The sequence below is a fragment of the Flavobacterium gossypii genome (assembly GCF_014138495.1).
Classification (GTDB): domain Bacteria; phylum Bacteroidota; class Bacteroidia; order Flavobacteriales; family Flavobacteriaceae; genus Flavobacterium; species Flavobacterium endophyticum.
Genome location: NZ_JACJIS010000002.1, coordinates 1 through 57,671, shown reverse-complemented (window position 1 = coordinate 57,671; position 57,671 = coordinate 1). Strand labels below are relative to the sequence as shown.

General features: G+C 38.9%; 51 protein-coding genes and 1 other RNA gene (1 of these 52 running past the window's edge). 24 read left to right on the top strand and 28 right to left on the bottom strand.

Features of this window, described 5'->3' with window-relative positions; all coding sequences use genetic code 11:
- From lpdA to GGR22_RS10180, 4 genes are all read left to right on the top strand, one after another.
- A protein-coding gene (gene lpdA / locus GGR22_RS10195; protein ID WP_121376330.1) for a dihydrolipoyl dehydrogenase crosses the window boundary here: on the top strand, positions 1-427 show its end. Its footprint begins 980 nt before the window's first position; only the last 427 of its 1,407 coding nucleotides appear in the window; the start codon falls outside the window, past its left edge; the stop codon is at positions 425-427.
- Positions 428-534: 107 nt separating this feature from the next.
- Complete coding sequence (locus tag GGR22_RS10190) at positions 535-1,821, top strand: anthranilate synthase component I family protein (protein ID WP_182493578.1); 1,287 nt, start codon at positions 535-537, stop codon at positions 1,819-1,821.
- A 61-nt stretch (positions 1,822-1,882) separates the two neighbouring features.
- Complete coding sequence (tilS, locus tag GGR22_RS10185) at positions 1,883-3,187, top strand: tRNA lysidine(34) synthetase TilS (RefSeq protein ID WP_182493577.1); 1,305 nt, start codon at positions 1,883-1,885, stop codon at positions 3,185-3,187.
- A complete protein-coding gene (locus GGR22_RS10180) occupies positions 3,184-5,154 on the top strand; it encodes a protein-disulfide reductase DsbD family protein (RefSeq protein ID WP_182493576.1) in 1,971 nt (656 codons plus the stop codon). The genes tilS and GGR22_RS10180 overlap by 4 nt, the downstream gene beginning before the upstream one ends.
- Before the next feature lie 28 nt (positions 5,155-5,182).
- Here GGR22_RS10180 and GGR22_RS10175 read toward each other — a convergent pair whose 3' ends face one another.
- Positions 5,183-6,544, bottom strand: coding sequence for a CoA-disulfide reductase (locus tag GGR22_RS10175; RefSeq protein ID WP_182493575.1), 1,362 nt, complete (start codon positions 6,542-6,544; stop codon positions 5,183-5,185).
- Positions 6,545-6,614: 70 nt separating this feature from the next.
- Positions 6,615-7,817 (bottom strand): sensor histidine kinase, encoded by a 1,203-nt coding sequence (locus GGR22_RS10170; protein ID WP_182493574.1) that lies wholly within the window; start codon positions 7,815-7,817, stop codon positions 6,615-6,617.
- Positions 7,818-8,013: 196 nt separating this feature from the next.
- Between GGR22_RS10170 and GGR22_RS10165 the strand changes: the two genes are divergently transcribed.
- The gene (locus GGR22_RS10165; RefSeq protein WP_182493573.1) at positions 8,014-9,549 is read left to right on the top strand and encodes a YifB family Mg chelatase-like AAA ATPase; all 1,536 of its coding nucleotides are present in this window, start codon (positions 8,014-8,016) and stop codon (positions 9,547-9,549) included.
- A gap of 51 nt (positions 9,550-9,600) precedes the next feature.
- Here the strand turns inward: GGR22_RS10165 and ypfJ are convergent, their stop codons facing one another.
- Positions 9,601-10,461 (bottom strand): KPN_02809 family neutral zinc metallopeptidase, encoded by an 861-nt coding sequence (gene ypfJ, locus GGR22_RS10160; RefSeq protein WP_182493572.1) that lies wholly within the window; start codon positions 10,459-10,461, stop codon positions 9,601-9,603.
- Between the two features lie 226 nt (positions 10,462-10,687).
- Positions 10,688-11,062, bottom strand: a complete 375-nt coding sequence (locus GGR22_RS10155; RefSeq protein WP_182493571.1) for a hypothetical protein — start codon at positions 11,060-11,062, stop codon at positions 10,688-10,690.
- Between the two features lie 264 nt (positions 11,063-11,326).
- Between GGR22_RS10155 and GGR22_RS10150 the strand changes: the two genes are divergently transcribed.
- The 3 genes from GGR22_RS10150 to GGR22_RS10140 all read left to right on the top strand — a co-directional run bounded on the left by GGR22_RS10150 (position 11,327) and on the right by GGR22_RS10140 (position 13,905).
- Positions 11,327-11,851 (top strand): hypothetical protein, encoded by a 525-nt coding sequence (locus tag GGR22_RS10150; RefSeq protein WP_246336946.1) that lies wholly within the window; start codon positions 11,327-11,329, stop codon positions 11,849-11,851.
- Between the two features lie 619 nt (positions 11,852-12,470).
- Positions 12,471-13,259, top strand: coding sequence for a sensor histidine kinase (locus tag GGR22_RS10145; protein WP_182493570.1), 789 nt, complete (start codon positions 12,471-12,473; stop codon positions 13,257-13,259).
- Positions 13,249-13,905, top strand: a complete 657-nt coding sequence (locus GGR22_RS10140; RefSeq protein ID WP_182493569.1) for a response regulator — start codon at positions 13,249-13,251, stop codon at positions 13,903-13,905. The genes GGR22_RS10145 and GGR22_RS10140 overlap by 11 nt, the downstream gene beginning before the upstream one ends.
- A 57-nt stretch (positions 13,906-13,962) precedes the next feature.
- On the opposite strand, the gene GGR22_RS10135 is transcribed toward GGR22_RS10140, so the two are convergent.
- The 5 genes from GGR22_RS10135 to panB all read right to left on the bottom strand — a co-directional run bounded on the left by GGR22_RS10135 (position 13,963) and on the right by panB (position 19,126).
- Entirely contained in the window at positions 13,963-14,760 is a 798-nt protein-coding gene (locus GGR22_RS10135; protein ID WP_182493568.1) for a hypothetical protein, read from the bottom strand.
- Between the two features lie 56 nt (positions 14,761-14,816).
- The gene (locus GGR22_RS10130; protein ID WP_182494004.1) at positions 14,817-16,142 is read right to left on the bottom strand and encodes an aldehyde dehydrogenase; all 1,326 of its coding nucleotides are present in this window, start codon (positions 16,140-16,142) and stop codon (positions 14,817-14,819) included.
- Between the two features lie 10 nt (positions 16,143-16,152).
- Positions 16,153-17,490 (bottom strand): hypothetical protein, encoded by a 1,338-nt coding sequence (locus GGR22_RS10125; protein ID WP_121376315.1) that lies wholly within the window; start codon positions 17,488-17,490, stop codon positions 16,153-16,155.
- Between the two features lie 89 nt (positions 17,491-17,579).
- A complete protein-coding gene (locus tag GGR22_RS10120; protein ID WP_182493567.1) occupies positions 17,580-18,269 on the bottom strand; it encodes an RluA family pseudouridine synthase in 690 nt (229 codons plus the stop codon).
- Between the two features lie 38 nt (positions 18,270-18,307).
- Entirely contained in the window at positions 18,308-19,126 is an 819-nt protein-coding gene (gene panB / locus GGR22_RS10115; RefSeq protein ID WP_182493566.1) for a 3-methyl-2-oxobutanoate hydroxymethyltransferase, read from the bottom strand.
- A gap of 108 nt (positions 19,127-19,234) precedes the next feature.
- On the opposite strand from panB, the gene GGR22_RS10110 reads away from it, so the two are divergent.
- Positions 19,235-19,669 carry a nuclear transport factor 2 family protein gene (locus GGR22_RS10110; protein ID WP_182493565.1) on the top strand — a complete coding sequence of 145 codons (435 nt, stop codon included), beginning with the start codon at positions 19,235-19,237 and terminating at the stop codon, positions 19,667-19,669.
- Position 19,670: 1 nt separating this feature from the next.
- Here GGR22_RS10110 and GGR22_RS10105 read toward each other — a convergent pair whose 3' ends face one another.
- From GGR22_RS10105 to GGR22_RS10050, 12 genes are all read right to left on the bottom strand, one after another.
- Positions 19,671-21,401 (bottom strand): sensor histidine kinase, encoded by a 1,731-nt coding sequence (locus GGR22_RS10105; protein WP_182493564.1) that lies wholly within the window; start codon positions 21,399-21,401, stop codon positions 19,671-19,673.
- A gap of 68 nt (positions 21,402-21,469) precedes the next feature.
- Positions 21,470-21,835 (bottom strand): four helix bundle protein, encoded by a 366-nt coding sequence (locus tag GGR22_RS10100; protein WP_182493563.1) that lies wholly within the window; start codon positions 21,833-21,835, stop codon positions 21,470-21,472.
- 46 nt (positions 21,836-21,881) lie between these two features.
- On the bottom strand, positions 21,882-23,012 hold the full coding sequence (locus GGR22_RS10095; RefSeq protein ID WP_182493562.1) for a sensor protein KdpD: 1,131 nt from the start codon (positions 23,010-23,012) through the stop codon (positions 21,882-21,884).
- Between the two features lie 17 nt (positions 23,013-23,029).
- Positions 23,030-24,115: a porin gene (locus GGR22_RS10090; RefSeq protein WP_182493561.1), complete on the bottom strand. Its 1,086-nt coding sequence runs from the start codon at positions 24,113-24,115 to the stop codon at positions 23,030-23,032.
- 2 nt (positions 24,116-24,117) lie between these two features.
- A complete protein-coding gene (locus GGR22_RS10085; protein WP_182493560.1) occupies positions 24,118-24,678 on the bottom strand; it encodes a K(+)-transporting ATPase subunit C in 561 nt (186 codons plus the stop codon).
- Positions 24,679-24,690: 12 nt separating this feature from the next.
- Positions 24,691-26,736 carry a potassium-transporting ATPase subunit KdpB gene (gene kdpB / locus GGR22_RS10080; RefSeq protein ID WP_182493559.1) on the bottom strand — a complete coding sequence of 682 codons (2,046 nt, stop codon included), beginning with the start codon at positions 26,734-26,736 and terminating at the stop codon, positions 24,691-24,693.
- Between the two features lie 20 nt (positions 26,737-26,756).
- The gene (gene kdpA, locus GGR22_RS10075; protein WP_182493558.1) at positions 26,757-28,445 is read right to left on the bottom strand and encodes a potassium-transporting ATPase subunit KdpA; all 1,689 of its coding nucleotides are present in this window, start codon (positions 28,443-28,445) and stop codon (positions 26,757-26,759) included.
- A gap of 3 nt (positions 28,446-28,448) precedes the next feature.
- Positions 28,449-28,526, bottom strand: a complete 78-nt coding sequence (locus GGR22_RS17225) for a potassium-transporting ATPase subunit F (protein WP_121376613.1) — start codon at positions 28,524-28,526, stop codon at positions 28,449-28,451.
- 84 nt (positions 28,527-28,610) lie between these two features.
- Positions 28,611-28,892 (bottom strand): DUF7674 family protein, encoded by a 282-nt coding sequence (locus tag GGR22_RS10065; RefSeq protein WP_121376304.1) that lies wholly within the window; start codon positions 28,890-28,892, stop codon positions 28,611-28,613.
- A gap of 161 nt (positions 28,893-29,053) precedes the next feature.
- Complete coding sequence (locus GGR22_RS10060; protein ID WP_182493557.1) at positions 29,054-30,406, bottom strand: sigma-54-dependent transcriptional regulator; 1,353 nt, start codon at positions 30,404-30,406, stop codon at positions 29,054-29,056.
- Positions 30,407-30,497: 91 nt separating this feature from the next.
- Positions 30,498-31,250 (bottom strand): hypothetical protein, encoded by a 753-nt coding sequence (locus GGR22_RS10055; protein WP_182493556.1) that lies wholly within the window; start codon positions 31,248-31,250, stop codon positions 30,498-30,500.
- Between the two features lie 168 nt (positions 31,251-31,418).
- On the bottom strand, positions 31,419-32,843 hold the full coding sequence (locus tag GGR22_RS10050; RefSeq protein WP_182493555.1) for an L-serine ammonia-lyase: 1,425 nt from the start codon (positions 32,841-32,843) through the stop codon (positions 31,419-31,421).
- Positions 32,844-33,262: 419 nt separating this feature from the next.
- Between GGR22_RS10050 and GGR22_RS10045 the strand changes: the two genes are divergently transcribed.
- From GGR22_RS10045 to GGR22_RS10025, 5 genes are all read left to right on the top strand, one after another.
- Entirely contained in the window at positions 33,263-35,761 is a 2,499-nt protein-coding gene (locus tag GGR22_RS10045) for a M14 family metallopeptidase (RefSeq protein WP_182493554.1), read from the top strand.
- A 2-nt stretch (positions 35,762-35,763) separates the two neighbouring features.
- On the top strand, positions 35,764-37,029 hold the full coding sequence (locus tag GGR22_RS10040; protein WP_182493553.1) for an SMP-30/gluconolactonase/LRE family protein: 1,266 nt from the start codon (positions 35,764-35,766) through the stop codon (positions 37,027-37,029).
- A gap of 144 nt (positions 37,030-37,173) precedes the next feature.
- The gene (locus GGR22_RS10035) at positions 37,174-38,142 is read left to right on the top strand and encodes an endo alpha-1,4 polygalactosaminidase (RefSeq protein ID WP_182493552.1); all 969 of its coding nucleotides are present in this window, start codon (positions 37,174-37,176) and stop codon (positions 38,140-38,142) included.
- Between the two features lie 147 nt (positions 38,143-38,289).
- Positions 38,290-40,179 (top strand): molecular chaperone DnaK, encoded by a 1,890-nt coding sequence (gene dnaK, locus GGR22_RS10030; RefSeq protein ID WP_121376296.1) that lies wholly within the window; start codon positions 38,290-38,292, stop codon positions 40,177-40,179.
- Positions 40,180-40,302: 123 nt separating this feature from the next.
- A complete protein-coding gene (locus GGR22_RS10025) occupies positions 40,303-40,935 on the top strand; it encodes a hypothetical protein (RefSeq protein ID WP_182493551.1) in 633 nt (210 codons plus the stop codon).
- 42 nt (positions 40,936-40,977) lie between these two features.
- Here the strand turns inward: GGR22_RS10025 and GGR22_RS10020 are convergent, their stop codons facing one another.
- Positions 40,978-41,661: a carboxypeptidase-like regulatory domain-containing protein gene (locus tag GGR22_RS10020; RefSeq protein WP_182493550.1), complete on the bottom strand. Its 684-nt coding sequence runs from the start codon at positions 41,659-41,661 to the stop codon at positions 40,978-40,980.
- Positions 41,662-41,667: 6 nt separating this feature from the next.
- Positions 41,668-42,729 (bottom strand): glutaminyl-peptide cyclotransferase, encoded by a 1,062-nt coding sequence (locus tag GGR22_RS10015; RefSeq protein WP_121376612.1) that lies wholly within the window; start codon positions 42,727-42,729, stop codon positions 41,668-41,670.
- Between the two features lie 88 nt (positions 42,730-42,817).
- On the opposite strand from GGR22_RS10015, the gene ffs reads away from it, so the two are divergent.
- From ffs to fsa, 3 genes are all read left to right on the top strand, one after another.
- An RNA gene (gene ffs, locus GGR22_RS10010) (signal recognition particle sRNA small type) lies at positions 42,818-42,916 on the top strand.
- 120 nt (positions 42,917-43,036) lie between these two features.
- Positions 43,037-43,840, top strand: a complete 804-nt coding sequence (locus tag GGR22_RS10005) for an SDR family oxidoreductase (protein ID WP_182493549.1) — start codon at positions 43,037-43,039, stop codon at positions 43,838-43,840.
- Positions 43,841-43,913: 73 nt separating this feature from the next.
- Complete coding sequence (fsa, locus tag GGR22_RS10000) at positions 43,914-44,570, top strand: fructose-6-phosphate aldolase (protein WP_182493548.1); 657 nt, start codon at positions 43,914-43,916, stop codon at positions 44,568-44,570.
- 70 nt (positions 44,571-44,640) lie between these two features.
- On the opposite strand, the gene GGR22_RS09995 is transcribed toward fsa, so the two are convergent.
- A complete protein-coding gene (locus GGR22_RS09995) occupies positions 44,641-46,050 on the bottom strand; it encodes a TlpA family protein disulfide reductase (RefSeq protein ID WP_182493547.1) in 1,410 nt (469 codons plus the stop codon).
- 208 nt (positions 46,051-46,258) lie between these two features.
- Between GGR22_RS09995 and GGR22_RS09990 the strand changes: the two genes are divergently transcribed.
- Positions 46,259-47,875, top strand: coding sequence for an ABC-F family ATP-binding cassette domain-containing protein (locus GGR22_RS09990; RefSeq protein ID WP_121376291.1), 1,617 nt, complete (start codon positions 46,259-46,261; stop codon positions 47,873-47,875).
- A gap of 88 nt (positions 47,876-47,963) precedes the next feature.
- Here GGR22_RS09990 and GGR22_RS09985 read toward each other — a convergent pair whose 3' ends face one another.
- Positions 47,964-48,128, bottom strand: a complete 165-nt coding sequence (locus GGR22_RS09985; protein WP_170148781.1) for a hypothetical protein — start codon at positions 48,126-48,128, stop codon at positions 47,964-47,966.
- A gap of 176 nt (positions 48,129-48,304) precedes the next feature.
- On the opposite strand from GGR22_RS09985, the gene pyrR reads away from it, so the two are divergent.
- From pyrR to GGR22_RS09955, 6 genes are all read left to right on the top strand, one after another.
- Positions 48,305-48,844, top strand: a complete 540-nt coding sequence (gene pyrR / locus GGR22_RS09980) for a bifunctional pyr operon transcriptional regulator/uracil phosphoribosyltransferase PyrR (protein ID WP_121376289.1) — start codon at positions 48,305-48,307, stop codon at positions 48,842-48,844.
- 38 nt (positions 48,845-48,882) lie between these two features.
- Positions 48,883-49,812 carry an aspartate carbamoyltransferase catalytic subunit gene (locus tag GGR22_RS09975; protein WP_182493546.1) on the top strand — a complete coding sequence of 310 codons (930 nt, stop codon included), beginning with the start codon at positions 48,883-48,885 and terminating at the stop codon, positions 49,810-49,812.
- A gap of 73 nt (positions 49,813-49,885) precedes the next feature.
- A complete protein-coding gene (locus tag GGR22_RS09970) occupies positions 49,886-50,218 on the top strand; it encodes a ribonuclease Z (RefSeq protein WP_121376287.1) in 333 nt (110 codons plus the stop codon).
- Positions 50,219-50,236: 18 nt separating this feature from the next.
- Positions 50,237-51,142 (top strand): ribonuclease Z, encoded by a 906-nt coding sequence (locus GGR22_RS09965; protein ID WP_182493545.1) that lies wholly within the window; start codon positions 50,237-50,239, stop codon positions 51,140-51,142.
- A 183-nt stretch (positions 51,143-51,325) separates the two neighbouring features.
- Complete coding sequence (gene pdxH, locus GGR22_RS09960; RefSeq protein WP_182493544.1) at positions 51,326-51,967, top strand: pyridoxamine 5'-phosphate oxidase; 642 nt, start codon at positions 51,326-51,328, stop codon at positions 51,965-51,967.
- Between the two features lie 194 nt (positions 51,968-52,161).
- Positions 52,162-52,653, top strand: a complete 492-nt coding sequence (locus GGR22_RS09955; protein WP_317169788.1) for a CAP domain-containing protein — start codon at positions 52,162-52,164, stop codon at positions 52,651-52,653.
- A gap of 367 nt (positions 52,654-53,020) precedes the next feature.
- On the opposite strand, the gene GGR22_RS09950 is transcribed toward GGR22_RS09955, so the two are convergent.
- The 3 genes from GGR22_RS09950 to GGR22_RS09940 all read right to left on the bottom strand — a co-directional run.
- Complete coding sequence (locus GGR22_RS09950) at positions 53,021-54,964, bottom strand: OmpA family protein (protein WP_182493542.1); 1,944 nt, start codon at positions 54,962-54,964, stop codon at positions 53,021-53,023.
- A 12-nt stretch (positions 54,965-54,976) separates the two neighbouring features.
- Positions 54,977-55,888, bottom strand: a complete 912-nt coding sequence (locus GGR22_RS09945) for a PorP/SprF family type IX secretion system membrane protein (protein WP_182493541.1) — start codon at positions 55,886-55,888, stop codon at positions 54,977-54,979.
- 49 nt (positions 55,889-55,937) lie between these two features.
- Positions 55,938-57,671 (bottom strand): gliding motility-associated C-terminal domain-containing protein (locus tag GGR22_RS09940; RefSeq protein WP_182493540.1); only part of this gene is annotated, 1,734 nt, incomplete at its 5' end.

Genomic DNA, 57,671 nt, shown 5'->3' with positions numbered 1-57,671 from the left:
AGAAGGGGTATTTGTAGCGGAAACTATCGCAGGACAAAAACCTCATATTGATTATAACCTGATTCCTGGCGTTGTTTATACTTGGCCAGAAGTTGCTGCTGTCGGAAAAACAGAAGAGCAATTAAAAGAAGCAGGAGTAGAGTACAAAGCAGGAAGCTTTCCTTTCAAAGCCCTTGGGCGTTCTCGCGCCAGCGGTGACACAGATGGTTTCGTGAAAATTCTTGCTGATGCAAAAACAGATGAGGTGCTTGGCATCCACATGATTGGAGCCAGAACTGCCGATTTGATTGCTGAAGCTGTAACTGCGATGGAATTTAAAGCTTCTGCTGAAGACATTGCAAGAATGAGTCATGCGCACCCAACCTATGCTGAAGCTGTAAAAGAAGCCGCGCTTGCTGCTACAGACAACAGATCAATTCACATGTAATAGTTTAAAAATTGAATAAAAAGACCCGTTTCCAAAAGAAGCGGGTTTTTATTTGCTGCTAAAAAATAAAAAACTTAATCGTAATTTTGCTCTTCAAATAAAAGCTCTTGAGAACATCCATAAAAATAACGCTAGAAAATCCATCCGAATTTAAAGCACAGCTTTTGCTCTGGTCGCAGCAATTTCGCGAAGCAATTTTTCTAGACAGCAATAATTACGATCAAAAATATAGTTCGTACGATGCTATTCTGGCCGTCGATGCTTTTACATCTGTCAAAACCGACGAACATAATGCCTTCGAAGACCTGAAGCAATACCAGCAGATTACAAAAGACTGGCTTTTTGGCTATCTTTCCTATGATTTGAAAAACGATACAGAGGAACTAAAATCCAGCAATTATGATGGGCTGCATTTTCCGGATGTATTTTTTTTCCAGCCGAAAAAACTTTTTCTCATAAAAGACAACCAGTTCGAAATCCAATACTTAAACATGTGCGATGATGAGGTAGAAGAAGATTTGAAAGATATCGGAAATCAGAAATCAGAAATCAGTCAAAAATCAGAAATCAAAATCCAGCAGCGAATTTCCAAAGAAAGCTATCTTGAAAAAGTTTCAACCATGCTGGAACACATCCACAGAGGCGATATTTACGAAGCGAATTTCTGCATGGAATTTTTTGCTGAAAATGCATCCCTAAACCCAATCGAAACCTACACGCGCCTGAATGCAATTTCAGAGCCGCCGTTTGCTGTATTTTTTAAAAATAACAAGCAATTTCTTTTGTCAGCATCACCAGAAAGATATTTACGTAAAGAAAACGACAAGATTATTTCCCAACCTATCAAAGGAACTGCAAAAAGGCATGCAGACGTTCAAGAAGATGAAAACATAAAGCAAGAACTGCTGGTTAACGAAAAAGAGCGTTCTGAAAACATCATGATTGTCGATCTTGTCCGAAATGATTTGTCGCGAACCGCCTCAAAAGGCTCTGTTGAGGTCGAAGAGTTGTGTGGGGCCTATACTTTCAAGCAAGTACATCATTTGATTTCAACGGTTGTTTCGACTGTAGAGAGCGATAAATCTCCTATAGAAATTATCAAGACCACTTTTCCGATGGGAAGTATGACCGGAGCACCAAAAATCTCTGCTATGAAGATTATTGAAGAGTTGGAAGAAACAAAACGCGGCCTTTACAGCGGTGCGGTAGGTTATTTTACGCCAGACAATAGTTTCGATTTTAATGTGGTCATCCGAAGTATTTTATACAATGAAGGAATTAATTATGTCTCGTTTTCTGTAGGCAGTGCTATAACCTCGCTATCCGTTCCAGAAAAAGAATACGAAGAATGTTTACTGAAAGCCAAAGCCATGCGGGAAGTATTAGAAACATAACATTGTACTGACAGCCTTTGTAACTGTTAGGTATTAATTTTTCCTTTTCCTATCTTTGAAAATGCTTTTGAAATTTCAGAAATATCTTGTCAAAAATCTTCCTTTCTTAAAAGAAAAAAAACTGCTATTGGCTCTCAGTGGAGGTATTGACAGCATGGTTCTAGCGCACTTGCTGAAGCAGTCTGGTTATACGGTTTGGCTGGCTCATTGCAATTTTCAGTTGCGAGGAAAAGAAAGCGATGAAGATGAAGAGTTTATCAGAAATTTTGCTTCTGAAAATAATTTTAAATTATTTGTAACTACTTTTGATACAAATAGTTTTGCTAAAGATAATAAACTATCCATTCAAGTAGCGGCACGTCAGTTACGATACATTTGGTTTCATCAATTACTTCAAGAAAACAACTTAGATTATGTGCTGACGGCGCATCACTTAGATGATAATTTAGAAACTTTCCTGATTAATTTTTCAAGAGGCACTGGCTTGGAAGGCTTGACCGGAATTCCTGTTCAGAACGATAAAATTGTTCGTCCGCTTTTAACTTTCAGTCGTGAGGAAATTCAAGATTTTGCTGCTGAAAATAAGATCCAATGGCGCGAAGACAGCAGCAATTCATCGGATAAATACTTACGCAATAAATTACGCCACGATGTGGTTCCGATATTAAAAAGCCTGAATTCGGCTTTTTTAGATTCTTTCCAAGACACTTTAAGCCATCTGCAGCAAGCAAAATCGTTGGCCGAAGACGCTTCCGTTTTAATTTATAAGCAAGTCGTTTCCGAAAAAGAAAACCAAAAACATTTCAATATTGCAGAATTGAAGAGGCTTCCCAACTATCAAGCCTATTTGTTCGAATGGCTCAGGCCTTTCGGTTTCAAAGCTTGGCAAGACATTTACGAATTGGTCGATGCTCAGTCTGGAAAAGTGATCGTATCAGAAAATTATAGATTGCTGAAAGACCGTGAGTACCTTATTTTAGAACCCATTTCAGAAAAAGACTCAGCCATTTATGAAATGTCTGAAGACGAAATAAAATTTCCGATGCATCTGAAAATCTCTGCCGCAGATCAAATTCAGAAACAATCTGATAGCGCTACGATTTACGTAGATAAAGAAACGTTAAAGTTCCCCTTGCATATTCGAAAATGGCGTGAAGGTGATTATTTTTGCCCAGCAGGAATCGACGGCAAGAAGAAAGTTAGCAAGTATTTTAAGGACGAGAAAATGTCTTTAAGCGAAAAAGAAAGTACTTGGCTTCTGATTTCAGACGATAAGGTTGTCTGGATTATCGGAAAACGTTCAGACCGAAGATTTTATGTAAACAACACAACTCAAGAAATATTAAAAATAGAAACCTTAAAATGAAAAAAATAAGCCTCCTACTGTTCTTTTTCTTCGCTTTTATTTCTTCTAACGCCCAAATTTTAGATCCTGTAAAATGGACTTCAAAAATAGAGAAGACCTCCGATACAGAATATCTTTTGACTTTTAATGGAATCATTGAACCAGAGTGGCATATGTATTCGCAGTTTACACCAGAAGGTGGAGTCAATCCGCTAGAAGTGCTGATGAATAATGGAGAAGGTAATTTTGAGCCTATTGGAAAAGCTACAGAAAGCAAGACAAGAACAGAATTTAATGAGGTTTTTGAGATAGATGAAACGTTTTTTGAAAATGTTGTTCAGCTACAGCAAAAAATAAAAATCAATAATAAAGAAAATAACCTGATTCAGATTGAATTGTCGTATCAGGTCTGCAAAAAAGTCTGCATTCAGCAGAATAAGTATTTCGAGTTTGATCTAAAAAATCTGGCCGCTCAAGAAGTAATGACTTTTTCCGAACCTGTTGTAACCAAAACAGAAAAGAAAACAGAACAAACTGTAGCTCAGAAACCAGCAAAAGAAGCTGAAAAAGGGTTGCTTTCGATCTTTTTAATTGCCTTTTTCTCAGGCTTTGCGGCATTATTGACACCATGCGTTTTTCCAATGATCCCAATGACGGTAAGCTTTTTTACAAAACAAAGCAAGACCAAAGCACAAGGAATCAGGAATGCCATCTTATACGGTATTTCCATTATCCTGATTTATGTAATCTTGGGTTCGCTGGTTACGGCAATCTTTGGTGCTGATGCACTTAATGCTTTATCGACGAATGTATGGTTCAATATCATTTTCTTTATCCTTTTGATCTTTTTTGCATCGTCTTTCTTGGGCGCTTTTGAAATTGTATTGCCGAATTCTTGGGCAAATAAAGTTGACCGACAGGCAGACAGAGGAGGATTCATCGGAATCTTTTTCATGGCTTTGGCTTTGGCAATAGTTTCTTTCTCTTGTACAGGCCCCATCGTTGGTTCGCTTTTAGTAGAAGCAGCCTCAAAAGGCGGTATTGCACCGATTGTCGGAATGGTTGGTTTCTCATTGGCTTTAGCGTTGCCATTTATGCTTTTTGCCTTATTCCCAGGATGGATGAATTCATTACCAAAATCAGGTGGATGGTTGAATACGGTTAAAGTTTCTTTAGGGTTCCTAGAATTGGCTTTTGCCTTTAAATTCCTTTCTAAAGCAGATTTGGTTATGCAGACACATTTGCTAGAAAGAGAAGTGTTCTTGGCTATTTGGATTGCTGTTTTTGGAGCCTGGGCGCTTTATTTATTTGGAAAAATAACACTGCCGCATGATAGTCCGCTTTCGCATATTTCGGTCGGAAGGTTTTCACTAGGACTTTTGGTATTATCTTTTACGATATATTTGATTCCGGGGCTTTGGGGAGCGCCATTAAAAATTATCAGTGGTTTCCCGCCTTCAATTACCTATAGTGAGTCGCCTTATGGAGTTGGTAATTCAAAAGGAGGAGGAGCTTCTTCTGGAGAAGAATTGCCCGAAGGTGCAAAATTAGCCGTTCATGATATTGTTGCTTTTACGGATTATGACCAAGGAGTTGCTTATGCAAAAAAAGTCAATAAGCCTATTTTACTCGATTTCACAGGATTTGGCTGTGAGAACTGCCGTAAGATGGAAGACTTTGTATGGTCGGACGCCAAGATACAATCCATACTTAAAAACGATGTAGTGCTGATCTCTTTATACGTGGATGAAAAGCAAGAACTACCTGAAAGCGATAAATACGTTTCTAAGGAAACAGGCAGAAAAATAAAGACCAAAGGAAACAAATGGAGCGATTTCCAGATTACAAGATATAAAGCGAATGCACAGCCTTATTATATTATTCTTGATTCTGAAGGGAAAGACTTGAATGAGCCTGTAGGTTATACGCCCGATATCACAGAGTATGAATCTTGGTTGAAATCAGGAATCTCAAAACATACTAAATAATAAAAAAGCCTCAAATTTTGAGGCTTTTTTATTTTCCTAATTGACTTATCAATTTTCTTGCTGCAATCTGCACCGGATCCCAGACAGGTGAGAAGGGCGGAGCATACGACAGATCTAGATCGATAATGTTTCTCAAGGTAAGCCTGTTTGTCAAGGCAGTCGCTAAAACATCAATTCTTTTAGCAGCACCTTCTTCGCCTACAATTTGGCCTCCTAAGAGCCTTCCTGTTTTTTTGTCGGCGATTAATTTTACGGTGATGTCTTTTGCATCAGGATAATAATGTGCTCTGGTTTTAGATTGTATAGTTGTAGTGACATACTCAATATTTAATTTTTGTAGTTCCTTTTCTAGCAGTCCGGTTCTCGCTACTTCGTAAGAGCATATTTTGCACACTGCTGTGCCTACTACGCCCGGAAATACGGCTTTACCACCTGCAATATTCTTTCCGGCAATTACACCGGTTTTGTTGGCCACTGTTCCTAATGACACATAAAATGGTTTTTTGCTCACGAGATGGAATGTTTCCGCACAATCACCAGCAGACCAAACGTTTCGGATATTTGTTCGTTGTGTTCTTGCCACTTTAACGGCACCTTTTTCGGATAGTGCAATTTTAGAGTTTTTCAGAAAAGCGGTATTTGGGCTAGTGCCCATTCCTAAGATGACCAAATCAGCTTTAAGCGTTCGCTTATTGGTTACTACGGCAGAAATTCTATCCTTTTCGGTTTCGAAATGCTTCAATTCTTCGTTTGAATAGATTGTTACGCCTAGGTTTTTCATGGCTTTGTGGATTAGCGTTCCCATATCAGGATCTAATGTATTCATGATTTCTTCTGATCGATTGACCAAGGATACTTTCAGTCCTCTTATGAGCAGTGCTTCTGCCATTTCTAAACCGATATAGCCACCGCCAACAATCACTGCATTTTTGGGATTGAAATCTTTTATATAGCTGTCGATTTTTATACCGCTTCGTAATGTCGATACGCCAAAGATCCCGTTAGCATCTCTATTTGCCACATCAGGACAGTACGCTTTTCCGCCAGTAGCAATCAAGAGTTTATCATAATTTTCCCAGAACTGTGTTTTTTCTGTGCTGTTTTTTACTAAAACCCTGTTGTTGGAAGTATCTACCTCAAGTACTTCGTGTAAGATACGCGCATCTATATTATGTTTTTTTTTGAATTGCTCCGGACTTCTGACAATAAGTTTTTCAGAAGAGCTGATTTTTCCCGAAATAAAATAAGGAATTCCGCAAGCCGAATAGGAGGTATACTCTGATTTTTCAAAGACAATGATCTCTATTTCTTTATTTTCTCTCCGTACTTTGGACGCGGCACTCATTCCTGCCGCATCACCTCCAATAATTACCAGTTTTTGTTTCTTCATAGTTTTAAAAAAATCAGCCAAGATGTTTAAATATAAACATTTTGGCTGAGATATGGAAAATGGGGAGGTATTACTTTTTAAGAAAAATCCTAAATTCAGTTCCTAAGCCCAATTCTGATTCAAGTTCGATTTTTCCATTTAATTTTTGAACCATCTTTTGTACGGTTGAAAGTCCGATACCAGTGCCTTTTGTGGCAAAACGATCTGTTTTTCCTAACGTTTCAAAAATGTTGAAGATTTTATCGTAATTACCCTTCTCAATTCCGCAGCCATTATCTTTAATAGAGATGGCATAATAATCTTCTGTTTCGGAGAAATTAATATAAATGATTCCCTTTGGCTTGTCATTGTACTTTATGCTGTTACTGATCAGATTGTAAAAAATCTGACCCAAAGCCATCTTATTTGACTGTATCTTATGATTCTTTTCGGGCAATATGAATTCGAATTCATTTTTGGTATCCAATATGTCGATAAGGTACTGCATAAAATCGTTCAGCCTTATGTTCTCGTTGGTGATGACCTGCTCATTATCATATTTATAATATTCCAAAATCGCATCGACCAGTTTTTTTAGCTCTTCAGACGACTTATAAATATAATCCAGCATCTGTATCCCTTCGTCATCTAATCGATCATGATTGGTTTCCTGAAGCATTTTGGCGAGCATCATGATATTGTTCAAGGGAGATTTTATATCATGTGAAACGATTGAGGCAAATTGTTCCAAATCCTTGTATTTCGAAAGCAACATATTGTGATTTTCCATCAATTGGAAATTCTTCTTTCGCAATTCTAAAAGATTAATGACTTGATTTGCCAGCTTTTCTAAGGCCAAGAGCTGAAAATTATCCAAGCTTCTAGGGTGATTGTCAATCACACAGAGCGATCCTAAAGCATAGCCATTCGGATCTACCAAAGGAACTCCTACATAACAGCGTATGTTCGGAAATCCAGTCACCAGCGGACTATCATAAAAGCGATCGTCATCTAAAGAATCAGGAATAATAAGCATCTCTTTAGGATTGTTTAGCGTGTGGGCGCAAAAAGAGGTTTCTCGAGCTCCTTCAGAAAATTCAAGGCCTATTTTCGACTTGAACCACTGGCGATCCTTGTCGACAAGAGTAATGGTTGAAATCGGAGTCTGGCAAATTTCAGAAGCAAGCTTGACGATATCGTCAAAATCCTTTTCAGGAGCGCTGTCTAATATTTTATACGCTAAGAGGGCATCGAGACGCTCCTTTTCATTGTGTGGTATTTGAGGAGAAATCATTGGAAGCAAATAATAAGGGTGTTCTACTTATACGAAAAAAATGAGTTAATGGTTTTCTGTTTTTAATTAAAAAGATAAAAATATTTCATTTATGCTTCTATTCCACATTTATTACTGAGTTTAACAGAATTAGATTTTATTTTTTTCAATGTTGAAACAAGAAAATTAGTATTTTAGCGTATATAATTTATAAGCCATGTTAGTAAAAGTATACGGAAGCGCCGTTTTTGGCGTTGAAGCCACAACCATTACCATTGAAGTAAATATAGACAAAGGCATAGGCTATCATTTGGTAGGATTGCCCGATAATGCCATCAAAGAAAGCAGCTACCGAATAGCTGCGGCATTAAAAAATAACGGCTACCAGCTGCCGGGAAAAAAAATCACGATTAACATGGCGCCAGCCGATTTGCGAAAAGAAGGTTCTGCCTATGATCTTACATTGGCAATAGGCATTCTTGTGGCTTCTGGACAGATTCAGTCTGATGATGTGGATAAGTATATTATCATGGGCGAACTCTCGCTAGACGGAAGTCTACAACCGATTCGCGGAGCTTTGCCAATTGCCATTAAGGCTAAAGAGGAAGGTTTTAAAGGATTTTTTCTTCCGAAACAAAACTTAAAGGAAGCTGCTATTGTTTCAGAGCTTGAAGTGTATGGCGTCGAAAATGTTCAAGAAGTTATCGACTTCTTTGAAGGCAAGAGTACTATGGAGCCTGCTGTTTTTGATACGCGAGAAGAATTTTATAAGACATTGGATTTTCCAGATTTTGATTTTAGTGATGTAAAAGGGCAGGAGTCTATCAAACGCTGTATGGAAATTGCCGCAGCCGGAGGACATAATATTATACTCATAGGTCCGCCTGGAGCTGGCAAGACGATGCTAGCCAAGCGACTGCCCAGCATTTTACCTCCCATGACATTGCGTGAAGCCTTAGAAACTACAAAAATACACAGCGTAGCTGGAAAAGTAAAAGACGCAGGGTTGATGAACCAAAGGCCGTTTCGCAGTCCGCATCATACGATTTCAAATGTAGCACTCGTTGGAGGCGGAAGTTACCCGCAGCCGGGAGAAATCTCAATGGCGCATAATGGTGTCTTGTTTTTAGATGAGCTGCCTGAGTTTAAACGAGAAGTACTGGAAGTCATGCGGCAGCCGTTGGAAGATCGAGAAGTTACTATTTCAAGAGCTAAATTTACAGTTACTTATCCAGCGTCATTTATGCTGGTTGCGAGTATGAATCCTAGTCCGAGTGGATTTTTTAACAATCCAAGTGCCTCTATGACTTTATCTCCAAATGAAATGAACCGTTATATGAGCAAGATTTCCGGACCTTTGTTAGATCGGATTGACATTCATATTGAAGTAACTCCAGTGCCATTTGACAAGCTGTCAGAAGAAAGAAAAACAGAGAGCAGTGCCAGCATCCGAGAAAGAGTGATCAAGGCAAGAGAAATTCAGGTACTTAGGTTTTTAGAGTACGGCCAGGTGAATTACAATGCGCAGATGACTTCCAGACATATTCGAGAATTTTGTGTGCTAGAAGAAAAGTCAAAGCAATTGCTAAGGTCGGCAATGGAAAGACTGAATCTTTCAGCCAGAGCTTATGACCGGATTTTAAAGGTAGCCCGTACTATAGCTGACTTAGAAAATGCTGCAGATATAGATTCAAATCATATTGCAGAGGCTATTCAGTATCGAAGCTTGGATAGAGAGGGATGGTTGGGGTGATATTATTTCTGCTTAGCCACAAAAAAAGGATTCCATTTGAATCCTCTTCTTTTATTCTATTTCTGCAAAAGTATCACCTTGTTTTATATCGCCAGTTTTAAAACCTTTATTAAACCAGTACATTCGCTGCTCTGATGTTCCGTGCGTAAAAGAATCAGGAACGACTTGGCCTTGCATTTTCTTTTGGATGGCATCATCGCCTACAGCATTTGCTGCGCTTAGAGCTTCTTCAATATCGCCAGGTTCTAAGATTTGGTTCATTTCTTCGTTGTAGTGTGTCCATACGCCAGCATAAAAATCAGCTTGGAGTTCTAAAGCTACAGAAAGTTTGTTGGCTTCGGCTTCACTAAGACCCTGTTGCATTTGTCTCATTTTTGCAGAAGTTCCTAAAAGCGTCTGCACATGGTGTCCAATTTCATGGGCGACCACATAAGCTACAGCAAAATCACCGCCTTTGGCGCCAAACTTCGATTTTAACTCTTCAAAAAACGACATGTCCATATATACTTTTTGATCGCCTGGACAATAGAACGGGCCAGAAGCTGAGCTGGCTCCGCCGCAGGCCGTCTGAACTTGCCCGCTAAATAAAACTAATTTAGGCGCTTTATAGGTCCATCCGTTTTCTTTGAAGATTTTAGTCCAGACATCTTCATTGTCAACTAGAAGGGCATTTACAAATTCTCCTTCTTCTTTTTCTTTGGCAGTCAATTCCCTGGACTCTGTAGGAGCGGATTGGCCTTGTTGCAATTGCTCTAAAATGGGAGCAATATTTTGGGCGTTTTCGCCACCAAAAATATTTACTAATAATATAATAATACCAATAATCCCACCTCCGGCGACTACTTTGCCGGTTGAGCCTAAGCCTCTACGGTCTTCCATATTATCACTCTGACGTCTACCTTGCCATTTCATAATTGTTCGTTTTTATACAAATTAAATACTTTTTAAGATAAAATTATTCATAAAAACAAAAATTAATCAGAAAAGACCAAATTTTTAAAATTTATAAAAGAAGCAAGAAGGCTATGTTTTTATCCTATTGCTAAAATGCTTTTTTGTCTTTTTGTTTTATATTTAATATTGGCATCCAGGATAACAAGCGAGACAGAATTGCACTACCCAATGACTTATAACTAATTTAGCTAATGAGATACCTATTCCAAACTTGGTCGCCAAGCTTTTGGATTCCATAACCTAAATTTTCGGTTTCTAGTTTTTGCGATGAATCATCATCAAAAATCAGTTCGAGGTAGAGTTTTTGGTCTTCTTCGCAGACGTTCCATTTTCCGTTATATTTCTGAGTATTTTGATTCGGCAGATAGAAATCTCCGCCTGAAACATTGCTGAAGCATTCGAGAACATAAACAGAACTGAAATCTGGATATAAAAAGAGGGCATATTTCTGTTCTTCATGCCAATTGTTGCCGGAATAGTCGCTGTCGCTGTTTGCTTTTTCTAGACGCAACACTCTATTTGAAAGAGTATTGATGATTCGGTTTATTGAGGGATTCATAGATTGTAAGGTTTTAAATTGCACTTGACTTGTTGTATAAAGGCTATTTGATGTGCGCCCTTTATCAGCTTTATCACAAAAAAACAACGGTATAAAATTGATTTTTTATAATTGTATGTAAAAGAGCTTATTTCCTGTATTTTTTAGTAGTTATTCCTGAGCACAAAAGAAATAAGGCTTGATAAAAAAGGGGAATTTTCCCCTTGCAACATTTTTCCAATTAAGATAGTTTTGTTGCTTATTAACAACTTAAACTTTTAAAACATGAAAAGCTCAAAAACTATTTTTTTAGCTGGATTATTTTGTTTAACTTTTTTCCTCCAATCTTGCAGCGAAGACAGGATTTATGAAAAGCCTACCCAATTGATTACAAATGATTTAGCGCTACAGCTGAATAGCAATTATAATATGAATACATTGCAATCAAAAGCTGCGACTGTTGATAGTATTAGGGAAGATGCCAATGCTGTGTGGTATTCTGTAGAAGAACTAGAGAGATATATTAATTATGTGAAAACGGAAGGAATTAATAAAGGATATACAGTCGATGGTATCAGAATGTATCTTGGTAAATATCCAAATGACCCGAAATTAGGAGAGAAAGCAGGAATGACGACCGTATTTCTTTCGCCGACAGGAGCAAAAAGTGACGAGCAGAAAGCGGGAACAGGAACGTCTAATAGCACAGCTGACCAAGAGGAAAATCATTATGATATAACCGATCTTTCTCCAATGAATTACGGATCGATGGGCAATCCTCCAAAAATGACATATCCCTATAATAAATAATGTTAGAAAACTTAAGATTTTATAGTATTTACTTAGCTTTATTAGCAGGAATTGTAGGGTTGTTTTTTCTTTACAAACTCCCTGGTAATAAAGCTAAGTCTTTGCTAGGCATGATCTTTTTTTCTGTCCTGACGGAATTTGTCGGAAGCAATCTGACGCGATGGACAGGACTCATAAATTATTGTGTTTTTAATATTTATATACTTGTTAGCTTTACTTATTATTTGATTCTCTTGAAATACTTATTGGTTCATCGAAACCACAAGAGATTCGCCGATATACTCCTTATTATTTTTGTTCTTTTTTATATATGTGATTTTATTTTTATACAAAAAACGATATTTGAGGCATTTACGTTTAGTTTTGCTTTTGGAGTTATATTTGTTTTAATACTATCATGTTTGTACCTTGTGGAAATATTTAACTCAAAGAAAATTCTGAATTTCGGAAAATCGATTTTTTTTTGGTTTATACTTGGCGTCTTGCTTTTCCATGTTCCTTTTTTGCCCTTTATGCTGGCTATTAAGTGGTTTTTGATAGAAAGCAACGAAACTATTTACAGCTTGATGCTGTTTATTTTAAATCTTTTGATGTACGGTTGTTTTATATTCGGATTTATATGGAGCGAAAAGAAATACAATTACTAGTTATTTCATTAAGCATTGTACTTTTTACTTTGCTGATACTGATTCTAGTACTGTTTTTCTATTTCCATAAAAAGAAAACCAATTTTTTGATCGAAAAGATGGAATCCGATCTTCATTTTCAATCAGAGCTGGTGAAATCCAGGATTGAGATGAAAGACCAGACATTGTCGGAAATCAGCAGGGAGCTTCACGATAACATCGGACAAATATTATCAGTAGGCATCATGCAGATTAACTTGTACATGCAAAATCAGAAAGAAGTCAGCCGAGACGACCTAAACGATCTGAAAGGCATGTTGTCTAAGTCACTAGACGAAATCAGAACTTTGTCAAGAATAATCAATAGAGATAACTTACTCGAGTCTAATTTTTTAGAAGCCATACAATTGGATTTAGAACGAATCCGAAAACTCAAAAAAATTGATTGTACTTTTAGCCTGAAAGGAGATTTTCCTGAAATAAATGTAGAGCATGAATTGATTATCTACAGGATTTTCCAAGAAGCCATCCTCAATATCTTAAAACATTCTCATAGCGAAGTGATCGATTTCCAGATTGACTGTCTTGATAACGATACCATACAAATGAAACTGACCGACCACGGGATTGGTTTTAATGCAAAGAAAAAAAGCAGCGGTTCAGGACTTAATAATATAATTGTCCGCGCAAAACTTATTGGAGCTACCGTTTCGATTGAATCGGATAATTCAGGAACCAAGCTATTATTTACTTACCCAAAAAGAATAAGCAATGAAAACTAGTACAAAAAATAAGGTCATTATAGTAGACGACCATCTGCTGTTTTCGCAATCGCTGAAATTTTTGATTAACAGCTTTGATGATTTTGAAGTCACGCATAGTTTTGAAAATGGCAAGGAATTTATACAGTTTCTCGAGCAAAAAGAGAATTTAGATATCGAGGTCGATTTGATTCTTTTAGATGTCAATATGCCTATCCTGGATGGCTTGGGGACAATGATGTGGCTTAAAGAAAACAGGCCCGATTATAAGGCGATAGCACTTTCTGTAAACAATGAGGAAGATATTATCATCAAAATGATCAAGAATGGCGCGAAAGGCTATCTGTTGAAAGATACAACGCCTACAATTTTCTATGATGCGCTAAAAACCGTAATAGAAAAAGGGTACTTTTTTACAGAAATGGTTTCTGGAATTTTAGTAAACAGAATCGATAATAAAGACAAAAAGCTCGAATTTAAAGAAAAAGAACTGGACTTTATCAAGCGTGCCTGCAGCGAAAAAACCTATAAGGAAATTGCAGACGAAATGTGCCTGAGTCCCAAAACAATTGACGGCTATAGAGAAAATATCTTTGCCAAGTTGGAGATAAAGACAAGGATAGGCTTGGTTTTATATGCGATAAAAAATAAAATCGTCTGCGTATAATCAAGCATAAAAAAACTCCATTAATCTAATGGAGTTTTTTATTGATTATGTGTTATTCTAATATTCGGAAGAATTTCCAATTTCATCTAATTCATTCTTATCGTCGATTCCTACCGCATTCGCATAAATCATATACTGCATCGAATAGATAATCGGTATGGTGAATATGATTCCGATACAAAAAGCAAAAATCCCTAAGCATGACAAAACTACGGCTAGAATCATTAATCCTAAAAGAATAAGGAAATTTTTTGATACAAGCATCAAGCTTCCTTGAATAGCATCAACAGCTTTAAGATTTCCGAAAATGATCAATGGGGTAGTGAACAAGGTCAGAAGCAAGATAATATAACTTATTATCGCGCCAATAATCGGAACTCCTGATAACTCTAGTGCTGTGCTGATACCATTACTGCAGATGCCAATCAATACTCCGGCAAGCACAATTTCTTTCAAATATTCGCTTTTGTAATAATAAAAAAGCGTAGAAAAATCAAAATCCTGTCTTGCGTCAGCATGATGAGCAACCCTTAAGATCCCTGCATAAAAAGGCTTGATGAGTGCAACAGCAATCACGCCGCCTACAAGGGTAACGATGATTCCGGCAGCCGAAAAGTTTTGAATCTGGAAGTCAGCAATGTCGCGACCAAAAGCATCCAATCCGACAAAAACGCCTGCCAAACCAATTATGATTCCCAAGAATACGATGGAAACAAGCAATATCCCTGCTCCAGTAATCCAGACAATTTTCTGGTAATTATTAAAAGTTTGAGAAAGAACTTCGCCAAATTCAAGTGAATATCCATCACGCTTGATGTTTTCGAGCTTTTCTTTCGTTGTAGTAATTTTGTACATAGTAAATTAGTCCGTTTGTCGCGCGAAAGTAATCAATATTTTTTATTTTTTAGGTATCAGAACCATTTCAGCAATTTCCGTATCATTTTCAGCTTGTTGTTATAAGGAGCATAGCGTAGGGGAATATCAAGCCATGTCGCTTTTTTTACGATTGATTTCTGGTGGGAGAATGTCTCGTAGCTCTTTTTGCCATGATAAGCTCCGATACCGCTGCTTCCAACACCGCCAAAAGGCAATCTTTTATTCGAAAAATGGACTACGGTATCGTTTATGCAACCGCCTCCAAATGAAAATTTCTGGATGATACGTTCGGCAAAGGCCTTATCTTCCGTAAAGGCATATAAAGAAAGCGGTTTTTCATATCTGGAAATAATTTTCTCTAAGTCGCTTTCGGTTTCATAAGAAAGGAGCGGAAGCAACGGCCCGAAAATCTCATCTTTCATGATATTGCTGTCTAGCGTGGGTTCATCAATCAGAGTAGGAGCGATATAGAGCAATTCTTCATCATGTATTCCGCCTGCAATTACTTTACTTTCTTCAATCAAACTTATGAGTCTGAGGAAGTTCTTTTTGTTTATAATCCTCGTAAAGTCAGGAGAAAGCGCTGGATCTTCGCCAAAAGCATTGATTATTTCTTGCTTCAATAAGCTGATGAATTTTGCTTTGATGCCTTTTTGTATGAGAAGGTAATCTGGCGCAATACATGTCTGTCCGGCGTTGATGAATTTTCCCCATACAATCCGTTTTGCGGCTATTTGAAGGTTGGCACTTTTGTCAATAATACAAGGATTTTTTCCGCCTAATTCTAAGGTAACGGGAGTGAGGTTGGCCGCCGCCGCTTTAGCGACTTCTTTCCCTACAGCAACGCTTCCGGTGAAAAAAATATAATCCCATCGTTTAGAGAGCTGGCTTTTGGCAACATCGGCATCGCCCAACACGGCAACCACTTCTGAAACTTCAAAAGTTTCTCTGATAATTTTAGAAATCAGGCTTGATGTGTGCGGAGTCAATTCCGAAGGTTTCAATACAATAGAATTTCCAGCCGCATACGCAGCAATTAGAGGACAAATGGCCAATTGGAAAGGATAATTCCAAGGCGAAATGATAAGTGTCTTTCCGTAAGACTCCGTATAAATATAATCTGACGAAGGGAAATTAAGTATTGAAGCTCTGACTCTTTTTGGTCGTGCCCACGAACGTATGTTTTTTATCGTATCCTTTAAATCAGATTGTACTACGCTTATTTCTGTGAGGAATGCTTCAAAAGCAGGCTTCTTGAAATCCTTATGCAATGCGGCGATAATTTCCTCTTCATGGAGCGAAATGGTATGGGAGAATTTCTTGAGTTTTTCTTTTCTGCGGTTGATTTCCTTTTGATCCATCATTTTTAAATTATTGCAAGCCTATTCGAAAGCCCAGATAGAAATCTGCCTGTTCGCCGTCATTAATCAAAGCGGTAGCGATAGAGCTGGAACCGATAAAAAATCCTCCGGCCCTGATTCCTAATCCAGCGGTAAATCCAGAAATTTCATTAGAAGCTAAAGGAGCATACACTTCAAAGCTTTCTGTCGAATATCTTGGCGTTACTGAAAATACATTTTGCGCCGTAATCTGGTCGTCGCTGTCATCTTTGTTCATTTTTTGCTGTCCGAAAACAGTAACATAGAAATCTGGAATGATTTTCACATCTGCATAGGCAGAAAAAACAGTTGGCAGTTTTACTTTAAAATCACGTGAAGATGAGGTTGTCGTTAAAAAACCGCTCTCTAAAAGAATTTGTTCTATTTCCTCAAAGCTTTCGACATTTTCAAACTGGTTTAGGTCTAGTGACTGTCCAGCAGGTATGTTGAGTTCGTAATTGGTATTGTTGTTATTGTCGGATTTAAAAGTCATGCTTCCGATATTGCGCACTGCAGCACCAGCATTGATCTTGTAGCCGTCGTTATCGTCTTTCCATTGATAATTGACGCCAAGGTCTGTGGCAAAGCCGTTTAATTTTCCAAAAATGGAACTTGTATAATTGCTGAAATCAGTAAAATTTTCTGCCAAATCTCCAGAATAGGCGATATTCAATCGTGCCGTAGCATCGGTCATTTCAACATCTCCGAGATTGTTTGTTATGGTTCCAGAGAATCGATCGAGTCCTAGGTTGGCATACGATCCTGGAAATAATAGCTTTAGCGTAACGCCGACATTAAATTTGTGCTCGTCGTCTTCATAAACGTTTCTTGAAACCCCGAAGGCAATTTCTCCCCAAGTCGTACCGTTGGCACGCTGATTTTTATTGCTTTCAATTGTCGTGGCTCCAAAAATAGCGCTCAAGGCTCCATTTGTAACAGCATCACCAATAGTCGGATCTACGTCGGTAAAATTGACTTTTCCGTAGGCTTTAGTCGCGAAAGAAAAGGCCCATTTGTCCATTTTCATAGCAAATGCAGGACCATAGACTTCGCCGTCGAAACGCAAATCGACATCTTCGTTTCCTTCAAAAAGCTTTTGTTCAAGGTCATCGCCGCTTACCAAATCATCGAATCCAAGCCTGTTGTTGGAGAGATTAAAGCTTCCTGAAAAAACACCAATTTCATATTTGGTTTTCAAGTTAGCAAGTTCTGCCGGGTTGGCAGCAGCATTTAAAAGTCCGCCTCTTCTTGAGGTAGAGATTCCTGAAAAGTGGTCTTGCGAAAAACTGCTTGCCGTAATCAGGAGGCAGGAGAAAATTAATAGTTTCATAGCGGTAGTTTTTTTGTATAAATTTAAGGGAATTTTCGGCTTAAAGTTATCAAATTAACGCAAAAAACTATTATTTATTCTTAAAAAGATTAAATCGCTTTCCATATAGGGTCGTTAGGAACTGGGGCGATAATTTCTAAAGATTCTTTAGTCACGGGATGAATGAAGACAAGCTTTCTGGCATGCAAATGTATGCCACCATCGGGATTGCTTCTGTCGGCGCCATATTTTAGGTCGCCTTTAATTGGCGAACCTATTGCAGCCAGTTGTGCGCGAATCTGATGGTGTCTGCCCGTGTGCAGATTGATTTCGAGCGCAACATAATTGTTTAGCTCTTTGATTATTTTGTAGTGTAAGCTGGCAATTTTGCTGTCGGGAACTTCTTTCAAATGGGCTTTGGAAGTATTGTTCTTTTCGTTTCTTTTTAAGTAATGGACTAATTTGGCGGAAGCTTCTGCAGGTTTGTTTTTTACGACAGCCCAATAGGTTTTTTGGGTTTCCCGGTTTTTGAACAATTCATTGAGCCGAGTCAAGGCTTTGGATGTCCTTGCAAAAACGACGATTCCAGTAGTAGGTCTGTCTAGTCGATGCACGACACCAAGAAAAACTTCGCCCGGCTTATCATATTTCTCCTTGATATATTCTTTGACAACATCGCTCAAAGGCTTGTCGCCCGTCTTATCGCCTTGGACGATATCGCCAACGCGTTTATTGACGACAATAATATGATTGTCCTCGTGCAAGACTTGAAGATTATCCTTTGTGGAAAGCGTTTTCATTGTTTTGAAGATTAGATTTTCGGGTATTCAAAAGACAATTAGTATTGTTCTTTCTCGTTTGGAAAATCTTTTGACTTCACATCGGCAACATATTGTCCGATTGCAGTCGTCATTCCTTCATATAAATTCATGTATCTTCTCAAGAATCGCGGACTGAATTCGTTGTTCATTCCAAGCATGTCATGGATTACCAAAACCTGCCCGTCGACGCCGCCACCGGCACCGATTCCGATTACAGGTATGGAAATGCTTTGAGCTACTTTCTCAGCTAAATGGGCAGGGATTTTTTCTAATACAAGCGCAAAACAGCCTAGTTTTTCAAGCAATTTTGCATCTTCTAGTAGTTTTTCAGCTTCAGTTTCTTCTTTAGCACGAACACTATACGTACCAAACTTATAGATCGATTGTGGCGTAAGGCCTAAATGTCCCATTACAGGAATTCCGGCATTTAATATTTTTTTTATAGAATCTTTAATTTCGCTTCCGCCTTCTAGCTTAACGGCATGGCCGCCACTTTCTTTCATGATTCGGATTGAAGAACGCAATGCTTCTTTAGGATCAGACTGATAGCTTCCGAAGGGTAAGTCGACTACTACTAATGCTCTTGTTATCGCCCTTACAACACTAGAGGCATGATAAATCATCTGGTCTAGTGTAATTGGCAACGTAGTTTCGTGACCGGCCATTACGTTTGAGGCAGAATCTCCAACCAAGATTACGTCAACACCAGCTGTATCAACAATTTTTGCCATTGTGAAATCATAGGAAGTCAGCATTGAAATTTTTTCGCCATTGGCTTTCATTTCAATCAGCGATTTGGTCGTAATTCTCTTGTAATCTTTTTTTGCTACAGACATAATGTAAAAATTATAAGATGTAAATGTACAAATTGCTTTATTCATGGCTGTAACATAAAGCGGATTTTTTATACTAACTTTATGCTTTGGAATATTAAATAGTTCATCATGAGGAAATTACTTTTTATTGTTTTCTGGCTGCCTTTTCAGCATTTGGCCGCGCAAGAATCAGAAATCAAGCATTCTATAGAAATCTTTTTTGATGGTTTTCATTCTAGAGACAGCCTGAAAATAAAATCGGTTTGCGACGCAGGCCTAATATTGCAGTCTATTTCTGAAAGCTCAAAAGGGACTAAGCTGTCAACTGAGAAAGCTTCGGACTTTATAAAATCGATTGTCAGCATTTCTGATAAGATGAAATTCGAAGAGCGGCTACTTTCCTATAAAATTCAGGTTGATGGCGCTATGGCACACGTATGGACGCCGTATGAGTTTTATGTCAATGGAAAGCTAAGCCACAAGGGTGTCAATTCTTTCCAATTGTTTAAAGAAAAAGAGACTTGGAAAATCATTTATATTGTGGATACCCGAAGGAAAGGCTGAATTAGCTCATGCTGGTCTTTAATTTAATAGTGAACTCGCTTCCAAATCCTAGATTGCTTTCTACAGAAATGGTTCCTCCTTGTGCTTCAATAAATTCTTTGCTGATGGCAAGACCGAGTCCTGTCCCTTCTTTTTCGGCTCCAGGAACTCTAAAATACTTATCAAAGATTTTGTTTTTATACTGTGGGGAAATCCCGATTCCGTTGTCTTTAACGCTTATTTCGAGAAAACTTCCTTTTGCTTCTGCAGTAATGAGTACTGTTGAGTTTTCATATGAATAACGGATTGCATTTGAAATCAGATTGGAAACGACCCAGGTTGTTTTTTCTTGATCGCCGGCTATTTCGGGTAAAAACTCGGGAAGATTCAGATGCAAGCTGATGTTTTTTTGTTCGGTCAGTATTTTTGTAGCTTCAACCGCATCAGCAATGATTGTTTTTGGATCGCAGTTTTCAATCTTTAGCTGTGTTTTTCCTGTTTCAACCTGTGTAATATTTAATAGTTCTCCAGTGGTTCTCAGCAATCTTTTAGCATCGTCTTTTATACTGGAAACCAGTTGTTTTTGCTCTTCATTTAAATTTCCGATGCTGTCGTTTTCAAGCAACTGCAGGCTCATTTTCATAGATGCAATTGGCGTCTTGAATTCGTGCGACACCATAGCGATAAAGTTGGTTTTAGCAAAATCGAGTTCTTTGTAAGCCGTCACATTACGCAGAATTATAAAAGAACCGATTAGTTTTTTTTCTTCTTCGCCTGTTGGCAGGACAAGAATTGGCACGACTTGTTTTTCGAAATAGCTTTCCTTGTTGTCGGCATAAATTTTCAGGGTTTCTTGTGGCTTTTCAGTATTTTCACTAATAAGATGCTGTAACAGCGAACGGACAAGGTCATTAGAAAGCGTTACTTCGCTGGCTGATTTTCCGATAATGTCGCTCGCTTTCAACCCCGAGATTTTTAAAGCTTCTTCGTTCGCAAAAAGGATATTGTTTTTGTCATCAAGGCCAATGGCAGGATCTTGCATGTTGTTGATGAGCGTTTCGATTCTTTTTTTCTCCATCATCAGCTTGGCCAAATTGCTGTCGCTGTATTCTTGTAGCTTTCCTGCCATAGTGTTGAAAGACTTGGCAAGATTGCCGAACTCATCGTGTGTTTCAAAATTTACGCGTTGGGAATAGTTTTTTGCGGCGATCTGTCGGATGCTTTCCGTCAGGTCTTTTATGGGATTTGCAATGTCGCTAGGCAGGTTAATCAACAGGGTAAAAGCAATCATAAAGCAGGTGAGGCCTGTAATAGAAATCCAAAAGATAGCACTGTCGGCTGTTTTTTTCGCCACGATGCTTTTTCTTTGTATGGCATCCATGTTGATTTTCATGATGTCGTTGAGGTCTTTTCGGATTTGGCTGGCAATGGACTTTTTTTCGGGCTGTAATTGGAATGCTTTTGCGTCTTCAGACAAGCTTTGGGTGAGTTCTTTTTCTCCAATTTCTGTGACATTCTGGTTCTGCAATTTCAAAAAGCGATTGAAATTTTCGAAGGATTGTTTTTTGCCTTCAATCTTATCAAGCTCTTTCATCATGTTACGGGAATAGTCTAGGGAATTGTAATTGGCAACAAGAATATTTTCGGTGTCGTCTGCAATAACGTGTACTTGTCTTACGGCCAGAGCTACAAGCAAGACAATCATAAAGAAAAGTAATCCGACTCCGAGCCTTAATTTTGTTTTAATTCGCACAGTTGATAGTTTATAGGTGATAATTTATAGTTTATAGTTTATAGTTGAGAATGGATAGTTTCTGGTTTTTAGTGTGGTCTCTCTAGGTTTGCTCTGGATGTCTTGACAATTGCGGTAAGCATTTTGATCAGTTCGACACTATCTTCGTAAAGGGATTGAAATTCTTTTTCTGACAGATAATGTGTTTCGTGTAACAAACGGAGCCAATATTCGGTTTCTTGTGCTTCTTTCAGCGAAATATTCATCTTGTTGCTAAAATCTTTTTTTGATGCGCCTTGCAAGGCTTCGCAGATGTTTGCTCCAATTGAAGTACCGCTTCTGACTAATTGTTTTGATAAAATAAATTCTTTTTTGTTTTCTGAAATATGCTGATACAATTTTACGACTCTCACAGCAAACAGAAATGATTTTTCTTTGATAATGCTATTCTTCATAATTACTTTTTTATGGCTTAAACTTTCAACTAAAAACTTTCAATTCTCAACTAAGAATAATCAAATCAATTTCACTCGAAGATAGCTTATTTAATAATTCTTTGAAAGCATTTGTGGAAAGAATAATCTTCATCAGATTCATTCTGGGTTTTCCGATGCAGACTGTCGTAATGCCTTTGTTTTCGGCTTGTTCTATGATGGCTTTGGCAATTTTAGTGTGTTCAATTTTGATGACTTCGGCTCCTAATTCGGTTGCCAATTTGAAATTGTTAATAAGGTGGCGCTGTTTGTCTAAAGGAATCTTGTCGGCACTTTCACGGGGTAGTTGGACATACAGTACATACCATTTGCTGCTGTTGTAATAATTTGCCAAACGGGCTGTTTTTCGAATTACTTTTTTAGCGGTTTCCTCGTTGCTGCTGATACACGCCATAAATTTTTCATGTCGGGAACCTTTGTTTTTAGGAACTTCAATTTCTACTTTTCGTTCGACTTGGCTGGCGACTTCTTTCAAGGCTAATTCTCTCAATTGCAGAATGTGCTCGCTTTTGAAAAAGTTTTTCAGCGCCATTTCAATCTTTTCGGTCCTGTATATCTTTCCTTCTTTGAGCCTCGTAATTAGCTCATCGGCTGTCAAATCGATGTTTACGACTTCATCGGCTTGTGCCAAAACGCTATCTGGAATACGTTCCTTTACCTCAATTCCGGTAATGTATTTTATTTCCTCGTTCAGGCTTTCGATATGCTGGATATTTACGGCGCTGATTACATTTATCCCGGCTTCTAGAATTTCAAAAACATCCTGCCAGCGTTTTTCATTTTTGCTGCCTTCGATGTTAGTATGGGCAAGTTCATCTACAATTACGACTTCCGGACGAAGACTGATGATGGCCTGCACATCCATTTCCTCCAGCTCTTTTCCTTTGTAGAATAACTTTCTTCTTGGAACAAGAGGAAGTCCTTCAAGCAGATCGTGGGTTTCTTTACGATTGTGCGTTTCTATATAGCCGATTTTAACGTCAATACCATTTTTTAATAGCGAATGGGTTTCTTGAAGCATGCGAAAAGTTTTGCCTACACCGGCACTCATGCCGATGTAGACTTTAAACTTTCCTCTTCTTGATTTTTGGATTAAGTTTAAAAAATGTTGTACGTTATCTTCTCTTTTACTTTCCAAAATAGTGTGTTTAGGTATTAAAACGATATTGCCAGTGAGGTAACGGCTACAAAGTTTTGTTTTGTAGGATCGCCATTTTCGGTGAATATTTCATCTTTGCTATTCAAGCTTCGGGCTTCGATTCTCCAAACGACATTGTCATAAATGCTGTAATCAAAGTTAACGGAATACCCAAAAGTTTTGAATCCATTAGGCGTTTCAGTAGCGATAATTACGCCGTTTTCATCTGCATAATATTCTCCTCTTGCGCTGATGCTGACTTTATCTGAAGCTTTATATTTTGCAATCAAGACAGGGGAATACCATGAATTGTAACTGTTGCTTCCTTTTTCTTTCTGTTCGGCTCCAATATCAAAACCAGCTGTCAGACCCCATTTTTCGTTTAACTGAAAGATGCCATATAGATTGTGAAAGTAGCGCATTCTTTTGTCATTATCAGGTTTGTCATTTCCAACAAACGAACTGCTGTTCAATGTGATAGCTGTGTTTGGTTTATACGTTACTTGATGTCCGAAAGCCAAGGTTTTGTTGCCGTCTACTCGTTGGATTCTTTGCCATCCGTTTAAGACAAGCCCGCTAAGAAACCACTTTCCATTGTCGGTAGTATAGGATATTTTGGCACCGCTTTCATAATACGGCGAATTATCAGCCAAGATGCTTCGGGTTAGTGTCCAGCAGTCTTTGCCGACGGCACTTTCAAATCCGATATGCGAGGCAAAAATTCCGGCATCGACCCAAAGGTTTTTTGTTTTTGATATTTTGACACCTGCGTTGGCTTCATAAATATTTTTAAGAATGCCTTCTTCTGCGGCAAGATTGGCATTGCCATAGGTTCCGGTCATTATGGCAAGATTTGCCCTAACGTTGTCTTTCTCATAATTGGCCTTAATGAAACCTAGATTTAAGGCGACTTCATTATGTCTGTTGTGAGAATAGATGAATCCAGGTCGTGTATTATTTTCAGGTGCTCCAAAATCATAGGCATAATAGGCTTCTACATAGCCTGAAATTTTCAAAGGCGATTCTGATTTTTTCAGCGTGTCGGTTTGGGCTCCTGCGAAAGAAGTTATTGCGATAAAAGCTGTGGTAGCTAAATTTTTCATTTCTATTTTAGTTTATCTAAAGCGATGTTTAATTGTAATACGTTTATTTTTTCTGGACCAAATACGCCTAGGAGCGGCTTTTCTGTATTTTCAGCAATAAGCTTTTCTAGTTTTGACTCTTCAATGTTTCGAGTTTTTGCAATACGCTTGATCTGTACTTTTGCACCTTGTACCGAAATGTTTGGGTCCAATCCGCTGCCGCTGGCGGTCACCAGATCGGCAGGAATTTCATTTGCTTTTATATCAGGGTTTTGGATCAGGAAGGTGTCGATTCTTTTTTGGACTTCTGCCAGATATTCAGGATTGCTAGGTCCTTTATTGCTTCCTCCAGAACCCGCTGCGTTATATCCTACGGCAGACGGCCTAGAATTAAAATATTTAGTATCGGTAAAAGACTGGCCAATGTTTTTATAGAATTTCTTCCCGTTGCTTTCAACAACAATTCCTTTTCCTTGGTTTGGCGCTATCTGGGCTATTCCAAAGATGAACAGCGTGTAAATTCCAGCGAAGAAAACGATGGTCGCCAAGGTTAATTTGATTCCTATTACTATATAATTTTTCATTTCTGTAGTGTATTAGATGAAGAATGTCACGATAATGTCAATAATTTTTATTCCGATGAAAGGAACAATGATACCTCCCAGACCGTAGTACAAAAGGTTTCTTCTCAATAAAGCAGAGGCACCGATTGGTTTATAGGTCACACCTTTTAAAGCCAGCGGAATCAAAAACGGAATCACTATGGCATTAAAGATAACAGCTGATAGGATAGCGCTTTCTGGACTGTGCAAGTGCATGATGTTTAGTCCTTGCAAGGCTGGAATTGCGGTAATGAACAGGGCAGGGATGATGGCGAAATATTTGGCTACGTCGTTGGCAATACTAAAAGTGGTCAAGGTTCCTCGAGTCATCAGCAATTGTTTCCCGATTTCTACGATTTCAATCAGTTTGGTAGGATCATTATCTAAGTCTACCATGTTTCCGGCTTCTTTGGCAGCTTGGGTACCGCTGTTCATGGCAACGCCTACATCGGCTTGCGCAAGGGCAGGAGCATCGTTTGTTCCGTCACCCATCATCGCGACAAGTTTGCCACGCATTTGTTCTTCTTTGATGTAATTCATCTTATCCTCAGGCTTGGCTTCAGCAATAAAATCATCGACTCCGGCTTTTTCAGCAATGAATTTGGCGGTCAGCGGATTATCTCCTGTTACCATTACTGTTTTGACTCCCATTTTTCGCAAGCGCTCGAAACGTTCTTGGATTCCAGGTTTGATAATGTCTTGCAATTCAATTACGCCTAAGACTTTATCGTTTTCAGAAACTACCAAAGGCGTTCCTCCGTTGCTAGAAATTTCGGTTACTTTTTCAGCAGTGTCTTTTGGAAATGTGTGTCCCGCATATTCGCTTAGTTTTCGGATAGAATCATAAGCTCCTTTTCGGATCTTTATACCATCAGGAAGATTGACACCGCTGCTTCGTGTTTCGGCAGTAAATTTTATCAAAGTGGCTCCTTTTACAGAAAGGTTTTTTGACGCTTCTTTGCCTGCCAATTCTATAATTGATTTTCCTTCTGGGGTTTCATCGGCTAAAGACGAAAGAATGCTCGCTTTTATAAATTCGCTTTCGGATACGCCAGTTGTAGGATAAAAATGAGTTGCTTTTCTGTTCCCGATCGTGATGGTTCCTGTCTTGTCTAAAAGCAGTACGTCAATATCACCAGCAGTTTCTACCGCTTTTCCAGATTTTGTAATCACGTTGGCACGTAAGGCTCTGTCCATTCCAGCAATACCAATGGCTGATAACAATCCACCGATGGTTGTTGGGATCAAGCATACAAACAATGAAATAAAGGAAGCGATGGTTATCGTGATGTTTGCATAATCAGCGAAAGGTTTTAAAGTGACGCAGACAATGATAAAAACTAGAGTAAAACCTGCTAATAAAATAGTCAATGCAATCTCATTTGGCGTTTTTTGGCGTGAAGCTCCTTCGACCAAAGCAATCATTTTGTCCAAAAAGCTTTCGCCTGGTTCTGTGGTAACTTTGACTTTAATCTTGTCAGAAAGTACTTTTGTACCGCCTGTCACGGAGCTTTTATCACCACCAGCTTCTCTAATTACAGGAGCACTTTCTCCCGTAATGGCACTTTCATCAATGGTTGCAAGACCTTCAATGATTTCTCCGTCGGTCGGAATCGTGTCGCCCGCTTCGCAGATGAAGATATCGCCTTTTGCTAGGCTAGAGGATGGTACGATTTGCAATTCATCAACATACATTTCTCCAATTGGGAAGATTTTCTTTGCAGGTGTTTCTTCTCTGGTTTTTCGCAAGCTGTCCGCTTGTGCTTTTCCTCTTGCTTCCGCTATTGCTTCTGCAAAATTGGCAAACAGCAAGGTGAACAACAAAATGATGAATACCGTGAAGTTATAGGTAAAACTGCCTTGTGACTGTTCACCTGTGAGAATCCAAAGGCAAACGCAAAGCATGACAGCGGTTCCGATTTCTACGGTAAACATAATCGGATTTCGGAACAGCGTTGCCGGATTAAGTTTCAGAAAAGACTGGGCAAAGGCTTCTTTCAGCAGTTCTTTTTGAAACAGTGATTTATTTTGAGTTTTCATTTTTTTTGAAAATCATTTGATTAATAAAGAGTGAAATATTCTGCAATCGGGCCTAGCGTCAAGGAAGGGAAGAAGGATAAGGCAGCGATAATAAAGATCACGGCAAAGACCATAAGTCCAAACGTTGATGTGTCGGTTTTTAAAGTTCCAGCGCTTTCAGGAATATGTTTTTTAGAGGCTAAAATTCCGGCTATAGCTACTGGTCCGATTATCGGAAGGAATCTTGAAAGTAATAAGACAATTCCCGTCGTAATATTCCACCATGGATTGTTGTCGCCAAGTCCTTCGAAACCACTTCCGTTATTGGCTGCAGAGGAAGTGAATTCATACAATATCTCGCTGAATCCGTGGAATCCTGGATTGTTCAACGTGCTAGCTCCTTGTTCAGGAAAAGCCGTTGACAAAGCAACACCAACCAAGATTAGGAAAGGATGCAACAACGCGATGATCATGACAATCTTCATTTCTCGGGCTTCAATTTTTTTACCAAGGAATTCAGGAGTTCTTCCAACCATCAATCCGCTGATGAAAACAGCAAGTATGATGAAAATGTAGAAGTTTAGGATTCCGACGCCACATCCGCCATAAAAGCAGTTGACCATCATGGCAAGAAGCTGGTTCATTCCAGACAAAGGCATCGCGCTGTCGTGCATCGAGTTAACGGAACCTGTAGAGATTACGGTTGTAGCAATGCTCCAATAGCCAGAGGCTGCTGCTCCAAAACGTACTTCTTTTCCTTCGGTCGCGCCAGCTGTAGTGTCGATTCCCATTTGGGCAATGGCAGGATTTCCGTTCATTTCGGTAATAACAGTCGGAATTGTCAATGCTAGGAATCCGATAGTCATTACGCCAAAAATCATCCAAGACAATTTTCTTCGGTTCAAATAGAATCCCAAGGCAAAGACCATAGCAAACGGAACAATCATTTGGGCGATCATCTCAACGATATTGGTCAGGTAATTAGGGTTTTCAAGCGGATGGGCAGAATTGGTACCGAAAAATCCTCCACCGTTTGTTCCTACGTGTTTTATGGCAGTAAAAGCGGCAACAGGGCCTGTCGAAACTTGAACAGCATCTCCTTGTAATGTTGTCATTTCTTGCTTGCCTTCAAAAGTCATCGGAGTTCCGTTAAAAAGCAGCACGGTTGCTACGATTACGGAAATTGGCAATAAGATTCGAGTACATGACTTGATAAAATAATTGTAAAAGTTACCAAGGGTTTCTGTCGTTCTTTCTTTTAAGGCATTGAACAAGACAGCCGCTGCGGCCAATCCGATTCCGGCAGAAACAAATTGCAGGAACATTAAGAAGAGCTGGCTGAGGTAGCTCACGCCGGTTTCTCCAGAATAGTGCTGCAGGTTGCAGTTGACCAAAAAGGAAATAATCGTATTGAAAGCCAAATCGGGCGTCATGTTTGGATTATTGTCTGGATTGAGCGGCAGCCAGCCTTGGCAGAGCAGCACGACCATTCCTAAGGCAAACCAGACCACGTTGATGGCCAGTAATGCGACCATGTGCTGTTTCCAGTTCATTTCTTTTTTAGCATCAATGCCGCTGACTTTGTAGAATAGCGTTTCAATCGGGACAAAGACAGGGTCTAAAAAAGTTTTTTGTCCTAAATACACTTTGGCGATGTACCTCCCTAATGGTAGGGCTAAAATCAGGGTCAGGACAAACATGGCTATAATTCCTATAATTTCTGTGTTCATTTTTTAAAATTTTTCAGGTTTGAGTAAGACATAGATGATATAGGCAAAAACAGCGAGGGCAATAAGAAATAAGGCTATCATAATTTTAGATTTTATCAAAATAGTAAATCGATACATAAAAAAGGGCGAAGCAGAGCAGCCCTACGATGGTGAGGATAGCAATTGTCATACTCCAGAAGTATTAATTTGTTTTACATATTCCTTGTGCAGTGAAATCGGCAGCAATTGCGAAATCTTCAATCGGTTCATTTCCATATAATGCGAAACCGAAAACAGATAGACATTCGTAATTGCGTTTTTCATTTCTACATTGCCTTTGACAAGCAATTCTTCGGCAAGGGCAAGGCATCTTTTTGTTCGAGCCATTTTACCTAATTGGAGACTGCTGATGGTAATTTCTGCCAAGCGCTCCATTTTTTTGATAAGGCTATCATTGAAATTTTTCATATGATTAAGTTATTTTCGAAGCCTTATGCCAAATTAGAGTCCAATTTTTTGGCAGGACTGCTAAAGCGCTTGTTTATTATGCCTTACATTTTATTGAGACATATGCCAAAAGAAAAACCCTATCGAAACGATAGGGTTGGCACTTTCAAAATGATAGGTATTTAGCTGATTTTGTATTCCTCAAGCTTCCTGTATAAGGTCGTAAGAGCAATATTTAGCAGCTTTGCAGTTTCTGTTTTATTGTGGTTGGTATAATTCAATACCTTTTGGATATGAATTTTTTCGGCAGAAGCTAGAGAAAAAGCGGATAAGACAGGTGCTTCTCCTGTTGTTTCAGAAGCTTTCAATTGCTGGATTTCCAAAGGAAGGCAATCGGTAGTCAAAATGTTTTCCGTTTCTAATATGACGCTGCGTTCCAAGACATTTTTAAGTTCTCGGATATTGCCTGGCCAAGTATGCAGTTTTAATAGCTGTATGAATTCTCCTGAAAAGGATTTGATCTTTTTATTGGTTTTCAAAGCAAAGAAATGCAGGAAATAATTCGCCAAAGGCTCTATATCTGCAACTCGTTCTCGCAAAGCGGGCAATTGGATTTGAAATACCGAAAGACGGTAGAATAGATCCTGCCTAAAATGTCCTGCCTCTATTTCTTTAGCCAGATCTCTGTTGGTAGCAGCAATAATCCTTACGTTGACTTTGGTTGGCTTGCTTTCACCGACTTTTATAAACTCCCCGTTTTCGATGACACGTAACAATTTTGCCTGAAGATCTAGAGCCATTTCACCGACTTCATCTAAAAATATGGTTCCGTTGTTGGCTTCTTCAAACAATCCCTTTTTGTCTTTTGAGGCTCCCGTAAAAGAACCGGCAATATGGCCAAACATTTCGCTTTCTAACAAATCATGGCTGAAAGCCGAACAGTTGATGGCGACAAAAGGTTGATTCTTTCGCAAGCTCGATTGGTGAATGGCGGAAGCAAAAACCTCTTTTCCAGTTCCTGTTTCTCCCGTCAGCAAAACAGTGGTATCTGTAGGGGCAACTTTTCTCGCTAGTTCGATAGATTGCTGCAATGATTTGGAGCTTCCTATGATTCCGTCAAACGAAAGCTTAGTGTCCAGTTTGGCTTCTAATTGGGCAATTCTTTGCGTCAGATTGCTTTTTTCAATGGCACGGTGGAGCAGGGGAATGATCTTATTGTTGTCGTCGCCTTTTACGATATAATCAAAAGCACCATTTTTTATCGCCTGTACGCCATCGGGAATATTTCCGTAAGCCGTCAGCAAGATCACTTCAGTCTGTGGCGACTTTTCTTTGATAGCAATGGTCAGGTCAACGCCGTTTCCGTCGGGCAGCTTTACATCGCAAAGCACGACATCAAAGTTATACTGTTCTAGTTTCTTTAATCCAGATTTGCAATCTCCGGCTTCTACGACTTCAAAACCTTCAAGGCCTATAATTCGGGCCATCAGGCTTCTTAATTTTTCTTCGTCGTCAATGATTAGAATTTTTTTCAAAGGGAATAGAGTTTCTACAAAATTAGTGTTTTGCGGAATTGGAGTGTTGTTTTTACTATTATTTTACTCTAGAATAGCTTTTAAAGTTAGTCTAGCTAAGAGAATTTTCATTATTGCTAGATAAGCTTTTCTTTGAGAATTTAAATATGAGTATTATTAATAGGATAGTTACTACTGCATAGATGTATATAGGAATTGATGATAATGTTCTCATAAACTTGCCTTTTTCATTTGGGAAAGACACATCTACTGAGCCATTTTTATGAGTTAGTCTTATTTTTTTATAATCTAAAAAATTATTATTATAATTATCATCACTCCAGCATATTACTATTATTTCATATGAAGGATTTAATTCACCTAATTTAATGCTACTGGAAAAGGAATGGAAAGATGATTTTTTGAAAGGATAATCAGTTTTACAAAATCCATTTAAATCGGTTAGTAAAACTAGATCTTCAAGAGGTTTATCACTATCGTTTTTAATTGTAAATACCCAAAAAGATCTGTAATCATTACCGCGACTGACAATCAGTGACATAGTATCATCAATATTAAAAGAAGTTCGAGACCTAATCTCAGAATCTTTAATCAGAGAATCTATTTCTTTTTGTGAAACAATTTTTTTATCTCGAGCTATGGTTTTTAACGTAGTAAAATACGCCTTACTATTCCTGTATCCATTTAACAAAAAAGGAGGTGATTGATAACTCGAAACAGTTCCTTCTGCGATAACATCTTCTGCGAATCTATCATATAAATCTATAGACCCTATTACTATACTAATCAAAACAGATATTAAGCCAATTACCTCAAGAGGTTTAAACTTCAAATTTTCAGACATCTAAAATTATTTTAAACAAACTTACATAATAATCTATTATGAAATAATAGCTTATTAGTAACGATTTTATTTTTTTGAATATTACTTTTCAACTTCAATCTATTAAAAACAAAAAACCTGAAAAATAAAATCTTTCAGGTCTATAAGTTTAAAATAGTCAGTATCGTATTAACAGTCGGCCATATTCACGCTAATCGCCAAACCACCTTCCGAAGTTTCCTTGTATTTCGTATTCATATCTTTTGCCGTTTCCCACATCGTATTGATAACCTTGTCTAAAGGCACTTTGGCATTCTTAGGATCGGTTTCTAGGGCTAATTCTGCGGCGTTGATGGCCTTGATAGCGCCCATGGTATTTCTTTCGATACACGGAATCTGAACCAAGCCGCCAATCGGGTCGCAAGTCATTCCTAAATGATGCTCCATTGCAATTTCTGCAGCCATAAGTACTTGAGCCGGTTCGCCGCCCATCAGTTCGCACAAAGCTGCTGCTGCCATGGCAGAAGAAACTCCAATTTCGGCCTGACAGCCGCCCATTGCTGCGGAAATCGTAGCGCCTTTTTTAAAGATACTGCCGATTTCGCCAGCCACCATCAAGAACTGCTTGATTTCTTTTTCTCCTGCTTGGTGGTTTTCAATCACCATATAGTACATCAAGACGGCCGGAATCACGCCTGCGCTTCCGTTGGTCGGAGCGGTTACGACTCTTCCAAGTGAAGCATTCACTTCGTTGACTGCCAATGCAAAACAGCTGACCCATTTTAGGATCTGGCGGAATTTTACTTCTGTCTTACGAATAGTCTCCAACCATTCTTGCGGATTGCTGTAATTGGCCAGTCCGATAAGGTTCTGGTGCATGTCGAAAGCACGTCGGCGTACGTTGAGTCCGCCAGGCAAGATACCTTCAGAATGGCAGCCGATGTACATGCATTCGAGCATGGTATTCCAGATGCGCATCAATTCGCTGTGGATGTTTTCTTCCGTGCGCATTGACTTTTCGTTTTCATAAACGATTTCAGAAATGCTTTTGTTTTCCTTGATGGTATAATCAAGCAACTCTACCGCATTTTGTATCGGGAAAGGGAAGGCACATTTTATAGCCTCCTTTTTAATCGCATTCGCTCTTTCTTCTTTTACGACAAAGCCGCCGCCAATAGAATAGAACGTCGATTCGTATTCGCTATCGGCAGTGTAGGCGGTAAAAGAAAATCCGTTAGAGTGGAAAGGAAGGAAGTTTTTATTAAATACGATATCCGCTTCCATGTCAAACGGAATCATAGTCTCGCCCGCTAAAGGCAATTGCTTCCTTTTCTTGATCTCAGCAATGATTTTATCGATATTCTCAATCGGAATATACTCAGGATCGGCACCTGTCAGGCCTAACATGACGGCCAAATCGGTAGCATGCCCTTTTCCTGTCAGCGAAAGCGAGCCGAACAAATCTACTTTGATTCGGATGACCTTGCCTAAGATGTTTTCTTCACGAAGCTCTTTCAAAAAACGTTCTGCTCCGCGCCAAGGTCCTAAAGTGTGGGAACTCGACGGGCCGACGCCAATCTTAAGCATATCAAATACCGAGATACATTCTTCCATAGTAATTACAAGACAATTTTACGCAAATATAATTTTTTTACGATTGCGAAAACGTTGTAAATTTATTAAATGTGCATTATTCCTAGATGATTTTAGAAATTTGATATAATTGGGTGATTTAAAGAGGGTTGGTTTGATAAAGTCGTAAAGTCGTAAAGTTGCAAGTCGTAAAGTTGTAAAAAGTATAAGGCATGTTGGTGAGGTCTTAAAATACGTTTATAGTGAGTCGTCTAACAGAGTTGACAGGCTAAAGTGAGGTCATTTTGAGGTGTCTAACAGAGTTGACAGGCTAAAGTGAGGTCATTTTAAGCTTGTTTCAGCTTGGGAGAAGCTGTCAACTGCGATAAATGGGTTGCCGTTCAGAATTTTCGCCTTCCAAAACGAAATTTCTTTACATTTGGATTCTTATTAACTGTTTTATGAAAAAACTATTCATTGTCTTGATTCTGTCTTGTTTATCAAGTAGGGCACAAATCAAGAGTCCAGCAGAATTTTTGCCGAATTACGGAAAGCAGGTCAGCTTTTACAGCGAACTCGAATCCTATTACGCTCATCTAGTTGCCAATTCTAATTGGATACAGCATAATCCGTATGGCTTTACTTCGCAAGGACGCACTCTGAATACCTATTATATTTCGACGCCGGAGAATTTGAAAAACTTGGAAAGCATTCGAGAAAATCACCTGTATTCGATTGGCATGACCGATAAAAAAACTGCCACTGCAAATGAAAAAGCAATTGTCTGGTTAAGCTTTAACGTACACGGCAATGAAATAGGTGCGGCAGAAAGCGCGATGAAAGTAGCGTATGAACTGCTAAACCCTCAGAATGTAGAAACTAAAAAGTGGCTCGAGAATACGGTCATTATCTTAGACCCGTGCCTAAACCCTGACGGTTTTTCACGATATGGCAACTGGCTCCGCGATATTTCTGGAAAAAACATACATACGGAATTAGCGGATAGAGAACACATGGAACCATGGCCGGGCGGAAGACAGAATCATTATGCCTACGACCTCAATAGGGACTGGGCGTGGCAGACACAAGTCGAGACGCAGCAGCGCATGGTAATGTACAACCAATGGATGCCGCAAGTGCATGTTGACGTTCATGAAATGGGCTATAACGAGCCTTACTTTTTTCCGCCGGCGGCAGAACCGTTCCACGACTTTATCACCAAGCCCCAACGCGATTTCCATAACGCTATTGGCGAGAATACCTCTAAAAAATTCGATGCCCAAGGCTGGAGCTATTATACTAGAGAGCGCTTTGATTTGTTTTATCCAAGCTATGGCGATACCTATCCGAGTTTTAATGGTGCTATCGGAATGACCTACGAGCAAGGAGGCATCGGTGCCGGACGTGCTGTAATGATGCAGAACGGAAGCATCCTTACCTTGCAGGACAGGATCAATCATCACTCGGTAGCCGTATTGACTGCTGTAGAAACAGCATCAAACAGAAAGGAAAAGCTGATTGCGGATTTCAAGGCGTATTTTAAAGACAGCCGCCAGAACCCCAAAGGAAAATACAAGACCTATGTCGTAAAAAATAATGGCAAGTCAGAACAGCTGGCCGTACTGCTGCAACAGAATGGTATTGAGTTTGCGTATGCCGACGAAACCAAAAAGCTGTCAGGCTATCACTATCAATCCGATAAAGACAAGTCGTTCACGATTGAGCCCAACGATATGGTGATTCAAGCGAGCCAGCCAAAATCGGTCTTGACTCAGGTATTGTTTGAGCCGAACCAGCGATTGTCCGACAGCTTGTCTTACGACATTACGGCTTGGGCCTTGCCGCATGCTTTCGGTATTGAAAGCTATGCTTTAAAAAATGCGCTGTCTGTAAAATCCAAGACCCAGCTCAATCACCCGGATAAGATTGTTGCCGAAAATGTTTTTGCCTTTTATATTCCGTGGAACAGCAGGGTTTCAGCTAAAATTGTGGCTGGACTATTGCGAAAAAATATCAAGGTGCGTTCTTCAAGAAAGACATCGGCTTTTGGCGCTATCAAGATAGGGCTAGGTGATCTCATCGTATTGAAATCGGACAATCGCCAACTGCCTGATTTTGAAAAGACATTGGAGAGCTTATTGATTGAGAAATCGGACTATAACGTCATCAAGAGCGGCTTTTCTGTCAGCGGAAGCGATCTAGGCGGTGAAAACTATCCGCTGCTACGGGCGCCGAAAGTCTTGCTTTTAAGCGGCAGCACTATCAGCCCGACCGATTTCGGACAGGTCTGGTTTTATATGGACCAGATCATCAATTATCCTGTCAGTATTGTAGATGTAAACGATCTCAGGAGAATCAGCCTCTCTGAATTTACGACCCTGATCTTGCCTGACGGCTGGTATGACCTGTCCGACAGCCAGAAGAAAAATATCGATGACTTTATCTCAAAAGGTGGGAAGGTAATTGCCCTGCAGAATGCCCTAAGCTTGTTTGAAGACAGGGAAGGCTACAACCTTACGCAATATGCCACCGACGAAGAGAAAGACGAAGCCAAAAAAGAAAGCAATGAAGAAGCGCTGAAATTGCGCTTTCAGCAATACCAGAATGCGGAAAGGCGTTCGATTTCCAACGCCGTTCCCGGAGCCATCGTAGAGAATGTATTGGACAAGACGCACCCGCTTTCGTACGGACTGGGCGATACCTATTACAGCCTTAAAACATCGGACAAGCATTTTAAGATATTGAAAAATGTATGGAATGTGGCGTATGTTCCCGAACACTACAAAAGCTTTGGCTTTATTGGCAAGAACCTCAAAAAGAAACTAGAGAATACAGCTTCCTTTGCTGTAGAGCCGATCGGCAAAGGACAGGTGATTTATATGATCGACAATCCGCTTTTCAGGGGATTTTGGGAAAACGGAAATTTACTGTTTAGCAATGCCTTGTTTTTAGTCGACTAGCCATGAAAAGATATGTGCTTATACTAGTTGTTGTATTGTTTGGCGCGTATGCCAAAGCACAGACATTGAACGAGGTGTACGGACAGAGCGTCAAAGCTTACGAAGCTAAAGACTATAAGTCTTTTTTAGCATTGACCTTAAAGTTAGACAGCTTGAGACCATCGCACCCGACATTTACGTATAACCTGGCAGCGGCACACGCCTTAAACGGGAATGTCGAAGAAGCCAATTTGTATTTAGAGAAATTGGTACTGACAAACAACAAGACTGAATTTGAAAAGGATGCCGACTTCAAGAGCCTAGAAACTACAGCCGCCTATAAAAAGACCCTATTGTTGAAAGCCGAGCTGGAAAAAGAAATCAAGAATTCAAAGAAGGTGATTTCCTTATCCGAAAAAGACCTGCATCCCGAAGGATTGTTGTTTCTGGAGAAATCAAAGACTTGGCTGGCAACAAGCATCCGAAAAAGAAAAATCGTTTCTTTCAATCCTAAGACAGGAAAGTGTACCGACTGGCTTGCCGGCAAAAACATCTTGGCGGTTTTTTCGATCAAAGCAGACAAAGACGAGAAATATTTATGGGCGGCTACTGGCGCCTTGCCCGAAATGGAAAAATACTCGAAAGCACTAAAAGGAAAAGCAGAAATCTTAAAAATTGACATCAAGACCAAAGCCATCGTAAAACGGTTTTCTGTTGGCGGGGAACATCTTTTTGGCGATTTGGTGGTTGCTAAAAACAACGTGGTCTATAGCACCGACAGCGAAAAGCCGATTGTTTATAAGATCGAGAAAGATACGATTACGGAATGGCTCAGCCTTAACGGAGAAGCGCTCAGCCTTCAGGGAATAGCTCTCAATGCGGAGAATACAAAACTGTTTGTGGCAGATTACCTGAGCGGAATTGTAGCAGTAGACATCAAAAACAATGCTGACAGGTCATGGCTGGAATTTCCGAAAGGCAGTACCAAAAAGGGCATCGACGGCCTGACGTATTATGACAATTCGCTGATTGCGATTCACAATGGCGTGCAGCCGATACGCATCGTTCAATACAAGCTGGATAAAAACCAGAAGCAGCTGACAGGCTTTACCACCCTAGACAATAACCGTCCGGAATTTAATGAGCCGGTACTGTCGATGCTCAAAGGCAACAAGCTGTATTTCTTTGCCAATTCGCCTTGGAAGTTTTATTCTAAAGAATTTGCGTTGGATTTGAGCAAGTTTCAAAATCCGATGCTATTTAGTTATGATCTTAAAGGCAAAATATGAAGGCAATATCGATAATTTCATTACTGACGGTTGAAGAGAATGTGTTAGGTAAGATTTTGACAAAACGGGAATTTATTGTTCAGCAATGCTTTGTTTTTGGCAGACTAAAATGCAGTTACTTCCGTTATCTTCTATAAAAAAGATATGAAAAGAATAATCGTTCTGCTAGTAGCGTTTGCCCTTTTGAGTTGTGATAAAGACAATGACTCGTCTGCTTCAGAGGATCGCAATTTTAGACAAGACATGCGCGATTTTGTCATCGGAATCAGCCAAAAAGCAAAAGGCATCAAGCCTGGTTTTGCTGTCATTCCGCAAAACGGAATCGAATTGGTTTCTGAAAACGGAGAAGCAGACGGCCTTCCGGCCCAAGCTTATTTAAATGCCATCGACGGAAACGGACAAGAAGATCTGTTTTACGGATATGACAATGACGATCAAGCAACTCCTGCCGATATTTCGAATTATGTAAAAAGCTTTTTAAACCTTTCAAAGAACAAAGGCAAGACCATTTTGGTAACGGATTATTGTTCAACGGCTTCAAAAATGAACAATTCCTATCAAACGAATGCAGTAAACGGCTATATTTCTTATGCCGCGCCGCAACGGAATTTGACCGTAATCCCGACTACGGTTCCGAATAACTCCAATACTGCCGTAATCACAAACTTGTCACAGGCAAAAAATTTCTTGTATTTGATTAATACTGAAAACTTTGCATCGAAAACGGCTTTTATAAACGCCATACAAGCGACGAATTATGATGCGATTATAATGGATTTGTTTTTAAACGAGGAACAATTTACGGCTACAGAAATCAACCAATTGCGAGACAAAGCCAACGGCGGAAAACGTTTGGTCATCTGTTATATGTCTATTGGAGAGGCCGAAGATTACCGCTACTATTGGCAGCCTTCTTGGAATACGTCAAAACCCAACTGGATGGCGGCGGTAAATCCGGATTGGCCTGGAAATTTCAAAGTGAAATATTGGAATGAAGACTGGCAGAAAATTATTTATAAGAACAACGATTCTTATCTGGACAAAATTTTAGAAGCTAATTTTGACGGCGTTTACCTAGATATCATTGACGGTTTTGAGTATTTTGAGAAATAAAAAAAGTTTAAAAATGTCATCTTGTCATATTTATAAATGCCAATTTTAACAAAAACTGACAATTTTAATTATTTTTTGTCTTGGCACAAAGATTGTCTAATTGTTCACGAGTTCAAAAATTAGTATAGAAACAAAATATATATAAAAATGGGTAAAATAATCGGAATTGACTTAGGAACAACAAACTCTTGCGTTTCTGTTATGGAAGGAAGCGAACCAGTTGTAATTCCTAATGCTGAAGGAAAAAGAACAACGCCATCAGTAATTGCATTTGTTGAAGGTGGAGAAATCAAAGTTGGTGATCCTGCCAAAAGACAAGCAGTGACCAATCCAACAAAAACTGTTGCTTCAATCAAACGTTTCATGGGAAATAAATTCTCTGAAAGCGCTACAGAAGCTAAAAATGTACCTTACAGTGTTGTAAGAGGTGACAATGACACGCCACGTGTTGACATTGACGGCCGTCTTTATACGCCACAAGAATTATCAGCAATGACACTTCAAAAAATGAAGAAAACGGCTGAAGATTATTTAGGTCAAACAGTTACAGAAGCAGTTATTACTGTTCCTGCTTATTTCAACGATGCACAGCGTCAGGCTACAAAAGAAGCTGGTGAAATCGCTGGTTTGAAAGTAATGCGTATCATCAACGAGCCAACTGCTGCAGCTTTAGCATACGGTTTGGATAAAAAAGGTACGGATCAAAAAATTGCAGTTTACGATTTAGGTGGTGGTACTTTTGATATCTCTATCCTTGAATTAGGAGACGGAGTTTTCGAAGTATTGTCTACAAACGGAGATACACACTTAGGTGGAGATGACTTTGACCAAACTATTATTGACTGGTTGGCTGAAGAATTCAAATCAGAAGAAGGTTTGGATTTGCGTCTTGACCCAATGTCATTGCAACGTCTAAAAGAAGCTGCTGAAAAAGCTAAAATTGAATTGTCATCTTCTGCTCAAACAGAAATCAACTTGCCATACGTTACTGCAACAGCTACAGGACCTAAACACTTAGTGAAAACTTTGACTAGAGCGAAGTTTGACCAATTGACTGACGCGTTAGTAAAACGTTCTATGGCTCCAGTTGCCAAAGCATTAAAAGATGCTGGCTTGAGCATTTCAGATATCGACGAAGTTATCTTGGTGGGTGGTTCTACAAGAATCCCAAGAATCCAAGAAGAAGTAGAAAAATTCTTCAACAAAAAACCGTCAAAAGGAGTTAACCCTGATGAGGTTGTAGCTATCGGTGCTGCAATCCAAGGAGGTGTTTTGTCTGGAGATGTTAAAGATGTATTGTTGTTAGACGTTACGCCTTTATCTTTAGGTATCGAAACTATGGGTGGTGTTATGACAAAATTAATTGAGTCTAACACAACTATCCCAACCAAAAAATCGCAAGTGTTCTCAACAGCTTCTGACAACCAACCATCTGTGGAAATCCACGTTTTGCAAGGTGAAAGAGCTTTGGCTGCAGATAACAAAACTATCGGTCGTTTCCACTTAGATGGAATTCCACCAGCAGGTAGAGGAGTTCCACAAATTGAAGTAACTTTTGACATTGATGCTAACGGTATCATCAAAGTTTCTGCAACTGACAAAGGAACTGGTAAATCTCACGATATCAGAATTGAAGCTTCTTCTGGATTGACTCAAGAAGAAATCGAAAGAATGAAAAAAGAAGCAGAAGCAAATGCTGATTCTGATAAAGCGGCAAGAGAAAAAATTGAGAAATTGAACGAAGCGGACAGCATGATTTTCCAAACAGAAAGTCAGTTGAAAGAATTTGGTGAGAAATTATCGGATGCGAACAAAACAGCTATCGAATATGCCTTGACAGAATTGAAAATGGCGCATGCTAACCAAGACATCGCTACAATTCAACCAGCTTTAGACAAAATCAACGAAGCATGGAAAAATGCTTCTGAAGAGATGTACAAGCAAGGTGATGCTCAAGGCGCTCCACAAGATGCACAGCCGCAAGGTGAAGCAGGTGGTGACAACGTTCAAGATGTTGACTACGAAGAAGTGAAATAATCACTTTTTAGATTATAGTTCAAAAGCGCAGGGTTATGAACCCTGCGCTTTTTTTGTGCACTACTTTAACAATTAGGGTCTTATATTTTTTGTATTTTAGGCATTCCAAAAAAAAAATATACTATGAAAAAGACCGCATTTTTAATCTTACTCGTACTTACTGCTGCCTTTAGCTACGGACAGAAAAAAGGATCCAAAAAGAAAGCCGCTGCAAAACCAGCTTCAGCTGCCTTGGCAAAAGCAGACAATCTTACGGCAGAAATCGTAAAAGGAAATTTCTACCTGTTCATTAATAACAAAGCCAAAAAAGATACAATCGGAATCAAGACGGTTGATGAAAAGAATCCGCCTAAAAATTGCACGCTTAAAGGTTTTACGGCAAAAGGAATACCTTTATACCTGCTAACATGGACAGAGGAGATTACAACCAAAACCGAGTTAAAGACCGAAGTAAGAACCATTCTGTTTTCTGAAGTATACGATACGGCTTCAAAAACAAAGCTGTTTTCGAACCAGCAGACAACGACAAACATTACAGAGAAGGTTTTTCTTGATCGATTAAAGAACGCGTCGGAAACGCAAGAAAAGGTGAGAAGAGAAGGCTTTGAGTTTGTCTTGACACCAGAAGGTGACATCTTACAGAAGAACAAGACACAACAGAATACTTTTGCCTTCAATGCAGCGGATAAAAAATATGTAGAAGGAAAAACAACGAGTACGGCGCCAGCCGCACCGGCAAAGAAAAAGAAAGCCTAAGGTACAGCATAAAAAAACCGAGCACTTAGCTCGGTTTTTTTATTATCTGAAAATATTTCCAATGGAGTGGAAGATTCTTCCGAAGAAAGTTTTTCTTACGACGACAACCTCTCCTAACAGCATATAATCTGGTTTCATAATTATTGAAATCTTTTTATTGGAATTGACAATCATAGATTTGTTTTTCATTCCCATAAAGCTAAATTCCAGTTCATCTCCTTTATTGGCAGTCATTGAAAAACTTCCATCAAGGTCTGTTTGCGTACCAATTGATTTTCCCTTTATCATGACACTAACTCCAGGGAGTGGTATATCTTGATCTAATACCATACCGTTGATTTGTATTTCAGAAACAGAAAGAGTGTCATCAGTTGATTTTTCAGCATTACTTTTTTCTAGAGTCTGTTCTGTTTTTACCTTTTCTTGAGAAAAGAGCTGTTGATTTCCGACACTTAAAAAACTCAATATCCCAGTAACTCCAGCAATCCAAATACTGCTTTTCTCTTTTGGAAGCTGTAAATCTTTGTTTAGCTGTGTTTTTAAAAAACGACCACAGCTATTTGGCTCAGAATTGATTTTTTCAATAAGTTGCCTATCGGATAATTTTGTAAAATCATATACCGTCTTCTGGCACGAATTGCAGAATCGGCCTTTTTCTACAGCTGTCATCTCCTGCCAATTTTCGTGGCAAGGTTTCGGAATCGATATATTAATTTTATTAAACATCTGACTTTATTCTGAAATCTTGATCTCAAACATTTTGTCCCATTTTTTTCCGGTGACAAAAAGCGTTTTGGTTTTTGGGTTATAAGCCAATCCATTCAATACGTCGTTTCCTGGATCATGGCCGATCATGTTGACCTTAGTCTTTAATTCTCTTAAGTCAAGAATACCTTCAACAGCGCCAGTTTTCGGATTGATTACAGCTACGGCATCTTTTTGGTATACGTTTCCGTAAATTTTTCCGTCTACCCATTCCAGCTCATTGACAGCTTTTATCTTGCTTGCTTCAGAATATACGTTGATATAATCTGCTTCTTTCATAGTTTCCGGATCCAAAACCCAGATTTTTTCGGTACCGTCAGATTGGTATAATAACTTTCCGTCGTTACATAATCCCCAGCCTTCAACTTTTTTGAAGTACTCAAAAGTTTTGATTTGCTTAAGATTATCGGCATTATAGATAAAGCCTATGTTTTCTTGCCATGTTAGTTGGTACACTTTATTATTTAAGATCGTGATTCCTTCTCCGAAATAGCGGCCTTCCAAGTTGATGGATTGGTAGGCTTTCCCAGTTTTATAATCGGTTTTCAGCAATTTTGAAGTACCGCGCTGTCCAGTTCCTTCAAATAAAGTATCTCTGTAAAATTCCAATCCTTGCGTATACGATGTTTCATCGTGCGGGTAGGTATTCACTATGGTATACGTAAGCAATTTCGGCTTTACGTTAGAAACCACTTCGATTCGGGTTTCCGTTTCTACATTTTGTCCTTCATAATAGACAAGCGCTTTTACGTTTTGGTAGCCTAATTTGGTATCGGCCAAAGCAAAATCTAATTTCTTGTTTCCGACAACCGCACCGGCTCTTTTCTCGTTTACATAATAGATGATAGAGTCGATGGTCTTGTTTTTATCGTTCTTTAGCATCAAAGAAAGCGATTCTTGAGGCTGATATGACTCCTTTAAGCTAGCAGAATCAATGCTGAATAAATTTTTTTTCTCTTTTTCGTCATCACCGCAGGACACGATTACCGTCCCTAATAAAATGAATGCTAATAGTTTATGTTTTTTCATTGTTTTAAAATTGATTAGGACAATATACAACGTTATTTTATAACCGCCAATTGCCTTGCAAAAATATAAAATCTTTGTATATTTGCACCGGCAAGTCCTACACGACCAGCTCCTGCAGACTCCCCCAGGGTGGGAACACAGCAAGGGTAAGCGGTTGTAGCGGTGCGATGTAGGTCGCTTGCCATTTTTTTTAATCTTCCCTTTGCGGAGGATTTTTTGTTTTTAACCCTTTCAGGGTTTTAAACCCTGAAAGGGTTTGGATCAAAAATAAAATACTAAATTTGGCTTCATTTTCTAAGAAGCTATCATGTCTAAAATCATACTAATTACCGGCGGTTCTTCAGGAATCGGGAAATCCATTGGAGAATACCTCGTCCAAAAAGGATATACCGTCTATGGCACTAGCCGTAATCCAGAGCGTATCACCGGTTCTAAATTTCCTCTAGTCGCGCTTGATGTTCGAAATGTAGAAAGCATCCAGAATGCTGTTGCGGAAATCATCCAAAAATCAGGAAGAATTGACGTCGTAATCAACAATGCCGGTGTCGGTATTACGGGACCTTTAGAAGAGATTCCAACATCTGAAATCAAGAACAACTTTGAAACCAATTTTTTCGGGCCTATCGAAGTCATGAAAGCTGTGCTGCCGCAAATGCGCTCACAGAAATCGGGCTTGATTATTAATATTACTTCTATAGCTGGCTATATGGGATTGCCGTACAGAAGCGTCTATTCGGCTTCAAAAGGAGCTTTAGAGCTGATTACGGAAGCGTTGCGCATGGAAGTCAAAGATTTTGGCGTAAAGATTACCAATATCGCTCCAGGCGACTTTGCAACCAATATCGCTTCGGGCCGATTCCACGCGCCGCTGATCAAAGGCTCAGCTTATGAAAAGCCATACGGCGACACGCTAAAAATGATGGACGAACATGTGGATTCAGGAAGCAATCCGAACGAAATGGCGCTAGCTGTTGCCAAGATTATCGAAAATCCAGATCCTAAAATACATTACAAAGTAGGCGTTTTTATGCAGAAATTCTCGATTGTCCTAAAGAGGGTTCTGCCGGATAAAGTTTATGAAAAAATGCTGATGAACCATTATAAATTGTAATTTTGCTACCGAATTTTGAGATCTTATTCAAGATTTGATTATAAGCGTAAACACACAAATTAAACTATAACAGATGAAATTTTTTATTGACACGGCTAATTTGGCTCAAATTAAGGAAGCACAAGCTCTTGGCGTTTTGGATGGCGTAACAACGAATCCGTCATTAATGGCAAAAGAAGGAATCACAGGAAAAAACAACATCCTAAAACATTATGTAGATATCTGCAATATTGTAGAAGGTGATGTAAGTGCCGAAGTAAATGCGCTTGATTTTGACGGAATGGTAAAAGAAGGTGAAGAGTTGGCCGAACTGCATGAACAAATCGTGGTAAAACTGCCAATGACGAAAGAAGGCGTAATGGCTGCGAAATATTTTTCAGATAAAGGAATCAGAACGAATGTTACTTTAGTATTTTCTGCAGGACAGGCTTTATTGGCTGCAAAAGCAGGTGCTACTTATGTTTCTCCGTTTATCGGACGTTTGGATGATATTTCTACAGACGGCTTGAACTTGATCCAAGAAATCCGTGAGATTTATGATAACTATGGTTTTGAGACTGAAATCCTTGCGGCTTCTGTTAGAAATACCATGCACATCATCAACTGTGCTAAAATCGGTGCCGATGTCATGACAGGACCGCTTTCGGCTATCACAGGATTGCTAAAACATCCTTTGACTGATTTAGGATTGGCTCAGTTTGTTGCTGATTTTGAAAAAGGAAATAAATAAGAAGATCTTTTAGATATAAAAAAATCCCGCCTAAATTAAGCGGGATTTTTTGTTTATATTATTCACGAGATTATTTCAAATGCTCGATGAACTTGACATCAAATAAGTTGACGAAAGCGTTGTTGATCGTTCCATCTGCATTGGTCGTAATAGCGCGGTGTATTTTTGTAATGACCCATTTCTGTTTCAATTCCTCAAAATCTTTTACCCTGAATTCTTCTATATCGCTGAATTTGTATTTAGAAAGATTGGTCTTCCATTTGGATTGATTGTCGTCAACATTGACAGCAATAAAAGTATAGGCAGGATATTTAGCTTTTAGTTCCATTGCTTTTTTGTGGACGGTTTCGAAATGGGATTCTGCATTTTCTGTCCAGAAAAAGATGACGCATTTTCCTTTCACAACATCCTCGCTGCTAACAGATTCTCCATTCAAATCAATCAAGCTGACTTTTGGCAAAGGATTGCCATTTTTTAGCATCTGGATTGCGTTGCCTATTTTTATGATTTCATTCTGGTTGCCTTTGTCCGTTGAAAGCTGGTTATAGCGGTCAAGGAATTTCTTATTGTTTATGATATGCTGGTCTTCTAATAGATAAGCAAAAGCAATATTGTCTAGGATCGTATTTTTTATTTCCGGATTCTTGAAAAGCGTGTCAGCAATATTAAGCTTGGTGATGTTCATGTCTAAAGCCTTGTCTTCTTCCGAAGCCTTTTCGTCCGCTTTTTCCAAGGCCATATTGTTGAGCATGTAGGTAAGATATTTTACAAAAGGAGAGAAATTAGTCAAATCCTTGTTATTGTAATCAATCTCGTCGCGGTATTCATAAAAATTCTTCGGCAATTTTTGAGAGACATTTTCGCCTGTCCTGATTTCATGAATTACAGGATAAATTTCTTTTTTCGTATAATAAGGAAAATCAAGAGAAGCCAAAGCATAAAGGTCAAACTCATCACTCCATTTTAAAGCTTCTTTCTTGGTCGTATAGTAGTTTTTCCTAGAAGTATAGGCCGAGTCGATGTATTTGTTGAATTTATTCAAGTCATAGTCAAATACCGTAAACATTTTGTTTTTGTCTTCCTCATTCTTAAGATACATTTCCATCAAGAAATTGTTCTTTTCTTCGCCGCGGCCGCAAAACACAACAGATTCGTCAAAGTCATTAGAATTCATGCGTACCATAATACTGTCGTTCTTGTCAAAGTAAACATATTGGTATTCTGGCTCGTGCTTGAAAGTATATAATCCAGGAGCCAAAGAATCGAATTTCTTAAAAAAACGATTGTTCCTGTCCAAAGGAATAGTATCTATCACTTTGTTGTCTTTAAGAAACAGGACATAGCGATTTAGAGGATTTGTAACTTCGCCACCGAAATAAGCAGTAAAATTATCGTTTTTGAATTTATTTTCGCAGGATCCCATTAGGAACAGGCTGAAAATTGAAAACGATACGATTTTAAAAACTTTCAAATTGTGCATGTAGTTTAGATCTAATAAACAAAAATATTCAGATGCATCTAGATTCTCTGTTAAGGCATAGTTAAATATAGATGCCTTCAATTATTTAGAATGCGATTAAATAATTAAATAAGAACTTTAAGTTTATGCTGTAAAACTATCTCCGGTTCCTATGCCAAAAGTGCAGTATTTTTTCTACTTTTGCAAAACTTTTTTAAAAACTATAGCAATGTTAACAGTAAATAATTTATCAGTACAGTTTGGCAAAAGAATTTTGTTTGATGAAGTAAATACAACCTTTACAGATGGTAATATTTACGGAGTTATTGGAGCAAATGGTGCTGGAAAATCTACCTTCTTAAAAATACTTTCAGGAGAATTTGACCCGACTTCAGGGAATGTTTTCTTGGAACCGGGCAAACGTATGTCGGTGCTGAACCAAAATCACAACATGTTCGATGAGCATACGGTTTTGGAAACAGTAATGATGGGAAATAAAGTGCTGTATGCCGTTAAAAAAGAAATGGACGAGCTTTATCTGGATTATACAGATGAAAATGCAGACAGGATAGGCGAGTTGCAGGTACAGTTTGAAGAAATGAACGGCTGGAATGCTGATTCTGATGCGGCTTCTTTGCTTTCGAGCTTAGGCATTACAGAAGACAATCACTATACTTTGATGGCCGATATGGAAGGAAAACTAAAAGTCCGCGTGCTTTTGGCACAAGCGCTTTTTGGTAATCCTGACGTTTTGATTATGGATGAGCCTACCAACGACTTGGATTTTGAAACTATTGCTTGGTTAGAGAACTTCTTGGCAAACTATGAAAATACCGTAATCGTCGTGTCGCATGACCGTCACTTCTTGGATGCCGTGTGTACGCATATTTCGGATATCGACTTTGGAAAAATCAACCATTACTCTGGAAACTATACCTTCTGGTATGAGTCTAGCCAGTTAGCCGCAAAACAGAGAGCACAGCAAAACAAAAAAGCTGAAGAAAAGAAACAAGAATTAGAAGAATTTATCCGTCGTTTTAGTGCGAACGTGGCAAAATCGAAACAAGCTACTTCGCGTAAGAAAATGATCAGCAAATTGAATATTGCCGAAATCAAGCCATCGAGCCGTCGTTACCCGGCGATTATCTTTGACCAAGAAAGAGAAGCGGGAGACCAAATCTTGAACGTAGTAAATTTAAGCGCTTCAATTGATGGAGAAACGTTGTTCACAGGTGTAGATTTAAATATGGCAAAAGGCGACAAGATTGTCTTGTTTTCTAAAGATTCGCGAGCTACGACAGCTTTTTATGAAATCTTAAACGGAAACCAAACTCCGGATTCTGGAACTTTTGATTGGGGAATTACAACGACTCAAGCGTATCTTCCGGTTGAAAACCACGATTTCTTTGAAAACGACCTGACTTTAGTAGATTGGTTAAGACAGTGGGCAAAAACAGAAGAAGAGCGTGATGAAGTGTATATCCGCGGATTCTTAGGGAAAATGATTTTCTCTGGTGAAGAAGCTTTGAAAACAAGCCGTGTATTGTCTGGAGGAGAAAAAGTACGTTGCATGCTTTCTAGAATGATGATGCAGCGAGCAAATGTCCTGATGTTAGATGAGCCTACAAACCACTTGGATTTGGAATCGATTACCGCTTTCAACAACTCATTGAAAAACTATAAAGGTTCTGTTATTTTCACGACACATGACCACGAGTTTGCACAAACTGTAGGTAACAGAGTGATTGAACTGACGCCAAAAGGAGCCATCGATAGATACATGACTTTTGACGACTATCTTGACGATGAAAAAGTACAAGAGCTTAGAAAGAAAATGTATTCTTAAGGAATAAGCCTCATGCAAATAAAAAAATCCCGTTCTTAAAAAGTACGGGATTTTTTGGTTTAAAATGGTTGGTTTTGGTTATGGTGTTTTATTTCTTAAATCTGCTGATGATAAAGATGATCAAAGCGATGATGGCAACAACAATAAAAATGCCGACGCCCACGCCGAGATTAAAAATACCTTCTACGACTTCGCAACTTGAAAAAGAAAGAAGTATCAAAAGCATAATGGATATTCTAGATATCTTGTTCATGGTTTCTAGTTTTTTATTTTTATAAAGTTCTCCATTTTGCACAGAAAAATATTACATCATTAGTATTTTTGGTTATATAATTATGATCCTGTTGGCATATGGCCTAAAACTGTATTTTTAATTTTACTTAAAAATAAATTTTGCCTACTTTTACAAACCAAACACAACACTTCATTATGAGTCAAAAAATATTGCTTACTTCAAAAGAAGTCAATATCATTCTGCATCGTTTGGCCTGCCAGTTAATTGAAAAGCATCTCGATTTTTCAGACACGATTCTTGTTGGTATTCAGCCACGCGGAACTTTCTTGGCAGAACGCCTCAAAGAAATCCTTCAAAATGAATACCATGTAAAGGAAATAGCTTTAGGTTATCTGGACATCACTTTTTTTAGAGATGATTTCCGCAGGACTGAAAAACCTTTGGAAGCCAATAAGACGCAGATTAATTTCTTGGTAGAAAACAAAAAAGTGATTTTTATAGACGATGTTTTATATACCGGAAGAAGCATCCGTTCGGCCTTGACTGCAATACAGTCTTTCGGAAGACCGGCTGAGATTGAATTGCTGGTGTTGATCGACAGGCGTTTTAGCCGCCATCTGCCAATTCAGCCTGATTACCGCGGCCGACAAGTAGACTCGATAAACAATGAAAAGGTAAAGGTCAGCTGGAAAGAGCAGGAGGGAGAAGATGTGGTTTATCTGGTGACCAACTAATAAGTTCTTAAAATAACAACAACACAACACATATAAAAATGAGCGAATTAAGCGTAAATCATTTATTAGGAATAAAATATATCAACAAACAAGATATTGACCTTATTTTTGAAACAGCCGATCATTTTAAGGAAGTCATTAACCGTCCGATAAAAAAAGTCCCTTCACTTCGAGATATTACCATTGCCAACATATTTTTTGAAAACAGTACAAGAACCAAGCTTTCGTTCGAATTAGCCCAAAAGCGACTTTCGGCTGACGTCATCAGTTTTTCGGCAGCGCAGTCTTCGGTCAAAAAAGGAGAAACCTTGATTGATACCGTAAACAATATCCTTTCGATGAAAGTCGATATGGTCGTAATGAGGCATTCCAACCCAGGAGCGGCTTATTTCCTTTCGCAGAACGTAAATGCGAGTATCGTCAATGCAGGCGATGGAGCGCATGAGCATCCGACTCAAGGTTTACTGGATTCTTTTACGATCAGAGAAAAATTAGGCGAAGTAGCCGGAAAGAAAGTGGTTATCGTAGGCGATATTTTGCATTCGAGAGTAGCGCTGTCGAATATCTATGCCTTGCAGATGCAGGGAGCTGAAGTAAAAGTCTGCGGACCAAAAACCCTGATTCCAAAATATATTGAATCTTTAGGAGTTACTGTCGAGCCAAATCTGAGAAAAGCTTTAGAATGGTGCGACGTGGCCAACATGCTCCGCGTACAGAACGAACGAATGGATGTGAATTATTTTCCTTCTACAAGAGAATACGCACAGCAGTATGGAGTAGACAAGGCCTTGTTAGATTCGTTGAGCAAAGAAATCGTAATCATGCACCCGGGACCTATCAACCGAGGCGTAGAGATTTCTTCAGATGTAGCCGATTCACAGCAGTCTGTCATCCTAAACCAAGTCGAAAATGGCGTGGCAATACGAATGGCGGTGATTTACTTATTGGCTTCAAAAATCAAGCAATAGCTAGCAAAAAGACAAAAACCTTTGTAACTTTGAATTGCTGCAAAGGAAATTCGTATTTCATAAAATAAATAAAATGAAAGTAGATCAAAAAGGACATACTACCGTAATAAAAGATACTCAAGGGAGTGTAAATTCCTTCCTTGAAAAAGTGACGAACGAATACGGCAGTTTTAAAAATCAAAACCTTATCTTGGATATTTCGGCCGATAAAGAGGTAACGCTTGACCAAGTATTATCTTTCCTTTCTTTGTCTAACAAACATAGAAAAGCAAAGAAATCATTTGTTTTAGTAATTAACGATTTTGATTTTAACGAAGTTCCTGATGAGATGATTGTCGTTCCTACGCTTCTTGAAGCGCATGATATTATTGAAATGGAGGAAATCGAAAGAGACCTCGGATTTTAATCTCTGTTTGCATTTAAAATGAAACTGACGATCTTAGGCTGTTATGCCGCAACACCCCGAACCATTACCAATCCGACATCGCAGGTATTGGAAATCAGGGACCGAATGTTCTTGATCGACTGCGGAGAAGGAACCCAAGTCCAGTTGCGAAAGAATAAGATCAAATTCTCGAAAATAAACCACATTTTTATTTCGCACCTTCATGGCGATCACGTGTATGGATTGGTCGGACTAGTTTCTACCTACATGCTCCTGAATCGCGTAAACGACCTGCATATTTACGGTCCAAAAGGAATTAAGGAAATCATCACGCTGCAGCTAAAACTGTCGAATTCATGGACCAACTATAATCTCTATTTTCACGAATTAGAATCGACAGTATCTGAAACCGTTTTTGAAGACGATAAGGTTGTCGTTAAGACCATTCCTTTAAAACATAGGATTTATACGAATGGCTACTTGTTCCAAGAGAAATTTAGCGAAAGAAGGCTTAATATTGATGCTGTACAGCAGTATGAAATAGACCAAGTCTATTACAGAAAAATCAAGCATGGCGGTGATATTACTTTAGAAGACGGTGGTGTCATTCCAAACTCAGAGCTGACTTTTGATCCCGAAAAACCGAAGAGCTATGCCTTTTGCTCGGATACGGTTTATAATGAAGATATCCTGCCTTTGATCGAAGATGTTGATGTGCTTTATCACGAATCTACCTTTTTAGAAACAGAAGCCTTGCTGGCGGAAAAAACGATGCATTCTACCGCAAAAGAAGCAGCAAGAATAGCACTGAAGGCAAAAGCTAAAAATCTTGTCTTAGGCCATTATTCTACACGATACGAATCTATTTTAAAGTTCAAAGAAGAAGCGGAGACCGTTTTTCCAAATGTGCTTTTGGGAGATGATGGGGAGAGTTTTTCTTTTTAGGCACTAAGGTTCTAAGAAAAGAAATTCATTATTGAAACAACTTAGCTGATTCTCTAAAATAAACCAACCTAAGTGCCTTAGCGACTCAGAACCTTAGTACCTCAAAACTAAACTGACAAATATCATATCCCAACATACTAAACTTTGTAACTTTGTGTTTCAGAAACTCTCTATTAAAGAAACATGAAAGACTTAAGCAACTACAGAAAATCATACGAAAAAAGCGAGCTTATCGAAGGCGCTATTCCTGATAACCCTTTTGAATTGTTTTCTACTTGGTTTAATGAAGCCGAGGCTATTGGCGGTACCGAAGAGGTCAATGCTATGACCATTGCTACGATTGGCCAAGATGGTTTTCCAAAATCAAGAATCGTGCTTTTAAAACAGTTTACGTCTGAAGGCTTTATTTTCTTTACGAACTACGAATCGGAAAAAGGGAAATCAATCGCAGAAAACCCAAATGTCTGCTTGTCTTTTTTCTGGCCTTATGCCGAAAGGCAGGTAATCATTAAAGGCAAAGCAGAAAAAACATCAGATCAAGTTTCTGACGAATATTTCCATTCCCGACCTTTTGGCAGTCAGCTTGGCGCCGTTGCTTCTCATCAAAGCGAAGTCATTTTGAATAGGGAAGTGCTGGAAAATAAAATCCGTACTCTCGAAACGGAATTTTCTGGAAAAGAAATTACGCGACCTTCCTATTGGGGAGGTTATCTTGTGAAACCCCATGAAATTGAATTTTGGCAGGGAAGACCTAATAGATTGCACGACCGCATTCGTTTTCAACTTCAAGATTTGGCTTGGAAAAAAGACCGCCTTTCTTCTTAGAATGTAGGTTTTTACTTCTAAAAAATATAATAACATGCATTTCGTCGATTTTATTTTGCAGTTCAACGATGTTTTTGTAATATTGAATCGTTAAGTAAGAGTTGTGCCCCATCATGATCTTGCTTGATATTTGAAAAAGTTTTCCCAAAGGCTTTTTTGAATCTAAATCTTAATCTACTTAACCTATGAAAGCAATGATGCTCAGAACATTAGTGCCAATGGCTCTGTTGTTCACTATGTTATCCTGTTCTTCGGACTCTTCTGATGAAAACAATGTCCCTAATTCGACCCTCGTAGAGAATTATGACTACAATCCCACAGAATTAGATTTAATGCGCATTATCAACGAACACCGGCAATCCGTTAATTTGCCAATTCTACAGCCAATCAATCATATCTCTTACAAGTCTGAGGAACACAATGAATACATGATTGAAAATAACGTTGTCAACCATGCTTTTTTTGAAGAAAGATCACAAAACCTTATCCAAGTACTTGGAGCGGTAAAAGTTAATGAAAACGTGGCCTACAACTATCAAACGCCACAAGCTGCATTAAACGCATGGCTACAAAGTCCTGGCCATAAAGCGAACATCGAAGGAGACTTTACCCATTTCGGAATCTCTGTTCGTACAAGCCCAGAAACAGGACGCAAGTATTATACGAATATGTTCATAAAAAAATAAGAAAGCCGAGACTCAGTAAAAAGGACTGCAGTTTCATGCAGTCTTTTTTTTGAAGCGGCCTAAAAAGATTGTTATTTACGTTCACCTTTCATTTATTACTGATTGCAATAATTCAACAGGAATTATTTTTTTTAGATAATTAATATTAGATGGGGTTTAATTTTCGTGGATTATTTATAGAAGCTTAGGCTGTTTATACAATAGATTCATATAAAGATTGTTCTTTTGTTTTGATTAATCTTTCAGTACCGAATGTGTGAAAACTATTGTATGGGGATATATTTTTAAAATATATTACAGTAGGGTAAATAACAAAAAAAGCATCCTTCTAGTCAAGGATGCTTTTGCTTTTTATGGGCATTTAGGATTATAATTCAGTTATGATAAATTCACTGCGTCTGTTTAACTGATGCTCTTCTTCTGAACATTCAACTCCATCAGCACATTTGTTTACTAATTGGGTTTCGCCATAACCTTTTCCTGTTAATCGCGAAGCTTGTATTCCATCTTGTATCATCCAAGCAATTGTTGATTTTGCTCTTCTGTCGGATAGTTTTTCGTTGTATTTGTGTGTTTGTCGGCTGTCGGTATGCGATCTTACATCTACTTTCATCGTAGGGTATTCACGCATCACATCAACAATTTTAGCCAAATCTGTAGCTGCATCTGGTCGGATGTTCCATTTGTCTAAGTCAAAATAAATAATCTTGATTCCAAATGTTTTTGCTAAATCATCACCCACTTTGACTTTCTTAACTGATTTTTCAAGAGCAATCGGAAGATCGGTTTCACCGCTTTCTTTAGGCAGCGTCACTTTTACTTCTTTAGTAACATACTCTGGTTTTTCAGCTTTTACGTAATACGCTTTACCACATTGTACGTCTTCGAAAACATATTTCCCGGTAGCATCCGATGTAGTTTCTTTTAGCTTGTTGAATTTCTCGTCAGACAAAGTCACTTTTGTGTTTGGAAGGATAGCTCCCGTTTCCATGTCTGTTACGATTCCTGATAAAAGCTGTTGGCAGGCAAATTCTAATTTTTTAGTCTCAAGGAATTTGTAAATGTCATCGTTTCCGTTTCCGCCTTCTCTGTTAGAACTGAAGAAGCCATTGCTGGTTTTTGTATTGATAACAAATCCGAAGTCGTCTTTTTTGCTGTTTGCCGGTTCTCCGATATTTTTTACTTCTTTAAAACTTCCGTCTTTTTCAATTTTTGAAACAAAGATGTCGAATCCGCCAAGGCCAAGCTGACCATCAGAAGCAAAATACAATTCATTTTCATCCGATACAAAAGGAAAAGATTCTCTTCCAGGCGTATTGATTTTAGGACCTAAATTTTCTGGAGTTCCAAAACTTCCGTCGGCATTAATGCTAACTTTGAAAATATCAGACTGGCCTAACGTTCCTGGCATGTCAGAAGCAAAATACAATGTTTTTCCATCCGGACTCAAAGCAGGGTGGGCCACGCTGTAATTATTATTGTTGAAAGGCAATTCGGTTACATTGGTCCATTTATCACCTTCCAGCGTAGCTTTGTATATTTTCAACAACGTTACTTTGTCGCTACTTTTTCCTTTTTTTCCGTCGTTATAATTGTTTCGGGTAAAGTACATCGTCTTTCCATCTTTGGTAAAAGCTGGAGTTGCTTCATGGAATTTTGTGTTCAGGCTTTTCGCAAATTTTTGCGGAGCAGACAAATCACCTTCCGGACTCATATCGGCAACATACATGTTTGTGAAATATTGATTGGTCCAAGAATGCTGTCTTTTCGAGAAATTTCCGGTATCTCTAGCAGAAGTAAAGACAACTTTGTCGCCAAAGAAAGCACTTCCATAATCAGAATATTCAGAATTTATACCTGCATTTTCTACATTGTATCTTCCGGAATTCTTCTTGATTTCTTCTAGATAATTTTTTCTTTCTTCGTATAATTTTCCTCTAGAATCGATACCCGACTTTTGGTTGAATTTTTCAAGCATTTCGTTTGCTTTGCTATAATCACCGATACCTTTCAAAGATTGAGAATAACGATAGTAATATTCGGCGTCTACATCTTGTGTCATTGCAAAAAGCTCACCGTACCATTTCGCGGCATTTTCCAGATCAGCATTGAAATAATAAGAATTTCCAAGCTTCTGGAGCATGTCTTGCGATTTGTATCCTTTTTCTGCAACACGCTCGTATGTTTTTATTGCATCGACGTAAGCGTATTTTTCGTATTCCTTATCCGCTGATGCTACAGCTGCTTTTTGCGAATATCCGCTGATACAGATGATGCTTAAAAAAGCTATATATGTAAATTTGATTTTCATAATTACGCAGTATTAGAAGAACCTAGGTGAAGTTACTTTGTTGAATTTATTGAAAAGCTCGAATCGTAGGAACACCTCATGTGAGCCCGAGTTGTAGTTGGACAGTTTTGTTGTTTCTAGATCGTATCCGTACCCTACGAATATTCCATCGGTAACTTGAAAACCGGCCATTGCGCTTACCGCGGCATCCCATCTCCAGGCAGCTCCAATCGTAAATTTGTCGTTGAACAAGAAGTTTCCAGACACATCAAGCTGTAGGGGAGCGCCTTCAATTGTTTTCATAAGGAAAGCGGGCTTGAATTTGATAGTAGGGCTTAAGTCAAATACATAACCTCCGATTAAGTAGAAATTCATTCGTTCTTTGTATACAGAAACAGAATTGTCTTCATATCGAGTTGATTCGAAAAAGTTAGGCACAGAAAGACCTACATACAATTTATCGGAGTGAAAATAAACTCCGGCACCAACATTTGGCGTAAAATTATTGTTGAAATTTTGCAGATGCGAATCTCCTGCATCGGCTGGATTTAATTTGTTTACGTCTAAGCTGAATAGGTTTGCTGTTCCTTTGATACCAAATGAAAGATTATACGTTTCCGATGTCTTTACAGTATAGGAGATGTCTGCCGAAATTGTATTTTCGTCAGTTGGACCGATCCTGTCATTGACAAAAGAAAGTCCGACACCTAATTTACTATTATTAATAGGAGTATTTAAAGAAACTGCATTGGTCACAGGAGCACCGTCTAATCCAACCCATTGTGTTCTGTGAAGGCCAAAAATGCTCATGACGCCTCTTGAACCAGCATAAGCCGGATTTATATTAATAGTGTTGTACATATACTGCGTGTATTGTGCATCTTGTTGCGCAAAACCTGCAAAACCTGCCAACATTAAAGCGAAAAATAAAAATTTTGTTTTCATTTATTTTGTTTGTTTAGTTCCAGGGACTTACATCCCTGGAAGTTAGACTTTATCTATTAATATATAGATAGCTTGCTTTTTCTCTAGATTTTCCATCAGCATCTACGTATTTAAGTACGTAGTAGTATGTTCCATCAGGCAATTCTTCTGATTTTTTAACTGTTGCTCGACCTTCTGATATTCCTCGGAAGACTTTATTTGTATTATCATATCCTTGAGCATCGAATACTAAAACACCCCAGCGGTTATAGATTTCTACCGTATTATTTGGGTAACAATCAAGACCTTCAATCATAAAGAACTCATTTAGAGTATCTCCATTTGGTGATATTGCATTGTGTACGATGATCTCGCAAGGCGCTAAAACGATACATTCGTCATTTACATTCATGTTGACTTGAATAGTTCTAGGACAATCGCCATTAGCGATAACATAGCTCAAGATGTAATCTCCAAGTGCAACTTGCGCAGGATTAAATGTGCTTCCCTGTAATCCGCCTGAATTATTAGTATCGACCCATGTACCTGTTGTTTCTACTGAACCATCAAGCAATGTGAACAAATCAATTGAAAGATCCTCGACACACAGTTCGCTAGGAATTGTTTGCGTTGGGCTTGTTATCGTAACATTTACAATTTGTGTAAATGTATTTGAATTGCCACAGCTGTCAGATGCAGACCAAGTTCTCACGATAGTATAACCTGTTGCTGTCTGATTTTCAATCTGTTCATCAAATATAACATTTTCTACTGAAGAACAAGAGTCTGTAAATTGTAAGGCTGGCGCATCTGGAATAGCACTACAAACCACATTTATCGTTCCTTCAAAAGGAGTAATTAATGATGGAGCAGTATTATCTTCTACTGTGATGGTTTGGGTTGCTGAAGTTGTGTTTCCACATAAGTCAGTAGCAATCCAAGTTCTTGTTATCACTGAATCACCAGTACAAGCTCCATTCGCTGTAGTTTCTGTCATCGTAACTGTTGCAAGACTACAGTTGTCAGTTGCCGTTAGAGTTACTGCTGTTGGAATTGCTCCACAAGCTACGGTAACGTCTGCCGGTACAGTCTCAACAAATGTAGGGGCTTGCGTATCGCTTACCGTTATTGTCTGGATATGTTCTGCAGTATTGCCGCATAGGTCAGTCGCAGTCCATTTTCTTGTAAGCGTGTAGCTTCCGGCGCAGGCACCGTCAGTCCTAGTCTCAGCAAAAGTCACCGTTGCAGTTCCGCAGGCATCAGTCGCAGTCAATACAGCCGCAGCCGGGATGTTGTCGCAAGATGCAGCCAGTTCAGCAGCAGGCAATGTTCCTACGAAAGCAGGAGCCTGAGTATCGGTTACATTCACTACTTGAGTGTGCTCGGCTGTATTGCCGCAAAGGTCAGTAGCCGTCCATTTTCTTGTAAGCGTGTAGCTTCCGGCGCAGGCACCGTCAGTCCTAGTCTCAGCAAAAGTCACCGTCGCGCTTCCGCAGGCATCTGCAGCGGTAAGTACAGCCGCAGCCGGGATATTGTCGCAAGACGCAGCCACTTCGGCAGCAGGCATTGTTCCTGCGAATACAGGAGCCTGCGTATCGGTCACGGTCACTGTCTGAATATGCTCGGCAGTATTTCCGCAAAGGTCAGTAGCCGTCCATTTTCTTGTAAGCGTGTAGCTTCCGGCGCAAGCACCATCAGTTCTAGTTTCAGCAAAAGTTACAGCCGCACTTCCGCAAGCATCGGTTGCAGTAAGCGTAGCCGCAGCCGGGATATTGTCGCATGACGCAGCCACTTCAGCCGCAGG

Bases quoted from the DNA above. Each gene is read 5' to 3' on its own strand.
- tilS (WP_182493577.1), top strand. From the start codon at position 1,883: ATGCTTTTGAAATTTCAGAAATATCTTGTCAAAAATCTTCCTTTCTTA.
- GGR22_RS10180 (WP_182493576.1), top strand. From the start codon at position 3,184: ATGAAAAAAATAAGCCTCCTACTGTTCTTTTTCTTCGCTTTTATTTCT.
- GGR22_RS10175 (WP_182493575.1), bottom strand. From the start codon at position 6,544: ATGAAGAAACAAAAACTGGTAATTATTGGAGGTGATGCGGCAGGAATG.
- GGR22_RS10170 (WP_182493574.1), bottom strand. From the start codon at position 7,817: ATGATTTCTCCTCAAATACCACACAATGAAAAGGAGCGTCTCGATGCC.
- GGR22_RS10165 (WP_182493573.1), top strand. From the start codon at position 8,014: ATGTTAGTAAAAGTATACGGAAGCGCCGTTTTTGGCGTTGAAGCCACA.
- ypfJ (WP_182493572.1), bottom strand. From the start codon at position 10,461: ATGAAATGGCAAGGTAGACGTCAGAGTGATAATATGGAAGACCGTAGA.
- GGR22_RS10155 (WP_182493571.1), bottom strand. From the start codon at position 11,062: ATGAATCCCTCAATAAACCGAATCATCAATACTCTTTCAAATAGAGTG.
- GGR22_RS10150 (WP_246336946.1), top strand. From the start codon at position 11,327: ATGAAAAGCTCAAAAACTATTTTTTTAGCTGGATTATTTTGTTTAACT.
- GGR22_RS10145 (WP_182493570.1), top strand. From the start codon at position 12,471: ATGGAGCGAAAAGAAATACAATTACTAGTTATTTCATTAAGCATTGTA.
- GGR22_RS10140 (WP_182493569.1), top strand. From the start codon at position 13,249: ATGAAAACTAGTACAAAAAATAAGGTCATTATAGTAGACGACCATCTG.
- GGR22_RS10135 (WP_182493568.1), bottom strand. From the start codon at position 14,760: ATGTACAAAATTACTACAACGAAAGAAAAGCTCGAAAACATCAAGCGT.
- GGR22_RS10130 (WP_182494004.1), bottom strand. From the start codon at position 16,142: ATGGATCAAAAGGAAATCAACCGCAGAAAAGAAAAACTCAAGAAATTC.
- GGR22_RS10125 (WP_121376315.1), bottom strand. From the start codon at position 17,490: ATGAAACTATTAATTTTCTCCTGCCTCCTGATTACGGCAAGCAGTTTT.
- GGR22_RS10120 (WP_182493567.1), bottom strand. From the start codon at position 18,269: ATGAAAACGCTTTCCACAAAGGATAATCTTCAAGTCTTGCACGAGGAC.
- panB (WP_182493566.1), bottom strand. From the start codon at position 19,126: ATGTCTGTAGCAAAAAAAGATTACAAGAGAATTACGACCAAATCGCTG.
- GGR22_RS10110 (WP_182493565.1), top strand. From the start codon at position 19,235: ATGAGGAAATTACTTTTTATTGTTTTCTGGCTGCCTTTTCAGCATTTG.
- GGR22_RS10100 (WP_182493563.1), bottom strand. From the start codon at position 21,835: ATGAAGAATAGCATTATCAAAGAAAAATCATTTCTGTTTGCTGTGAGA.
- GGR22_RS10090 (WP_182493561.1), bottom strand. From the start codon at position 24,115: ATGAAAAATTTAGCTACCACAGCTTTTATCGCAATAACTTCTTTCGCA.
- GGR22_RS10085 (WP_182493560.1), bottom strand. From the start codon at position 24,678: ATGAAAAATTATATAGTAATAGGAATCAAATTAACCTTGGCGACCATC.
- kdpB (WP_182493559.1), bottom strand. From the start codon at position 26,736: ATGAAAACTCAAAATAAATCACTGTTTCAAAAAGAACTGCTGAAAGAA.
- kdpA (WP_182493558.1), bottom strand. From the start codon at position 28,445: ATGAACACAGAAATTATAGGAATTATAGCCATGTTTGTCCTGACCCTG.
- GGR22_RS17225 (WP_121376613.1), bottom strand. From the start codon at position 28,526: ATGATAGCCTTATTTCTTATTGCCCTCGCTGTTTTTGCCTATATCATC.
- GGR22_RS10065 (WP_121376304.1), bottom strand. From the start codon at position 28,892: ATGAAAAATTTCAATGATAGCCTTATCAAAAAAATGGAGCGCTTGGCA.
- GGR22_RS10055 (WP_182493556.1), bottom strand. From the start codon at position 31,250: ATGTCTGAAAATTTGAAGTTTAAACCTCTTGAGGTAATTGGCTTAATA.
- GGR22_RS10050 (WP_182493555.1), bottom strand. From the start codon at position 32,843: ATGGAAGAATGTATCTCGGTATTTGATATGCTTAAGATTGGCGTCGGC.
- GGR22_RS10045 (WP_182493554.1), top strand. From the start codon at position 33,263: ATGAAAAAACTATTCATTGTCTTGATTCTGTCTTGTTTATCAAGTAGG.
- GGR22_RS10040 (WP_182493553.1), top strand. From the start codon at position 35,764: ATGAAAAGATATGTGCTTATACTAGTTGTTGTATTGTTTGGCGCGTAT.
- GGR22_RS10035 (WP_182493552.1), top strand. From the start codon at position 37,174: ATGAAAAGAATAATCGTTCTGCTAGTAGCGTTTGCCCTTTTGAGTTGT.
- dnaK (WP_121376296.1), top strand. From the start codon at position 38,290: ATGGGTAAAATAATCGGAATTGACTTAGGAACAACAAACTCTTGCGTT.
- GGR22_RS10025 (WP_182493551.1), top strand. From the start codon at position 40,303: ATGAAAAAGACCGCATTTTTAATCTTACTCGTACTTACTGCTGCCTTT.
- GGR22_RS10020 (WP_182493550.1), bottom strand. From the start codon at position 41,661: ATGTTTAATAAAATTAATATATCGATTCCGAAACCTTGCCACGAAAAT.
- GGR22_RS10015 (WP_121376612.1), bottom strand. From the start codon at position 42,729: ATGAAAAAACATAAACTATTAGCATTCATTTTATTAGGGACGGTAATC.
- GGR22_RS10005 (WP_182493549.1), top strand. From the start codon at position 43,037: ATGTCTAAAATCATACTAATTACCGGCGGTTCTTCAGGAATCGGGAAA.
- fsa (WP_182493548.1), top strand. From the start codon at position 43,914: ATGAAATTTTTTATTGACACGGCTAATTTGGCTCAAATTAAGGAAGCA.
- GGR22_RS09995 (WP_182493547.1), bottom strand. From the start codon at position 46,050: ATGCACAATTTGAAAGTTTTTAAAATCGTATCGTTTTCAATTTTCAGC.
- GGR22_RS09990 (WP_121376291.1), top strand. From the start codon at position 46,259: ATGTTAACAGTAAATAATTTATCAGTACAGTTTGGCAAAAGAATTTTG.
- GGR22_RS09985 (WP_170148781.1), bottom strand. From the start codon at position 48,128: ATGAACAAGATATCTAGAATATCCATTATGCTTTTGATACTTCTTTCT.
- pyrR (WP_121376289.1), top strand. From the start codon at position 48,305: ATGAGTCAAAAAATATTGCTTACTTCAAAAGAAGTCAATATCATTCTG.
- GGR22_RS09975 (WP_182493546.1), top strand. From the start codon at position 48,883: ATGAGCGAATTAAGCGTAAATCATTTATTAGGAATAAAATATATCAAC.
- GGR22_RS09970 (WP_121376287.1), top strand. From the start codon at position 49,886: ATGAAAGTAGATCAAAAAGGACATACTACCGTAATAAAAGATACTCAA.
- GGR22_RS09965 (WP_182493545.1), top strand. From the start codon at position 50,237: ATGAAACTGACGATCTTAGGCTGTTATGCCGCAACACCCCGAACCATT.
- pdxH (WP_182493544.1), top strand. From the start codon at position 51,326: ATGAAAGACTTAAGCAACTACAGAAAATCATACGAAAAAAGCGAGCTT.
- GGR22_RS09955 (WP_317169788.1), top strand. From the start codon at position 52,162: ATGATGCTCAGAACATTAGTGCCAATGGCTCTGTTGTTCACTATGTTA.
- GGR22_RS09950 (WP_182493542.1), bottom strand. From the start codon at position 54,964: ATGAAAATCAAATTTACATATATAGCTTTTTTAAGCATCATCTGTATC.
- GGR22_RS09945 (WP_182493541.1), bottom strand. From the start codon at position 55,888: ATGAAAACAAAATTTTTATTTTTCGCTTTAATGTTGGCAGGTTTTGCA.